Annotated in this window: 50 protein-coding genes and 2 pseudogenes (1 of these 52 running past the window's edge); 26 read left to right on the top strand and 26 right to left on the bottom strand. The window is 43.0% G+C overall.

Going from position 1 to position 57,671, the window contains the following annotated elements:
• From DW033_RS10855 to DW033_RS10770, 18 genes are all read right to left on the bottom strand, one after another.
• A protein-coding gene (locus DW033_RS10855; RefSeq protein ID WP_122382743.1) for an SPOR domain-containing protein crosses the window boundary here: on the bottom strand, window positions 1-412 show its beginning. 632 nt of this gene lie to the left of the window's left edge; the window shows 412 of its 1,044 coding nt (coding positions 1-412); its start codon is at window positions 410-412; its stop codon lies beyond the left edge, outside the window.
• Between the two features lie 90 nt (window positions 413-502).
• Window positions 503-2,035 carry a SusD/RagB family nutrient-binding outer membrane lipoprotein gene (locus DW033_RS10850; protein ID WP_005867199.1) on the bottom strand — a complete coding sequence of 511 codons (1,533 nt, stop codon included), beginning with the start codon at window positions 2,033-2,035 and terminating at the stop codon, window positions 503-505.
• Between the two features lie 11 nt (window positions 2,036-2,046).
• A complete protein-coding gene (locus DW033_RS10845) occupies window positions 2,047-5,424 on the bottom strand; it encodes a SusC/RagA family TonB-linked outer membrane protein (RefSeq protein WP_122382762.1) in 3,378 nt (1,125 codons plus the stop codon).
• A 134-nt stretch (window positions 5,425-5,558) separates the two neighbouring features.
• Window positions 5,559-6,638 (bottom strand): FecR family protein, encoded by a 1,080-nt coding sequence (locus DW033_RS10840; protein ID WP_172618162.1) that lies wholly within the window; start codon window positions 6,636-6,638, stop codon window positions 5,559-5,561.
• 265 nt (window positions 6,639-6,903) lie between these two features.
• Window positions 6,904-7,485 (bottom strand): RNA polymerase sigma factor, encoded by a 582-nt coding sequence (locus DW033_RS10835; RefSeq protein WP_229103455.1) that lies wholly within the window; start codon window positions 7,483-7,485, stop codon window positions 6,904-6,906.
• Window positions 7,486-7,592: 107 nt separating this feature from the next.
• Window positions 7,593-8,951, bottom strand: coding sequence for a sulfatase (locus DW033_RS10830; protein WP_005867192.1), 1,359 nt, complete (start codon window positions 8,949-8,951; stop codon window positions 7,593-7,595).
• Between the two features lie 26 nt (window positions 8,952-8,977).
• Complete coding sequence (locus DW033_RS10825) at window positions 8,978-10,357, bottom strand: sulfatase (RefSeq protein ID WP_122382742.1); 1,380 nt, start codon at window positions 10,355-10,357, stop codon at window positions 8,978-8,980.
• A 12-nt stretch (window positions 10,358-10,369) separates the two neighbouring features.
• Window positions 10,370-11,776: a sulfatase gene (locus DW033_RS10820; RefSeq protein WP_122382741.1), complete on the bottom strand. Its 1,407-nt coding sequence runs from the start codon at window positions 11,774-11,776 to the stop codon at window positions 10,370-10,372.
• 23 nt (window positions 11,777-11,799) lie between these two features.
• Complete coding sequence (locus DW033_RS10815; RefSeq protein ID WP_122382740.1) at window positions 11,800-13,359, bottom strand: RagB/SusD family nutrient uptake outer membrane protein; 1,560 nt, start codon at window positions 13,357-13,359, stop codon at window positions 11,800-11,802.
• 4 nt (window positions 13,360-13,363) lie between these two features.
• On the bottom strand, window positions 13,364-16,714 hold the full coding sequence (locus DW033_RS10810; protein ID WP_122369563.1) for a TonB-dependent receptor: 3,351 nt from the start codon (window positions 16,712-16,714) through the stop codon (window positions 13,364-13,366).
• A gap of 166 nt (window positions 16,715-16,880) precedes the next feature.
• The gene (locus DW033_RS10805) at window positions 16,881-17,882 is read right to left on the bottom strand and encodes a FecR family protein (protein WP_005867187.1); all 1,002 of its coding nucleotides are present in this window, start codon (window positions 17,880-17,882) and stop codon (window positions 16,881-16,883) included.
• Window positions 17,883-17,962: 80 nt separating this feature from the next.
• Window positions 17,963-18,511 carry an RNA polymerase sigma-70 factor gene (locus DW033_RS10800; protein ID WP_005867186.1) on the bottom strand — a complete coding sequence of 183 codons (549 nt, stop codon included), beginning with the start codon at window positions 18,509-18,511 and terminating at the stop codon, window positions 17,963-17,965.
• A gap of 134 nt (window positions 18,512-18,645) precedes the next feature.
• Window positions 18,646-20,511 carry an endonuclease/exonuclease/phosphatase family protein gene (locus DW033_RS10795; protein WP_005867184.1) on the bottom strand — a complete coding sequence of 622 codons (1,866 nt, stop codon included), beginning with the start codon at window positions 20,509-20,511 and terminating at the stop codon, window positions 18,646-18,648.
• A 55-nt stretch (window positions 20,512-20,566) separates the two neighbouring features.
• Window positions 20,567-22,309, bottom strand: coding sequence for a RagB/SusD family nutrient uptake outer membrane protein (locus DW033_RS10790; RefSeq protein WP_005867182.1), 1,743 nt, complete (start codon window positions 22,307-22,309; stop codon window positions 20,567-20,569).
• A gap of 25 nt (window positions 22,310-22,334) precedes the next feature.
• A complete protein-coding gene (locus tag DW033_RS10785) occupies window positions 22,335-25,880 on the bottom strand; it encodes a TonB-dependent receptor (protein WP_122382739.1) in 3,546 nt (1,181 codons plus the stop codon).
• Between the two features lie 213 nt (window positions 25,881-26,093).
• Window positions 26,094-27,083, bottom strand: coding sequence for a FecR family protein (locus DW033_RS10780; protein WP_005867179.1), 990 nt, complete (start codon window positions 27,081-27,083; stop codon window positions 26,094-26,096).
• A gap of 35 nt (window positions 27,084-27,118) precedes the next feature.
• Entirely contained in the window at window positions 27,119-27,712 is a 594-nt protein-coding gene (locus tag DW033_RS10775) for an RNA polymerase sigma factor (RefSeq protein WP_005854082.1), read from the bottom strand.
• A 9-nt stretch (window positions 27,713-27,721) separates the two neighbouring features.
• Window positions 27,722-28,366 (bottom strand): HD domain-containing protein, encoded by a 645-nt coding sequence (locus tag DW033_RS10770; RefSeq protein ID WP_122382738.1) that lies wholly within the window; start codon window positions 28,364-28,366, stop codon window positions 27,722-27,724.
• 228 nt (window positions 28,367-28,594) lie between these two features.
• On the opposite strand from DW033_RS10770, the gene DW033_RS10765 reads away from it, so the two are divergent.
• The gene (locus tag DW033_RS10765; protein WP_008779958.1) at window positions 28,595-29,734 is read left to right on the top strand and encodes an ATP-binding protein; all 1,140 of its coding nucleotides are present in this window, start codon (window positions 28,595-28,597) and stop codon (window positions 29,732-29,734) included.
• Window positions 29,735-30,158: 424 nt separating this feature from the next.
• On the opposite strand, the gene DW033_RS10760 is transcribed toward DW033_RS10765, so the two are convergent.
• The 4 genes from DW033_RS10760 to DW033_RS10745 are packed head-to-tail and all read right to left on the bottom strand — an operon-like array spanning window position 30,159 to window position 35,588.
• On the bottom strand, window positions 30,159-30,992 hold the full coding sequence (locus DW033_RS10760; RefSeq protein ID WP_008773714.1) for a hypothetical protein: 834 nt from the start codon (window positions 30,990-30,992) through the stop codon (window positions 30,159-30,161).
• 12 nt (window positions 30,993-31,004) lie between these two features.
• Window positions 31,005-32,729 (bottom strand): leucine-rich repeat domain-containing protein, encoded by a 1,725-nt coding sequence (locus tag DW033_RS10755; protein WP_008773715.1) that lies wholly within the window; start codon window positions 32,727-32,729, stop codon window positions 31,005-31,007.
• A gap of 11 nt (window positions 32,730-32,740) precedes the next feature.
• Window positions 32,741-34,663, bottom strand: a complete 1,923-nt coding sequence (locus tag DW033_RS10750; protein ID WP_122382737.1) for a hypothetical protein — start codon at window positions 34,661-34,663, stop codon at window positions 32,741-32,743.
• 31 nt (window positions 34,664-34,694) lie between these two features.
• Window positions 34,695-35,588 carry a nuclear transport factor 2 family protein gene (locus tag DW033_RS10745; protein ID WP_233554192.1) on the bottom strand — a complete coding sequence of 298 codons (894 nt, stop codon included), beginning with the start codon at window positions 35,586-35,588 and terminating at the stop codon, window positions 34,695-34,697.
• A gap of 735 nt (window positions 35,589-36,323) precedes the next feature.
• Here DW033_RS10745 and DW033_RS10740 point away from each other — a divergent pair.
• The 8 genes from DW033_RS10740 to DW033_RS10705 all read left to right on the top strand — a co-directional run bounded on the left by DW033_RS10740 (window position 36,324) and on the right by DW033_RS10705 (window position 39,851).
• Window positions 36,324-36,617, top strand: a complete 294-nt coding sequence (locus DW033_RS10740; protein WP_005807229.1) for a hypothetical protein — start codon at window positions 36,324-36,326, stop codon at window positions 36,615-36,617.
• 5 nt (window positions 36,618-36,622) lie between these two features.
• Window positions 36,623-36,805 (top strand): hypothetical protein, encoded by a 183-nt coding sequence (locus DW033_RS10735; RefSeq protein ID WP_005807227.1) that lies wholly within the window; start codon window positions 36,623-36,625, stop codon window positions 36,803-36,805.
• Window positions 36,806-36,810: 5 nt separating this feature from the next.
• On the top strand, window positions 36,811-37,143 hold the full coding sequence (locus DW033_RS10730; RefSeq protein WP_005807225.1) for a hypothetical protein: 333 nt from the start codon (window positions 36,811-36,813) through the stop codon (window positions 37,141-37,143).
• A gap of 12 nt (window positions 37,144-37,155) precedes the next feature.
• Window positions 37,156-37,458 (top strand): hypothetical protein, encoded by a 303-nt coding sequence (locus DW033_RS10725; RefSeq protein WP_005807223.1) that lies wholly within the window; start codon window positions 37,156-37,158, stop codon window positions 37,456-37,458.
• Window positions 37,442-37,699 (top strand): hypothetical protein, encoded by a 258-nt coding sequence (locus tag DW033_RS10720; protein WP_005807221.1) that lies wholly within the window; start codon window positions 37,442-37,444, stop codon window positions 37,697-37,699. The genes DW033_RS10725 and DW033_RS10720 overlap by 17 nt, the downstream gene beginning before the upstream one ends.
• A gap of 788 nt (window positions 37,700-38,487) precedes the next feature.
• Window positions 38,488-38,871, top strand: coding sequence for a single-stranded DNA-binding protein (locus DW033_RS10715; protein ID WP_005807219.1), 384 nt, complete (start codon window positions 38,488-38,490; stop codon window positions 38,869-38,871).
• Between the two features lie 355 nt (window positions 38,872-39,226).
• Window positions 39,227-39,541, top strand: coding sequence for a hypothetical protein (locus DW033_RS10710; protein ID WP_005807217.1), 315 nt, complete (start codon window positions 39,227-39,229; stop codon window positions 39,539-39,541).
• A 28-nt stretch (window positions 39,542-39,569) separates the two neighbouring features.
• Window positions 39,570-39,851, top strand: a complete 282-nt coding sequence (locus tag DW033_RS10705) for an LPD11 domain-containing protein (RefSeq protein WP_005807216.1) — start codon at window positions 39,570-39,572, stop codon at window positions 39,849-39,851.
• A 357-nt stretch (window positions 39,852-40,208) separates the two neighbouring features.
• Here the strand turns inward: DW033_RS10705 and DW033_RS10700 are convergent, their stop codons facing one another.
• Window positions 40,209-40,823 carry a recombinase family protein gene (locus tag DW033_RS10700; RefSeq protein WP_008781633.1) on the bottom strand — a complete coding sequence of 205 codons (615 nt, stop codon included), beginning with the start codon at window positions 40,821-40,823 and terminating at the stop codon, window positions 40,209-40,211.
• A gap of 238 nt (window positions 40,824-41,061) precedes the next feature.
• On the opposite strand from DW033_RS10700, the gene DW033_RS10690 reads away from it, so the two are divergent.
• The 7 genes from DW033_RS10690 to DW033_RS10660 all read left to right on the top strand — a co-directional run bounded on the left by DW033_RS10690 (window position 41,062) and on the right by DW033_RS10660 (window position 47,552).
• Window positions 41,062-42,102: a hypothetical protein gene (locus tag DW033_RS10690; RefSeq protein WP_005807214.1), complete on the top strand. Its 1,041-nt coding sequence runs from the start codon at window positions 41,062-41,064 to the stop codon at window positions 42,100-42,102.
• An 18-nt stretch (window positions 42,103-42,120) separates the two neighbouring features.
• Window positions 42,121-42,567, top strand: coding sequence for a hypothetical protein (locus DW033_RS10685; RefSeq protein WP_005815981.1), 447 nt, complete (start codon window positions 42,121-42,123; stop codon window positions 42,565-42,567).
• 13 nt (window positions 42,568-42,580) lie between these two features.
• Window positions 42,581-42,982 carry a hypothetical protein gene (locus DW033_RS10680; RefSeq protein ID WP_005807212.1) on the top strand — a complete coding sequence of 134 codons (402 nt, stop codon included), beginning with the start codon at window positions 42,581-42,583 and terminating at the stop codon, window positions 42,980-42,982.
• A gap of 74 nt (window positions 42,983-43,056) precedes the next feature.
• Window positions 43,057-43,551 carry a hypothetical protein gene (locus tag DW033_RS10675; RefSeq protein ID WP_225678910.1) on the top strand — a complete coding sequence of 165 codons (495 nt, stop codon included), beginning with the start codon at window positions 43,057-43,059 and terminating at the stop codon, window positions 43,549-43,551.
• Window position 43,552: 1 nt separating this feature from the next.
• A complete protein-coding gene (locus DW033_RS10670; protein ID WP_005815985.1) occupies window positions 43,553-44,398 on the top strand; it encodes a hypothetical protein in 846 nt (281 codons plus the stop codon).
• 219 nt (window positions 44,399-44,617) lie between these two features.
• Window positions 44,618-46,075 (top strand): MobV family relaxase, encoded by a 1,458-nt coding sequence (gene mobV, locus DW033_RS10665; RefSeq protein ID WP_005815987.1) that lies wholly within the window; start codon window positions 44,618-44,620, stop codon window positions 46,073-46,075.
• Between the two features lie 52 nt (window positions 46,076-46,127).
• On the top strand, window positions 46,128-47,552 hold the full coding sequence (locus tag DW033_RS10660; protein ID WP_005807208.1) for an OmpA family protein: 1,425 nt from the start codon (window positions 46,128-46,130) through the stop codon (window positions 47,550-47,552).
• 93 nt (window positions 47,553-47,645) lie between these two features.
• On the opposite strand, the gene DW033_RS10655 is transcribed toward DW033_RS10660, so the two are convergent.
• Window positions 47,646-47,819 carry a histone H1 gene (locus DW033_RS10655; protein WP_005807207.1) on the bottom strand — a complete coding sequence of 58 codons (174 nt, stop codon included), beginning with the start codon at window positions 47,817-47,819 and terminating at the stop codon, window positions 47,646-47,648.
• A gap of 425 nt (window positions 47,820-48,244) precedes the next feature.
• Between DW033_RS10655 and DW033_RS10645 the strand changes: the two genes are divergently transcribed.
• The 7 genes and pseudogenes from DW033_RS10645 to DW033_RS10615 all read left to right on the top strand — a co-directional run bounded on the left by DW033_RS10645 (window position 48,245) and on the right by DW033_RS10615 (window position 55,474).
• Window positions 48,245-48,826: a hypothetical protein gene (locus DW033_RS10645; RefSeq protein WP_005807206.1), complete on the top strand. Its 582-nt coding sequence runs from the start codon at window positions 48,245-48,247 to the stop codon at window positions 48,824-48,826.
• 241 nt (window positions 48,827-49,067) lie between these two features.
• Window positions 49,068-49,244: pseudogene (locus DW033_RS10640) on the top strand (DUF1848 family protein); the annotation flags it as partial.
• 571 nt (window positions 49,245-49,815) lie between these two features.
• Window positions 49,816-50,637, top strand: coding sequence for a hypothetical protein (locus DW033_RS10635; protein ID WP_005807205.1), 822 nt, complete (start codon window positions 49,816-49,818; stop codon window positions 50,635-50,637).
• Window positions 50,638-50,648: 11 nt separating this feature from the next.
• Window positions 50,649-51,746 carry a DUF3575 domain-containing protein gene (locus DW033_RS10630; protein ID WP_005807204.1) on the top strand — a complete coding sequence of 366 codons (1,098 nt, stop codon included), beginning with the start codon at window positions 50,649-50,651 and terminating at the stop codon, window positions 51,744-51,746.
• A gap of 16 nt (window positions 51,747-51,762) precedes the next feature.
• A complete protein-coding gene (locus tag DW033_RS10625; RefSeq protein WP_229110506.1) occupies window positions 51,763-52,614 on the top strand; it encodes a hypothetical protein in 852 nt (283 codons plus the stop codon).
• A gap of 40 nt (window positions 52,615-52,654) precedes the next feature.
• Window positions 52,655-53,518 carry a fimbrillin family protein gene (locus DW033_RS10620; protein WP_005807202.1) on the top strand — a complete coding sequence of 288 codons (864 nt, stop codon included), beginning with the start codon at window positions 52,655-52,657 and terminating at the stop codon, window positions 53,516-53,518.
• A 123-nt stretch (window positions 53,519-53,641) separates the two neighbouring features.
• Window positions 53,642-55,474, top strand: coding sequence for a GLUG motif-containing protein (locus DW033_RS10615; RefSeq protein WP_005807201.1), 1,833 nt, complete (start codon window positions 53,642-53,644; stop codon window positions 55,472-55,474).
• Window positions 55,475-55,604: 130 nt separating this feature from the next.
• On the opposite strand, the gene DW033_RS10610 is transcribed toward DW033_RS10615, so the two are convergent.
• Window positions 55,605-55,751 carry a winged helix-turn-helix domain-containing protein gene (locus DW033_RS10610; RefSeq protein ID WP_085930924.1) on the bottom strand — a complete coding sequence of 49 codons (147 nt, stop codon included), beginning with the start codon at window positions 55,749-55,751 and terminating at the stop codon, window positions 55,605-55,607.
• 467 nt (window positions 55,752-56,218) lie between these two features.
• Between DW033_RS10610 and DW033_RS10605 the strand changes: the two genes are divergently transcribed.
• The 3 genes from DW033_RS10605 (at window position 56,219) to DW033_RS10595 (ending at window position 57,327) form a co-directional block, all read left to right on the top strand.
• Window positions 56,219-56,704, top strand: coding sequence for a hypothetical protein (locus DW033_RS10605; protein ID WP_005807200.1), 486 nt, complete (start codon window positions 56,219-56,221; stop codon window positions 56,702-56,704).
• An 85-nt stretch (window positions 56,705-56,789) separates the two neighbouring features.
• Window positions 56,790-56,984 carry a hypothetical protein gene (locus tag DW033_RS24890; protein ID WP_005807199.1) on the top strand — a complete coding sequence of 65 codons (195 nt, stop codon included), beginning with the start codon at window positions 56,790-56,792 and terminating at the stop codon, window positions 56,982-56,984.
• Window positions 56,985-57,036: 52 nt separating this feature from the next.
• Window positions 57,037-57,327, top strand: a complete 291-nt coding sequence (locus tag DW033_RS10595; protein ID WP_005807198.1) for a hypothetical protein — start codon at window positions 57,037-57,039, stop codon at window positions 57,325-57,327.
• A 40-nt stretch (window positions 57,328-57,367) separates the two neighbouring features.
• On the opposite strand, the pseudogene DW033_RS10590 reads toward DW033_RS10595, so the two are convergent.
• A pseudogene (locus DW033_RS10590) lies at window positions 57,368-57,619 on the bottom strand (DNA primase); the annotation flags it as partial.
• Between the last annotated feature and the right edge of the window lie 52 nt (window positions 57,620-57,671).

The raw sequence follows: 57,671 nt of genomic DNA, 5'->3' as shown, positions 1-57,671 counted from the left end.
CCGGAAAATGAAACGATGATAAACCATACGAATCCGCATTGAATACCCCAGAATCGCCCGGCGTAAAAATGGTCTGCCCTTCCTCTCCTATAGAGAAAGTCCCGATTCGCCCCAATGTTATCCGCTTGTCTTGTTCCAAAGAAACATTCAAAGCCTCGATATCCTCTTCCAGCATCAACTGAGCTTTCCGGTAATCAACGCCATACGTCTGCATATATGACTCGGAGAGCAAGCCGTCTGTATGCTGTAGCGTGACATTAAACATAACCTCTTTACGCATCGGCCGGAACAAATGTTCCTCTTCCTGATACGTCGCCGGCAAAGTTTGCAGCACGAAACCACCAAACTTCGGCAAGATCACACAATCGTGCGTCAGCAACAAGCGTTCAATATGTGTTATTATCCTTAACATAGAGACAAAGGTAAATATCTTTATAGAAATAACAAAAAAAGAGCACTTTTTTCCTTTGAAATGACCCGGAAAATTATATGCATGACATTCTCATTTCAAAATCCACATGACACCCATATAGTCATCCGACCCTCCATACTGGTCGCTAATTGATTTTGAGACATTATCCATATTGTAATCCAACTCTTCCGATGGATACATCCATCTTAACGGCATTTTATCAGAAGGTATATTCCTATTCGATTTCGGATTTATCGGAATATTCGGTACACCTGTCCTACGATATTCAAAGAAAGCATTGTAAGGTGTTTGAAGAAACGTCAATATGTACTTTTGCCAAATAATCTGACTCAACTGTTCTTGAAAATCACTAGCGAACTTAACGCCTTGATTTCCGAGATATTCTTGAATATAGGCATCTGTTATTTTTCGATTATGATGGAACATAACATCATCGGGTGTATTATCCGCCACAAACCGCATTGAAGAACGAACGCCTTCCTCATAATACTCTTTGGGACTTTTTGAGATAAAACCTCTCAGAGCCATCTCAGCCAGTATAAAATTTTGTTCTTGATAACTCAAGAAAAATACAGGCTCGCCCTCCGGCAGTTCCTCGTAGCGATCATTTATTTGAGAAACAGTTCCCCCACTCACAAAAGTCAAGATCTCAGACTCCGGTAAGGTCGGGTCAACTCCACCATAAGCATCCCATTCCGAGGGATCCAACTTGGCCTCTTCTGAGCTCGGTGTCGGTTTCGCATAATAAAATAAACGATAATCTTTCAAGGCTTTCAATTTATCAACAAAAAGATTAGTCATCCTGTCATTATTCACAAAACTATTAATTTCCTTAAAATAAGGATATTTCTGTCCAGCCTTATTAGAGTACACAACTTGGAAATTATCCGCACTCGACTCAAAAACAGGTCTGTTATTGATAATCTCATTGATTCTTTCCCGAACCTTTAAATCCGGATCATCGACCTTTTTATACAAATTAAGAAGCAACTTCAATTGCATAACATTCACAGCCTTACGCCATTTCGTCACATCCCCTCCATAAATATAATCACCCTCAAAATTAGTGCCAGCACTAAAGAGACGGTCCGCCTCATCCAATTCATTCAATAACCCGAGAAAAACATCTTTTTGAGAGTCATATTTCGGGAAATACACCTCTTCATCCTCAGCTCTTAAAGCTTCAGAATAAGGTATGTCCCCCACTTGCATTGTCAAATTGAAGAAAAAGAAAACCCGTACGAAATGAGACAATGCCGTATAGGAGTTTTTCAACTCATCATTCGTCGCAAAATCAATCATCTTCGAGGCATTCCGCAAATCTCTCAAAGCATCATAATTCGCTCCACCCAACAAATTGAATGCCAGATCTATATCATTAGCCTCTGTCCACGACAAATACTTAGCTAACAATTCATCCCGGATAAAATCCTTTCCATTCCCATTTTTATAGGTGGTAATATCACGTAACAGTTCTGTTGCCAACATCGCAGATGTTACTTTGTTAGTTGAGTCGGGATTTGTATTTACGCTTTCGAAATCATCACATCCAACCATACCCAACAAAACCAGTCCGCATATCAATATATTTTTAATTTTCATACGTTTAGCTTTTAAAATTCAACTTTTAAGTTTACACCTACATACCTTATAGATGGAGAAGATATATCCTCGCCCTCAATATCCTCAAAGCCATCCGGATCCGAGAATCTAAAATCTTTGGTCAACACAAATAAGTTCTGTCCGATAAAGCCTACATAACAGCTATTCATACTTAACTTACTAATAAACTTCTTCGGCAAATTATATCCGATTGACATTTCCCTCAATTTCAAGAACGTCTTTTTCTGAACTAATTTATCTGGATTATTATGGCTGCTTCTTACAAAATCCTCATAAGAAGTCTCGGTATCATTCGGAGCGAATACCCGCGTATCTGATGTAATCCTGCCATATTGATCATATTTGACCTCGCCTGATACAATCTTGACACCTTCACCCACATAGTTTTTCTTGCCATTCACCACCTCATCATATCTCCATTGATTGTCCGTATCCGGATGAGCGCCGGTTTCCAACATGTGGAATTCCGTATTCGACCATGATTTTCCACCAATACGGCCATCAAAATTGAGTGTCAGCGTAAAGTTCTTATACTTGAATACATTCGCTAGACCATACTCTAAATCCGGATCCGTATAACCAATCAAAGAGCTATATTGGCTCCTAGACATCAAGCCATTCGTATTAATAATATAATTACCATCCGGATCTTTGTCATAGCCTTTATATGAATAAGAATCCGTACGAGCGCCCACGTATGTCCACAAATTATCCGGGCTGAAGCTCTCATCCAATTTAGCGTAATACCTCTTGCTCGTCGAAAGATTCAACGACACATCCCATGAGAAATCACGGACTTGCACCGGAGTAGCGTCAATAGAAATCTCCACTCCACGACGAACATATTCTTCGTCAATATTCATCAATCTCGATTTATATCCCGTAGCGGAAGATATCCTTTGGCTGATCGTATTATTATAAGTCAACTTATTGAAATAACTCACATCTAATTTCAAGCGATGTCCTTGCAAGAAGTGAATACCCGTACCTATTTCCCATGTACGATTCGTGATAGGCTTCACGTCGCCACGCAAATAATCCGGATAACTAGCCGTATTCAAGCCATCCCAAACATTCTGTTTAATCGTATAGGCCCGATCTAAATCATAAATAGCTAAATCGGTTTTAGAGACAGTCCACGATCCTCTCAATTTCCAGAAGGGTATCCAATCCGGCAAGCTTATTATATTAGAAGGAATAATACTCATTCCCACGGAAGGATAAAAATATGATTTATCATTTGAAGGCAAAGTAGAAGACCAGTCATTACGCCCAGTAGCCTCCAGATAATAAGTATCCTTATACCCCAATGTCAACGTGCCGAACAGACTATTCACTTTTTTCGTCTTAGTCTCCGCATCCACGATCGGACTTTCTACGGAAGCTTTTATCGAATAAAAACCGGGAACAGACAAGCCATTCTTCGTGGAAGCTTCCAGATTCTTTGTTTTCGTATAATAAAGAGAACCTCCCAATAAACCGTCAACACTAAAATCACTCAGCTTCTTATTAAACAGCAAGAAGAAATCATAATTCATGGTAAAACCAGTCTTCTTGCCCTCTTTATAATAACCCAGCGCTCCGTCTTCCCAGCCACCACGGCCTTTAGAGATCGTTCCCACCGAAGAACGAGTCACATTATTATTCGCATAAGCGACTCCTCCCGCACGCAATTGCAATTTCATCCAAGGGAGTATCTCGTACTTAAAAGACAATGAACCATTCGTCGTAAAATTATTTATCGACTTAATCTTCTCATAAGCCTCAAAATAAGGATTATCATACCAATCCGTATAATGCCAATTTTGCTTTTCATTTGGGACAAGCCAATAATCCTTGTAATCCCGCAGATCATACTCCGGACCAGTCCATAATAAAATATTGTACATATATCCGGTACCATATCCATACCCAGCCGTATTCGGCGCAGATTCCTGCGTAAAGTTCATACTACCTTCCACGCTCGCCTTATTACCTAGTTTCAGCTCTCCACCAATATTATACCAGAATTTATTCTTACGTGAATTCGGATATTGATTCTTATCATACAAATAAGACAAAGAAGTGCGGATGCTTCCATTCTTACCAGAAGATGATACACTGACCGTAGTATTACTGATCATACTAAACTCCAAGAAATTCTTAAAATTATTCTTACCCCTCGAAGTCAACTCCATTTCCCGATACTCTTTCTTAATAGGATCCCATTGCGTATAAACACGACCAATATCCAACTTATCGCCCCAGACATAATCTATATTATCAAATTTACCTCCAGACCCGGCGCTATAAGCCGTCTGCACCTCCGGTATTTTTAACTGTCCGGCATTAAACATATTACTGGTATTTACCTCTATAGAAAAGCCCTTATCACCCCCTTTCTTGGTGGTAATCATGATCGCTCCATTACCACCTCGGGAACCATACAACGCAGAGGCCGTAGCCCCTTTCAACACAGTAATATTCTCAATCACATCCTGGTTGAAATCACTAAACGCTTGATTTGTAGGAACGCCATCTACGACGACCAAAGGCTCCTCTCCACGTAATTTTATCTTAGGAGCGACCCCAAATTCCGTAGAATTATACACTCGCATGCCCGAGATCCTACCACTTAAACTCGTCGCGATATTCACGCCCTTAACTTTCTCCAATTCATCCCCCTTGAACTTTTGTGTAGCATAACCTAACGCTTTCTCTGAACGAGTAATACCCAAAGCGGTAACGACAACTTCCTCCAAGGCTTTTGAATCTTCATCAAGCACTATCTGGAGAACTTTTTTATCCCCAACAGGAACCTCTTTTTCTTGAAAACCGACATAAGATACCATTAGCACATTCCCAGCGGAAACATCCAAGGAAAAGTTTCCGTCCAGATCACTAATAGTGCCGTTAGTCGTTCCTTTTTCTACTACATTCGCACCAATCACGGGATCCCCGTGAGCATCTTTCACGACACCTGTTATTTTTACCTTTTTCGTCTGTTGATTAGCAATCGGTAAATCCTCTTTTTTCGTATCTCGACGTACGATTATTTGACGATTATTAATAATATACTCAATATCCGTTCCGCTGAATAATTTATCTAATATTATCTCTACAGACTGATCCCGAACATCCAGATTAACTTTCCTATGCAAATCAATGTTAGAACCATGATACACAAAAATAAACTCACTGTTTTTCTCAATGTATTCAAATACATCTTCTACCGTACGATCATTCATTTGAATGCTTAGCATAGTCCGCTGCGCATATAGGGAAGACGCATATATCGCAGATCCTCCAAAACTTACCAGACATAAGGCTAAACCAAGACTTTTGAGAAAATGATTTGATTCTCGGCAGAAATCTTCTTTTTTCTTCATACCTTTGTAATGTTTTTTCTTTAGTACGTAATTATTGATTAAACAAAGCTCTTGAGCCGGAAGATATGGCAGTATCTTCTGGCTCTCTTGTAAATGCAAACACGCTTACAGATCATTCCTTTCCCATAGGCAAATTATTTTAATAAAATTACATTATTCTCCCCATCTCTCTCTTGGCGTAGAAAAAGAGATTGACAAATAATCTCAACAACTTCCTCCAAGTTCTCTCTCAGGTCCAATTTTCCTGAAATAGGTATTTCACCTATCTCTTTGCCAAATAAAATAGTCCGGCCATAATAACGAGACAACCGATTTAAGACCTCTCCAACCTTACGATCATTTAACAGCATCAAGTTATCTTTCCAACAAATATGTTCAAAGACATCTACCTTTTTGATCGATATCTCTTTACCCTTTAACTCAAGCATATCATCAGGGCTCAGCACATTCTTACCATTATCGCCATTTTTCACCTCGACCTGTCCTTCCACTAATACAACGGAAGCCGCAGGTTCATCCCGATAAGCACACACATTGAATCGAGTGCCAAGCACTTTTACCTCGATCGTACTCGTTTTAACAATAAAAGGGCGAGAAGGGTCCGCAGCAACTTCCAAATAGACCTCTCCATCCACTAATATCTCCCGCTTATCTTTAGCAAAAACCGTAGGAAAAATCACCCGGGTCTCTGCATTGATATACATTTTAGTACCATCTGAAAATACGATATTCGCACGCCGTCCTTTCGGTACTATTATTTGATCCGGCTCATCAATTTTAGTTTCTTGCTCATTCTTTTCTATTTGGTGTTCCTCTACATTTGATTTGCCTACCGTATCATAAATTACCGTAGCTTCATCTTTCAGTTGAACCCAACCTTGATCCTTCACCAAGACAATCTCATCCCCCGGCAAGGCGCCAACATTCTTTTCCTCCAACAAGGCCAAAGGCAATGAAGATTTATCATGTCCCATCATCCAAAAATAACATCCCACGGCAAGAAGCAACATGACGGTGGCCGCTACGGAAGAAACAAGATAGCGTATACGTAAAACAGAGGTCTTACGGGGAGCATTCAAACGTTCCTCCAACTTCTGCCAAGAAGAAAGTGCCAGTCGCAAATCCGCTCGCTCCTCTTCACGAACTTTACGCAACAAATCTTCTCCAGCTTGCCGAAATGAATCCTTCTCAACCATGTCCTGTTTCTTATTCACGAGATACCTGTTTACTCTTATTACGGATGGAATTCGTTTTGGTACTCACTTTTTACCGGGAAAAATAGCGAATCCGCCATTTTTTTCATTCTTACAACCTCTTTTGCCATCCCTAGGGCACGGCTGTGCCACCTTGATGGCACAACTATGCCACACCGATGGCACAGCTGTGCCACTTGGATGGCACGACTGTGCCATCAAGGTGAAAATTCTTGGCACAATATATCTTTGATATACTGCGACATAAAGAGAGTCCAAGAATACATTAAAGCTCCAACGAGAACCACCGCCTTAACTTACGGAGTGTTCTAGACAATAAATTTTTACTGGATTGGTAATTTATGCCTAAAATACCAGCTATCTCATTATGTCCCAATTCATTTACATAATAAAGATAAATGATCTCTCGCTGATGGGGAGAAAGTTTTGTCAAGGCTTTCATCAAAAGTTTAACCCGGTCGTCCGCATCTGTCGTATCCAATGCGATACGGGAGAATAACTCATCCACTTGAAACACGTCCTCATATAAGGAGACATCCTCCATTTTCCTGTTTTTCTCGATCGTATCATACAGCTTATGTCTTAAAGCCTTAAGCAGATATCCTCTGACATTCGCCGTCGGAGAGAGGGAGGTATGGTTTTGAATCAAATTGATAAAAATATCCTGTACGCAATCTTCCACCAAGTTCTTGTCGGGAAGTAACTTGATTCCATAATTGCGCAGCAATGCGTAAAATCGGCAATAAAGCTCACGGAAGGCTTCCTTATCTCCCTTCAGACACGATTCCCATAGCTTCTCATCGGATATTCCCATATAAATAAACTCCCGAAGATTTCCCGCAAACATACACAAAAAACATTCAATTTCAGTTAAGAGCAATAAAAAAATACAAAAAAGCACGTACACCACCATGAATAACGATGTACGTGCTTCTAAAAAATCACATGGGAAAATCACTTATACCGTTTGCCTTGCCACGGTATCATACCCGTCTGACGGATATGCTCCATCAAGCCATTGAACAAGTTTTTATACGTATCCGAAGATCGTTCCCCGATCGGACTTTGTTCCTTCGGATCTTCCTTTATATTAAAGAATTGGATAGGCTCCCAAGGAGTATTTTGTAAAATCTTGAAATCCCGGTATTGAGATGCGTAATATGCCTGACCTCCATATCGGGAATTACCTTCCCTTCGTACCCAATGCACCATTCGATCTCCGGTATCTTGTTCCTCACCCCGCAAAAGAGGCAAAATACTGATACCGTCGATCTCATGCGATACAGGCACGGCTGTCAGATCGCATAAGGTCGGGAACATATCCGAAAGCATGACGAAATTATCACGTACCGCCGGACGGATCTGGTTCTTCCAATAAATACCTCCGGCTACCCGGATCCCTCCCTCGTACATATCCTGCTTCGCGCCTCTGAACGGGCCGTTATTCGCACCCGCATCGTCCTGTCCTCCATTATCAGAGGTAAATATAATGATCGTATTCTCTAACTGGCCATTCTGTTCCAAGGCCTCATACACACGTCCGACGTTGTAATCCAAATGCTCAATCAAGGCGACAATCTTAGCACGCTTCTCCGGAAGTGACGGTTCACGCTTTTTTACCTTTTCCAGCCATTCCTGAGGAGGTTGTATCGGGGTATGTGGGGCATTATAAGCTAAATACAAGAAGAAAGGTTCTTGTTTTTGCTTCATATCCGACAGGTAACGGATCGCCCAATCAGAGAAAATCTCTGTAGCATGCCCTTGTGGATCGATCTCTTTCAAGTTCTCACGCATATAATTATTCCCGAAACGACGATGGGTATAATAATCATCCATCATATCCCCTAAAAATCCCCGGTAGAAATCGAACCCCCTTTCCGTAGGGGTATTCGGAGACTCCAATCCTAGATTCCATTTTCCAACCATCGCATTATGATAGCCTCTTTTCTTCAACATCTGGGGTAATAATACGGCATCCTCCGACAGATACCCCCAACTATCCTCTTTATGCGTACGAATGACTCCCGGTACACCTACCATATCCGGATAACGCCCGGTTAATAACGAGGCTCTACTAGGAGAGGAGACCGGACAGTTCGCATGGAAATTCGTGAAACGAACTCCTTCATTTAATAATTTATCGATATGTGGAGTTTGAATGTCCTTGGCGGCTCCTTGACAGGACAAATCGCCATATCCCAAATCATCCACCAAAATCAGCAGGATATTCGGGCTATCCGGCAAAGCCTTTGTTTGTGCGGAAGCTGCGGAAAAAGCCAATCCGCAAGCCGCTGTTAGTATATATTTATTCATCTAATCTAGTGTTTTTAAATGTCCCATTACATCATATCACATACGGAAGGCTTGATCTTCATTCCTTTCTTATGTTTCTCACCGGCCTCGATCAGTAATTTCACGATCTCCGGATGCTTATCCGCCTGATTGAATCGCTCTGAGATATCTGTCTCCACGTTATACAACAAGGGTTCTGCCGGAGTCTCGATCTTACAGGTACGCAGATATTGGTCCTTGATCGTCTTAAAATAATACTTCCACTCCCCTTTACGGATCGCCATCAACTCGCTTCCCCACCAATAATAAACTTCATCACGGGCGGAATGCTTTTCCTCAAACAATAATCCGGTTTGATTCACGCCATCCAATACAAGATCTTTCGGTTGCTCGATACCCGCCATCGAGAGGAAAGTCGGATATAAATCCATCGAGGTCATAATCTCATCGTTGATCGCCGGATTGATTTTTCCCGGCATCCAACAAATGGCCGGAACCCGGAAGCCACCTTCCCACCAAGTACCCTTGCCATCCTTCAACGGACCTGCGGAACCACCATTCTCATGCTCCGTCAGCCAAGGGCCGTTATCGCTGGTAAAAATAACAAACGTATTCTCGTCCAAGCCATTTTCACGCAGAGTCTTCAACACCTCCCCAACGCTCCAGTCTATTTCCTCAACCACATCTCCGTACAGGCCTCGTTTGCTCGTTCCCTCGAAACGGGCATTCGTGTACAATGGGATATGCGGGAAGGTATGAGCGAAATAAAGGAAGAAAGGTTCCTTTGAATGATCCTCGATGAACGATACCGCTTTCTCCGTATAGCGACGGGTTAATTCTCCCTGATCCGGTTCCGATTCGATTTGCTTACCATCCACTATCAATGGAGTCGGAGGAAAATTCCGTGCATGCGCGCCTTTATTCTGAACGGGGCTCATATCATTGGAATAAGGTATGCCGAAATAGGTATCAAAACCATGATCCGTCGGTAAATAGGGAGAAAACGCTCCTAAATGCCATTTGCCTACACAGCCGGTCGCATACCCGTTTTGTTGTAAAACTTTGGCGATCGTAACCTCGTCTTGCCCTAACCCTGCCTTTGAGTTAGGGAAAAGTACGACCACACGATCTCCATACAATCCATTTCGAACCGGCAAACGTCCGGTCATTAACGCGGCCCGACTTGGCGTAGAGACCCCAGCCCCCACATAAAACTGGGTCAGCTTCATTCCTTCACAAGCCATACGGTCTATATTCGGTGTGCGGATCGTGGGATTCCCATAGCAACTCAAATCCCCATATCCCATATCGTCACAGAATATGATTACAAAATTAGGCTTATTGGCCGCATCCGAGGCAGCGTTCAAACTCAAGCTGTTCGATAATACCGCCGCTGTTAAAACAGACAATGATTTCAGTGTTTTCATATGCGTATCTTTTTATTTAAGTAAACGGGGAAAAGGTTCATCTATAATACCGGCAGGATGCTGGTTCCGGCCTTCATATCCCCAATCTCCCATATCACTACGAACCTGTTCGATCCATTGATTCATCTTCGTCACTACTTCGGGATGTTTATCGATGACATTGGTTGTTTCCGACAAATCATTCGCCAAATTATATAAACGAGCTTCACCGACTTCCGTATCCGGGAAGTGAGGGCCTTTGATACGTTCCTTCAAAGGTAAATGATACTTCCAGTTTCCCCAACGTACCGCCTGTAATTGTTGTTTCTGGTAATAATAGAAAGTCTCCGTGGGCGATGCCATCGATTCTCCCTCCAAGATTCCAGACACATTATGCCCATCTATCACCCGGTCGGAAGGAACCGCATAACCGCAATAATGCGCCAATGTCGGTAAGAAATCCATCGAAGTCACCAGATTATCAGTTTCCTGTCCCGCCGGTATTTTAGCGGGCCATCTCATTATACAAGGCACCCTGAACCCACCTTCATACGTCGTACCCTTTTGGCCTCTCAACGGACGGTTCGTACCACCGAAGTGTTCATCCGCACCATTATCGGAAGTAAAGATAATCAAGGTATTTTGATCCAATCCTTCCTCCTTTAAAGTCTCAAGCAAGACTCCCATCGACCAATCCAATTCCTCGATCGCATCTCCATAGAGTCCATTCTGAGACTTTCCCTTGAAAGCGGGAGAAGCCGCTAACGGATTATGAGTCATATTATGGCACAAGTAAATAAAGAACGGAGATTCCTTATGAGACTTTATAAACTCCACAGTCTTATTGGTATAACGAATCGTCAAGGAATCATGACCGACAGGAGCCACTATTACCTCCTCCTGTTCCATCAAGGGTAACGGACAATACGGACGATCCATATCGTTACTATAAGGAATACCATAATAGTAGTCGAAACCCTGCCGGGTAGGAAGAAATGGCAATTGATCCCCTAGATGCCATTTCCCGATACAAGCCGTCGCATATCCCTGCTCCTTCATCAACTCGGCGATCGTTATCTCACCGGGATTCAAGCCTTTATGCGAAGCAGGAAATAGCACTTGCCTCCCTTTGGACATCAAAGGTGTAGGGTCCGCATTTACATGCATGGAGACTCGCCTTGGATAACACCCTGTCAATAAAGCCGATCTGGAAGGTGTGCTCACGCTCGAACCCACATAAAAATCGGTCAGTCGTATTCCCTCTTTAGCCATCTGGTCGATATGGGGAGTACGATGCTTCGTACTCCCGTAACAACCTAAATCCCCATATCCGAAATCATCGATAAATACGATGATCACATTTGGCCTTTCCGCCGCTTGAGTAGCCACGGCCGCTCCTGAAAAGGCTAATACCGATATTATGTTAGATATAAGTTTCATTTCATTTTTCTTTTAGTTGCACATTACCAACCCGGATTCTGATCCAAATTCGGATTCAAAGAACGCTCGCTATCAGGAATCGGTAATAAATCGTAATATTCCAAATAGCCATTTGGGAACTTCGTCTCGATCACGCTACCCTCATGATCCTTAATAATCATAGGGTAAAGTTCCTTACCGATTTTCCAACGTTTTACATCTGACCAATAACGTCCTTCTAATGCTAACTCAATCCGTCTCTCATGTCTCACTTTCTTACGAGCCTCCTCACGGCTCATAGATGTCGGCAGCAAAGAGATCTTAACGTCATCCCTTTCCGTACGGATCCGGTTGAGGATAGCGATCGCATCCGCTACATTTCCATTCGTCTCAATAATCGCCTCCGCTTTTGACAATAAGACATCCGCATATCTCAGTATGATATCATTGATATAAGACTGCCCGGAAGGAGGAAGCTTTGACTCATCCTGAATCCGATATTTACGGGTACTTAAATGTTTCAACCGATTACCGGCATGATTAAACGCACCTCCCGGATACAGGTAATTAGGGAAACGATAGCCCAAGAAATAAGAACCCGGAAGTACAGCCGTGAAACCTAAACGAGGATCCCGGTTCTCATAAGGATTCTCGGGATCTACAGGAGAGCCGTCGATCGTCTCATAAGCCGCTACCAAATCATCCGTAGGGACATAACGGCTTCCACGGGTCCAACTTCCGGTACCCGTTCCGCAATACTGGTCAATATAGGAACCTTGCGAATTCTCGCCTTCAATATATTGGATATCAAACAATACTTCCTTATTGTTCTCATTAGCCGGATCAAACAAGCCCTCATAACTATGGAATAGACCATATTTCTTCAACGCATCAATTTGCTCGACACAAGCCAGAACCTCCTTGTATTTACCTTGGTATAAGTAGGCTCGCATTTTCATACCTAAAGCCGCCCCCTTGGTAGCACGCCCCGGCTCGGGAGCATCCACTCCCAAATTGGTGATCGCAACCTCATAATCATCCAACGCCTGTTGCCAAGTCTCCTCCAAACTCGCCCGCTTCAAGCTACGAGCTTCTTCCGTGGAAATGTTCGTCAATATAATAGGTACCCCACCATAGGTTTCCGCTAGCACGGAATAAGCCAGTCCCCGTAGAAAATGAGTCTCACCTGAATATTTGGCTTTCGCTTCTTCCGATAAATCCACTAAATCCATACAGGCCAACAAATAGTTTGCCCGGGAGATTATCTCGTAACATCTTTTCCAACGATACGTTACGACTCCTCCGTCACTAGAGCTCAATCGCCCGGCACCCAGCTTATTAAAAACCTCATCCGTTCCCCAGTTAAATGCGTTAGGGGTAGCTCCATCCGTTATGCCAAAGCCAAACAAGCCTTGATTATAAACCTCTTTTTCCCTCAATTGAGCATAGACACCATTTAAAAGGAGTTTGATATCCGATTCATTTTCCGGGAAACTCGCCGAAGTAATCTTATCCTCAGGATACAAATCCAAATAATTCTCCATACATCCCGTGAAAGAGACACATAGTATAATTGATAAGCAATATGCTAATAACTGTTTCATACTTTTAGAAATTAAGATTTATACCAAATGTAAATATTCTCGGAGTCGGGTAATAATTGGTACCCGAATCAAACGTATTTCTTTCCGGATCATATCCTTCATACCCTTTTTTCCACATAATCGTAAACAGGTTCTGGGCATTCGCATATACGTACAACCGTTGCATTTTTAGCTTTGAGGTAATCCATTCAGGGAACGCATAACCTAATTGTAAGTTCTTCAATTTCAAGAAATCGATACGATGCACCCAAAATGAGGAGTCATACGTGTCCCATGAAGAGTCAAACCGAAGCATCGGTATATTTGAGTCCGGATTCTCTGGGCTCCACGCATCCCGCCATTTATCAGAAATAGTCAGCCATTCGTATTGCATACGGGTCATGCCGCTCTTCGTAAACGCATTCGCCTGTCCCAAACCTTGGAATAAGATATTTAAGTCAAACCCTTTATAGCGTAAGCCGGCAGTAAGTCCATACGTAATTTTAGGAATCGTATTACCAAGTACTTGTTTATCTTGATAGTCTAATTTTCCATCGTTATTAACATCCTCGTATTTCAGATTTCCCATTTCCGGCTTAAGCCCATTGCTATGCATATGTTGAGCGGCTTCTTCGTCCGATTGATAGATGCCAACCGCTTTATAGCCATACAAAGCCTTATACGGATATCCCTCACGAATCAAATAAAGCTGGTCCGGAGAGTTTCCTCCTTGAAATTTCGTTACTTTATTATCGATATACGTAAAGTTTAGTCCTACGTTAAATCCAAGGCGATCTCTGCTCGTCTCAAGATTATCATAATTCACGACTAACTCAAAACCATTATTTTTCATTTCGCCCACATTCTCAAACGGTGCGGTCTTATCCCCTAATACATTTGGTATTGGCAATTGAACGATAATATCGGTTGTCTTTTTATTGAAGTAATCAGCTTCAATATTCAACTTATTACCTAAGAAGCCCAAATCCACGCCAATATCCAAGGAAGAAGTAGTTTCCCAAGTAATATCCTCATCCACCAAAGCGGTTACGGCAGCACCCGGAGCCAATGAACCTCCATAATTATAACTCAAGTCATAATTTTGGGAGATCACTGTTAAATAAGGCCAATATCCTTCAATGGTTTGATTACCTAATTGTCCCCATGACGCACGTAGTTTCAAATTAGAAAACAGATTCAGGTTCTTAATAAACGCCTCTTCACTCAAACGCCATCCTGCAGAGAAACCCGGAAAAACACCCCAGCGATTTCCCCGTTTAAAACGAGAGGAGGCATCGGCACGGAGATTCATCTCAAATAAATATTTATCCGCAAAGGCATAATTCAATCGACCAAAATAAGATGCCATGCGTAGACCTTCAAAATTTCCCTCTCCCTTGATACCTTCCGTTCCCGCGTCCACTTGGGTTAATCCTTCTTTGGGTGGGTTGGTTCTTCGGGCAAATACGTTCTTTATACTGTAATTCTCCAATTGGGTACCAAGGATAGCGGCAACATAATGCTTATCCGCAAATCGCTTGCTATAGTTTAATGTCGCTTGGAAATTATTACGCATGGTCGATACTTGCTCTCTACTCAACACAATACCATCACGATTGTAATTTTTCGGTATCGTCTCTATGCCAGAATCCGTATATCCATAAAGGGTCTCATTATATTTATCAACCATTTTCCAATTGCCATTAGAGGCCCATGTTACTTGTAAGTTCAAGTCTTTCGTAAAATCCACGGTAGCGAAAGCATTTACAGCCATATAATCCTTGGATGTTTTAGTCGCCCCGTTCGAAGCGTCTATAACCGGCTGATAAGTCGTATACAATAAAGTGCCATCATCCTTAATCGCCTCTACTGAACCGAAACGGCCATCCCGGGTATATGGAGCGATGAAAGGAGCCGCGCCTTGTTGCTGTTCGAATACACGGAACAAATCAAAAGGCTCTTGGGAATTCCTACGAGTATAATTCAAACGAGCGCCAACTCTCAACCATGAATTCACTTTATACTCCACATTTGCCCGGATACCGAACCGCTCCGCCTTAGAGTTCATCAAAATACCTTCCTGACTCAAATAGTTCAAAGACAAGAAGGAAGATAGTTTCTCCGATCCACCGCGAATGGATAAATTATGCCCTGTTATTAAAGCATTCCGATAAAGAGAGTCATACCAATCCGTATTCGGGTATTTATAAGGATCTGTTCCATTAGCGAAATTAGAGATCAATGTTTCCGAGAAAAGAGGGTTCTCTCCCCCATTCACCAAAGCTTGATTCGCCATAGTCATATGCTCGGCGCTATTCGTCACTAAATCAAAATGACGTCCGATCTGCTGCATTCCGACGTAAGAGTTCAACTCTACTTGGGTTTTCTCATTGTTCTTTCCCATCTTCGTCGTAACCAAAACGACACCGTTAGCGGCCTTTGATCCGTAAATAGCCGCACTAGCCGCATCCTTCAAGACTGTGATACTTTCGATGTCACTCGGGTTTACTTGGCTGAATACCCCTTCTACTCCGTCAATAATCACCAACGGGTCCGAATTATTCAATGTACCCCAGCCACGAATTCTCAATTGCGCTCCATCATCTCCCGGCTTACCCGAATTCTGGCTGATCCACACGCCGGAAACCTTTCCGGAAAGTGCTTGAGAAGCATCAGTGATCGGACGATTCGCCAATTCCTCATCAAATTTGACTGAAGAAACAGAACCTGTCAAATTTACTTTCTTCTGAGTTCCATAACCAACAACTACGACCTCATCCAAAGCCTGTGTATCCTCACGAACAGTGATTATTATTTCCTTATTTCCTTGAACCGGGATATCCTGCGGCATATAACCGATATAAGATACCTGCAAGACATCATTTTCCGAGGCCTCAATCAAGAAGTTTCCACCCAAATCGGTAATTGTACCATTATTCGTACCCTTCACCATCACATTTGCCCCGATTATCGGACTACCTAAGGCATCCACCACCGTACCTGTAATTTTATGAGGCGCTTTCCCTATCGGGGAACCAGCATTCTGCTTACTGAATAAGGCGATCTGCTTATTGGTGATCTCAAACGTAAGTTTCGTGGTCTTCAGCATAGAATGCAAGGCTGACTCAATCGGTTGGTCGGATACGCTCAAACTTACTTTCTGACCCAAGTCGATTTTATTACCGTCATAGAAGAACGTGTAACCACTGGCAACCTCTATTTTTAAGATCGCCTCCTTCAACGGTATATTCGAGAATGAAACGGATATTTTCTTGCCTGCAACCTCACCGGCTAACAAACGTAAAGAAAAGAATAGAAGAAAGAATATCGCACATAAACTGTTTCTTCCTTTCATAAATTGTCTTTTATTCTTCATATATTTGCATGATATTTAAAGTTAACATCTTTACGGCTTTACACAAACGGCCAAATTTGAGATAAGCTGTAAATAGATTTTAATTTGAATCAGGGATTTCTCCCGGAAGGCTTAAGTTTCTGCTTAAGCCTTTTTCTTGCATATTATCCGGTTTATCTCATAGGCATTATTTTTTAGAAGGTTCGACATGTGTTATTTTTACGTGATCATTCCCATCGAACATATAGGAAATCGGATTGATACGGGACATGATCCGCAAGATCACTTCCAGCGATTCATCCTTGATTGTAAAGGTATAGGCTTGCGAATCCGGAATGGAAGGATCTACCTCAATCTTCACGTTATACCATTTCTCCAGATAGCGGGTGATGTATCGTAATGATTTCGCCTCAAACCTCACACTCTCGCTTGCCCAGAATGAGTCATAGAACATATCGGCTGAGGTTATATCCAAAGTTCTGTATTTCTTGCTCACGGAGGCTCGCTCGCCCGGATGCAGATAAGCCTCTTGCCCTCCGGCCTCTAAGGATACAGAACCTTGGAAAAGTGTAACCAAGATATTTTCCTCCTTTGAGTAAGAGTTTACGTTAAAGCGGGTTCCATGTACCCTCACTTTCACCCCGGAAGTTGATACGACAAAAGGATGTCGACTATCTTTTGTCACATCAAATAAGGCTTCCCCGCTTAAATCCACCTCACGATTCTCAAAGAAGTTCACCGCATATCGCAAAGAGGAACCCGAGTTTAGCCAAACCACGCTACTATCCGGCAATATAATCTTGGATTTACCACTTAAAGAGGAATAAGACAATTTGCAGGAAGAGTCCGTCCAATATTCCGTCTTGTTATATAAAAAAGAAAAAGTGAGCGAAAGCACCAATAACACTGTAGCTACAGATACCGCCATCCAAAACTTCCACAATGGCACAGATTTCGGCTTTTCATCCTTCCGCAACATCCGGCTTTCCATTTGCCTCCAATAATAATCAGTATCTGGCGTATAGGTCGAAGTCTCCTCCCTAATCTCTCGCCACAATGATTCAAGTTCCCGGAACAGGAGCGTATTCCTTTCCTCTTGAAGCCATTCGCAGAACAGCTTCTCCTCCTTTTCATCCACATCGCCTTTCAAATGAGAGATAATGAATCGCCATGGTATATCTTTATTCATAAAGCATCATTTTTATAGTATGACACTTCAAAAGAGGATAACCCTACATGCTTTTTAGTATTTTTGTTGAAAAGAGAATATCACCACAAATAATGATAGGCATCTCCCAAGTAAGCCCGGATATGTTTCAAGGCTCGCGAGATATGTCCCTCAACAGCTTTTACGCCGATATTCATTTGATCGGCTATATCCTTATTGGATAAGTTCTCCATGCGGCTCTTGTTGAAAATGTCTTGGCACTTTGGGGGAAGAGATAAAATAGCCTCTTGAATCAAACGTTGTAATTCTCGTGTTTCTAAGGTATCATCGTTCTCAAAGCGTTCTAGGGATGAGAAATCATTTGTCGGGACAAAATGCTCGTTGTCTCTCAGATAGTTTAAGGCCCTATTTCGTGCGGACTGAAAAAGATAGGCTTTTATGGTTACTTGAATTTGCAATGTCTCCCGTTTTTCCCAGAAACCAGTGAATATATCCAATACGATATCTTCCGCCGCTTCCGGCTTCTTTATATATAAATGAACGAAACGGCATAAGGGAGCGAAATATAACTCAAACAAATGCTTAAAGGCCAGCCGGTCACCTGCCCTTATCAATCTCAAAATAAACAAATCGTCTATCAAGTCATCCATTACTCCATCCACCTTGTTTATCAACCTAAATGTTCGCTACAAAAGTAATGATTTGTTTGAGATTGAGAAGAAAAAACACGTACATAATACCCTATGAGTAACGTACGTGTTTCTACCAATCTTGTACAAGACAATTACAGATTAATTATCTGCAAAGTCTCCCCTTTTGTATTCAAGGCTTTCAGTGTCATAACTTTCCCTTTTTTCGACAAGATCATGACGGTCGCATTCTCCGGTCGATTCCCCCCTCCTATCACAACTGGGAAATTATTTCCTACGGAACCTTTTGGCCAATAAGCGAAACGATGTGTATGCGCATTTATACTTACATCGAACGGAGCTTTAGCCAGCAAGCCCCCCCACAAGTCCAAACAAGGAAGATAGCTTTTCTCAGACATACCATAAAGAGGGATATGATGTATCAAGACCTTCTTCGCCGCTTTTTTATAGGCTTTTCCTGATAGCTCAGCCTTTAAAAAACCAACTTGCTCCATACGTAAACCCGCAAAATCATTCAAGTCATAATATACCCAAGTTGAATCGGGTTTATCCTCACCACAGTCCAAGATAACGAAACGAGTATCCCCCCAGTTGAAAGCTCCATATGTTTTATCACCAACGTAATCAAAAAGCTCTCTTAACTGAATCGAGTAAGCATTTCGTATTTCATGATTTCCCCGCAAATAAAAAACAGGAACATTTTCCGCCTTGACCTTCTTATTCAAATAAGAAAGAAAATGAACTACTTCCGATTCGTTTCTAGGATCATCTATACAATCCCCATTAAACATTACAAAATCGTAATCAATCCCTTCTATTTGATCTGCCAACAGGTCTAACACTTCGTTTTTCTTATGCAAGTCATTAAATATCAAAGCCGTAAAATCCGTCTCCACCGAAGTAGGTATCGTAAATGAATAAATATCCGAATAAGCGGTTTCGCCAAATTCTTTCTTATAAGCCTCATATAGTGTTATTTCACGGGAACATACCCGATAATAATAAGTTTCTCCCGGTTTAAGACCTGTCAAGCGAACCTTATGATGCTTGTTGTTGCAAATAACCTGTCCGTCAACGATCGTCTCCGCACGTTCTCCCAAATTACGATCCGTACCATACTCCACCCAGCTATGTACAGGCACATTCGTAAACCAAGAGACCGTAATCCCATTCGACAGCGGATTCTGCAAATAAGGTTTTGTCCGGAAAATATCAGCCACACCCGCTTTCAATCGCACATCTACGAAAAGAGGCAAATGATCCGAGGCGATCGGTTCGTCATAAAGCACCTGACGACGTAAGACAGAATATTGATTTCCATTATCAAATCCATAAATAAAATCGATACACCGGTTCGGACTCTGGCCCGGAATCGTGTTATCCTTGTAATTGTTCAATGGCATAAACTTCTCTTGCAAGGCATTTTGAGTAGGAGAACCTTGGATAGAGTTCATATCTCCCGCCAAGAACAAAGGTTTACGTATATCTTTCAACGCATCAAGAATAATCGGAACCGATAGCACCTGATCCTCCTTCGTCAATGAAAAATGCGAACAACACATCACATACTCCTTAAACTCTGCCACCAACAACAAACGCCGCTCTTCCCTGCCGGGAAGGGGCAACATCCAATAGCTCAAAGGTTTCTCCTTCGACAAGATGCCAATACCATACTTTCCTCCTTGGTAATCGATCGAAGGCCCATAAGTATAATACATACGAGTACGATCCGCCAACTCTTTCAGTGCGAAAACACCATTACTCCGAACCGACGCACTATCCAACTCCTGCACAGCTATCACATCCGGATCTACCCGGTTCATGATATCCGCCACACGCTGATAATCCACCACTTCATCCATACCCCGGCAATTCCGCACATTATAAGACATCACACGAAGAGAATTCTCCTCCTTTGACTCAATGGTCGTTTTCTGCGCGCTTAACGTAAACAAACAACTCACCCATAAACAGGCTGCAAACACTACTGACCTTTTCATATTATATCCTTTTTTAACGGGTTGTAAAAATACAACCCGCTTTCCATTCCTCCAATCATATACCATCATTCCAACCCGGATTCTGTGTCAAATTCGTATTCAGCAAACGTTCCTGGATAGGTATCGGATATAGATAATCCTTTTTCTCATCCCAAGTCTTCTTGATATGAGGATTCACCACAATACATCCATGATTTCCATGTTCCAACGTAACATCACTATTCAGTTTCAGATACTGGATTCCTTTTCCTCCTAAATCAGGTTTCTCATTTTCATAGATACAGACATCAATATTGCCATCTCCATCCAAATCAAAAGGACCGATATTCGGGAAATACATACCCTTAAACTGCTCCGTAAAAGTAGCACCCTCTTTCCAGCGCATCATATCATCCCAACGGAAGCTCTCCATCACCAGCTCAATCCTACGCTCCCGACGGATCTCCAAGATCACCCCCTTGTTGCCACCGTTTACATGCGGATATTGTTTTTCCAAATAAGGATCCGGGTTTGCGTTAGCCTCCGCCATATTGATAGAAGGCATATCTACCCGATCTCTAAGCAGCTTAACCGACTTATCCAAATCGGCTTGTGTCAATGTACCTAGCTCAGCCTTTGCTTCCGCATAAATCAATAAAGCTTCCGCAAAACGAAACAAAGGCATATCATTTATATCCTTATTATTCGTATCCCACTTACGTTCCGTCACGAATTTAATCATCTGATATCCAGTCACGGTTGATCCAAACTCCTGCACCAAAGTTTCGTTCTCCCCAATTCGGGTATATCCCGGCGTACGTACCGTCTGGCTTAAACGAGGATCTCTACCTTTCATCTCTTCCGTAAAAAACATCGTATCATAGCCCGGTTGATCCGTAAAACGTTTTCCGTCACGCATCAAATAACTGTTTACGAGTCGTTTCTCCAAACCCGGACGACCGAAAGAGGCAGTCATTGTATAATAATTGAGATTATGATACACTTGGAACTCATCGCTATATCCACGAGCAAGGATCACCTCATCCTTAATAGCCTCGTGCGAAGCAAAAAAGTTCAGATAATCGCTTTCCGGTTTTCCCATACTATAAATCTTATACCCGCTCTTTGTCATCAACTCGTCCGCAGCACTCACCGCCTCATTCAGAAAACGCTCGTAATCTGGCAAATTAAACTCATCGTGATATTTCCGGAAAGTACCCTCATACAAACAGATACGTGCCTTCAACGCCAAAGCCGTCCAATGCGTAACCTCATTAACCTTTTTCTCCTCAGGCAAAAAGGCAATCGCATTATCAATATCGGCCAAAATATGATCCAGTACCTCCGTACGAGATGTACGCGACATCATCAAGCTCTCCTCATCTTTATCATTTAGGGCATGTTCATACCAAGGTACATCGCCAAAACGTTTCACCTTGTCAAAATAGAAGTAGGCTCTGAAAAAACGGGCCAAAGCATCATAACGAAGTCTAGCGGCCTCATCTACACATTTGGAGGAGTTATCCAAATAGAAATTTATATTCCTTAATTCCTCCCATGTCCACCCTCCATCATTAGTCGGTACGATCCGAGTCCCGCGGATTTCATCTGCCAAATCCATCTTGATAATATTATCTACTGCCTCACCATAAATATCACTAGCACTGGGCAATGCGTCATAAAAAGAATTAGAATAAAGCCGCAAATCGTTTTCCGTATCAAAAAAGGTATCTGGAGAAACAGCATCTAACGGATACTTATCCATATCACAAGCCGTCAAGCTAAGCCCTATCGTTATTATATAAAGTAATCTCTTCATTTCGAATAAGTCTTTAATTTATTAGTTAAAATGTAATATCTAAACCTACAGAGAATGTCTTTGACATCGGATAGCTTCGTCCGTTACTATCTGCCACCGGTTGCTCCGGATCAATATAATCTGTAACAAACGGAGTCCACGTAAGCAAATTCTCTCCACTTACATATAAACGGCAATGTTGCACAAAGACTTTTTTCATCCAACGATCAGGAAGCGTATAGCCAATAACCAAGTTCTTCAAACGCAAATAACCAATATTTTGAATATATTTGTCATTCGGATCTCTCAAACATCCACCACTATTCAATGCCGTATATCCTCTCAACAATGGGAAATATGCGTCCGGATTCTCCGGAGTCCAAACCAAGTCATTAAAATTCTTCGGAGTAAACGAGAAATAAGGACGCGAATAGGGTCCCCAGAACTTATCCGCATTTGCGCTTGGATACCAATCCCTACGGCCGATGCCTTGGAAGAAAGCCGAGACATCAAAACCATTCCAACTAGCATTCAAATTAAGTCCATAATTATAGCGAGGCTCTGAGTTTCCTATGATTTCCATATCACCCGGATCATCAGCGGTCTTCTTTCCCGGAGAAATCACACCATCACCATTCAAATCACGGAACTTCAAGTCACCCGCACGCAAATGTCCCCATTCACCCGGAGCCTTTTGAATCTGTGTATTTACCAACTTTTGATCAATCTTCCAGTTTGCGGCTTCTTCGTCTGTCTTAAAGAAACCATCGATCCGGTATCCCCAAATCTCACCAAAACGCTTGCCTTCATAATGATTTGCCAACAACTTGTTAGGATTGTCATAACGAGTAATTTCAGACACCGCATCACCTAGTACAAACGATACGCCATAATTGAACGGTTTTCCTTTCAAGTCGAATTGATCTTTCCAACTGACCACCAACTCATATCCCTTGGTTCGAAGATCTCCTGCATTCTGTTGTGGAGAAGCCGCTCCATATACTGCTGGCAACGTCTTTCCTGGTACTAACATATCTGTCGTATTACGTACATACGCATCACCTGATACGTTCAACCGACTATTCAAGAAACTAAGATCTACACCAACGTTTACAGTCGTCGCCTTTTCCCAAGTCAAGTTGTCGATAATCGGGTTCGGCGAACTTACGTTTTGCGTCTTCTGTCCATCTATCAACCAACTGGATAAGCTTGTATTCATTGTTTCGATATAAGGATAATAATTCGGCTTGCTTGAATTTACTGCCTGATTACCCAATGATCCAAAAGAAGCCCTGATCTTCAAGTTATTTACCACATCTTTTGCCTTTTCAAAGAAAGATTCCTCGCTTAATCTCCATCCAGCGGATACAGATGGGAAAAAGCCGTAACGCATACCCGATTTAAAACGAGACGTTCCGTCATAGCGGCCATTCACCTCTATCAAGTACCGATCATTAAAATCATAGTTGGCACGGAAAAAGGCACCAAACAAAGCATAATCGTACGCACCTCCACCAACCAACATATCTCCAGTCGCCAATTCCAAATCACTCAACGATTCTGATATTAAATTCTTTCGGGAAGCGAAAAGACGAGAATGTTTCTTATTCTCATAGTTTACACCCGCAGTCAAACCAACCGTATGTTTCCCAAACACCTGATTGTAATTAGCATAAACATTCGCCACATGCATCGGGTCAAACCACATTGTCTTCTTCAATTGATCCGTATTATAATTAGGAACTTCCTGCACAACACCAGGCTCAATAGAGTAAGTCGCTACCGTAGATCGATACCAATCGTCCGCTATATAAAACGAATAAGTATAATCCGCATTCAATTTGATATGTTTCGCAATATCAAATTCCAAACTGGTAGTTGTCGTAAACTCATGGATACCTTTCTCTCCTTTTGTTCCTCCATCCAACAACATCGCATAAAGTCCATCACCAATGGAATAATTATTTTTCAGCGTATTATAAGTAGCCGTACCATCTGGATTCACTGGTGCATAACAGGGTAAAGCATGTACCGTTACATACACAAAGTTAGGATTGCCTCCACCCTCGCGACCATAATAGGTGTAATTCTTGTCGTAATAGGAGGTATTGTTCGTTACCTTCAAGAATGGGAACAATTGCGCATTAATCTTACTACGGAAATTATAAGAGGTAAACTTATCCGTATTAATCTTCATAATACCATCTTTCGTATAGAAATTACCGGAGAGTAAGAAATTGATCTTCTCTGTACCACCGGATAAATTGATACTATGAGATTGAGAGGGCTGGTGAGAATTGAACACTGTATTCCACCAATCATAATTACCATAATAGTTATAGATATCTTTTCCGTTCACGTTCTTCACGACCGTCCAGGGTCTGGAAGGGTCTTCCGTCTTATCATATCGGCGAGCCTCTAATTCAGCCATATCCTCATCCGTATAACGAGTATAAGTATTACCCGTGGCACGACGGAAAGCCTCATCCAACAATGAAACCGCCTCATATCCAGAAGTCATAAAGTCCGTACGAACCGTTGGCTTGGATGTCGCAAAGAAAGTTCCATAGGAAACGCTCATCTTACCAGCCTTCGCACTCTTCGTTGTCACCAAAATCACACCAAACGCACCGCGAGCACCATATACTGCCGAAGCGGCTGCATCTTTCAACACAGACACAGATTCAATATCTTTCGGGTTCACACGGTTGATATCGCCTGGAACACCATCGATCAAGACCAATGGTTCGCCTCCATTAATTGATGCCTGTCCACGAACATTAATAGAACCTCCCGCACCCGGTTCTCCCGTAGAAAAGGTAATATTTACATTTGGCATGGTTCCTTGCAATATCTGAGTCGCATTCGACACTGGCCTATTTTCTAATTCTTTAGCTGTAACTTGAGCTACAGCCCCTGTCAAATTGACTTTCTTTTGTACACCATATCCAACCACAACAACTTCATCTAAGTTCTGGGTATCCTCCACAAGCTTTATATCAACTGTTGATTGATTTTTCACCGCAATCTCCTTGGTATTATAACCTATATAAGAGATTAAAAGTATATCTGAAGAAGAGGCTTCTATACTATAGTTTCCATCTAAATCTGTAATGGTGCCAGTGGTAGAACCTTTTACTATAACATTAGCTCCAATAATAGGTTCTCCATTCTGATCTGTTACTTGACCTGTTATTTTTTTTGACTGCTGATTAATCGGCTTATTCTCTATACGGTTAAACAAATAAATTTTTCCGCCATTCACCTCATAACCCAACAGCGTTCCTTCCGTCAATTTATCCAAGACCTGGGTAAGTTCCGCATTAGTAAAATTCAGACTTACCCTTCGATCTACATCCACAACTTGTTTACTATAAGCGACATTAAAACCCGTTTGATCTGTAATAGCCGCCAAAACTTTCTCCACTTTCGCATTGTCCAGCACAATAGAAACCCGCTGAGCCGAGGCGGTAGCCGTGAAACTCAGCAAGGATATGACTAAAAATAGAAAGGTTAACTTCATGGCATTCGGTATTTTCTCAATTAATATTAAAAGGCACCTACGCCGAGGGCTTTCTTGCTTTTCTTTCATATATTTGTATTGATTTTAATAGTTGGTATTAGAAATTTATTTTTAATACGACCGGCAGCCGAAAAGGGTAGGAGCTTTTCGGCTGTTCTTATGTTATCTATTTATGAGGAATCCATACGCATATCTATTTTAAGGTTAACACTCTGTTTCCTGCTCTCCTATCAAATAGACACACGACAAATCAAAAAGGATGAGTCGTTATAGCTAATTTTTTTATTTTTTCATCCGGACTTCTATCTTACCCCCTTTTTCCTCGAATAGTACAGGCGTGATTTTTTCCAATTCTTTTAATACCGTGGTCAAATTGACGCTATCGGTCGTTATCGTATACGTATATCGCAAAGCGGCAGAATCCTTCACGTCAAAGGATATATCATAAGTTCGAGCCAATGTTTTCATTACGTCCGATAAAGGGGCGCTCTTAAATACGAGCACATTACGTCTCCATGCCGAATACATCTTGACATCGTGGGAACGGAGTACCTCACAACGTCCGGAAGCCTTGTTATAAACCGCTTTTTCTCCCGGGCGTAATTGATAAGATTTGAAGGATCTTGATTTCAACTCGATAGATCCTGTCTCTAAAGCGACGAATATAGCTTCTTCCTCCGGATAGGCTTTCACATCAAAGGTAGTACCCAACACTTTTATATCCATATAAGAAAGATCCACGATAAAAGGCCGATTCTTGTTCTTGGCGACCTCGAACCAAGCCTCTCCTTCCAAATAAACCTTACGTTCGGAGAGACCGAATTTTTTCGGATAACGAATACGGCTTCCCGAATTCAAATGGACCTTACTTCCATCTTGAAAAAGCAGCTGCATGCGTTCCCCATTAGGTACGTACACCTCGTCATACCCACCATCCGCCAACAAATCCACTTGTGAGTTTATGCGTATGAAAAGTCCTATAATTAAAGCAATCGGTATAAAGACCGCAGCCGCATACGCTATAAAACGGCGTATTTTTTGTCGGCGGAGTTGCCGCATAATATTCTGATACATTACGGCTGAGGGTATCGGATGGTCGATCCATGCCTCTTCCTCCCCCATATGAATCGTTTTCTCATCCTGATCGATACGCTCAGCAAGCCATGCCTGTCCTTCCGGGGTCTTAAACCAACGAACAACCTCACAAGACTCCTCGGAAGTAGCCTCATTATTTAGCGTTTTCTCTATGATCGATAGATCGGGTATTTTCATATTCATTTTCTTTTATCAATTGACACGCAAAGCCATCAATAGGATGAGTTCCACAAATATAAAAGAAATAAAAATAGTCTCTCGAAATGTGCCCGCAGTATTTTTATCGCTTGCGCATAATGTGTTTTTACCGTGGGGACCGAGATATTCATCTTATCGGCGATTTCTTGATTAGAAAGATTCCCTTTCAGCTTATACAGACAGACTTGGCGTTTCTGCTCCGGCAAGTGATCGATCGCTTGGTAAAAATGAGACATCATATCTTGTTCCTCTATCTTTATAAGCAGTTCATCCTCATATTCCGGCGCTGATTGTACGATCTCATAATTTTTCTCTACGGCGCTATTATTATTCCGGATCTCATTTAATACGTGATTCTTTAGCATTGTATAGAGATAGTTCCTTAAATTCACGTTCACCATCAGTAGGGAACGTGCCTCCCACAATTTCAGAAAAACTTGCTGTACGGCATCTTCCGAAGAATATGTACTTTTCAAATATTTATAGGCCAACACATACAATAATTTATGATACCGCTCATAAATAACAGTAAACGCATCCTCGCTCCCCTGCCTCAATGAGGTGAGCAGATCTTCATCGCTCCGTATGGATTTCTGAAAAAAAGACATTCGAGAAGACTATATAATATACAATTCGCTATTTAACAGACGTTCCGCTTCCTCCTTCATGACATCCGGCACCTGTGTAACCGCACCTTCACTGATCGATCGGATAAATTCCGGATACTCTTTACGGTAAACATCCAACATCCGGTTCGCAAAAACAAACATCATCGTATATTGGATATTCGCCAGCCGATCACACATTTTTATAAAAGAAGCGAATTTAGTCTGCCGTATTCCTTGATAATACAGGTCATTCGCCCGTTCTCCCCGGTTTCGTCCTTTTTCATTCGTTAAGGCGTATACGATTTCCGGAACTTGGTCTTCCAAGTGCTGTCTCACGCCTTCCGGCAAGACAAAGCCTCCCCCCTTGAACTCTTTCAGGAATTTCACGACATCATTATAGGTCATCCGTGCATCTTCTATCGTATCATGCAGAAAAGCAGAGGCATACAATATCAGTATATCCGCCTCGGTCTCAGCTACCAGATATCCGTAGCGAGAGACATACGATACCGTCATTTTCAGATGAAATCCATAAGGCAACACATGATCATATTTCTGATTCACATCATCATGTATACGAAAAGCAGCCTTCTCCATACTGCAGATCCAAGGATAATAACGCTTTACTAGAGCGATAAATGATTGTTTTTCCATTCTTTCGATACTAAAGATTAATCTTTACGCATGGCAATAATACACAGTTCCGAAACCGCTGTTTCCGAAACGACGGTTTCTACAATGCGAAGATATATAAATAATCGAATTAAATCACTATATATCAAATTATTTGCCACGGACTCCCACACGTGCAAGTGAAACATACCGTTTCCTTTCTTTATTATGGATATAATTATTATATTTGCAATAAAATGTATTTATATTATGGAGACAATCGCAATGATGAATCCTTTTGTCGTGGGTAGGTATGTATCAGACAAATATTTTTGTGACCGTGAGGGAGAGACAAGCTTCTTGATTAAACAGATTGAGAACGGACGTAATGTCGCATTGATTTCTCCACGCCGTTTGGGTAAGACCGGATTGATCCAACATCTTTTTCATCAAGAATCGATAGAAAAAAATTATCATGCGTTCTTTGTGGATATTTATGCCACTACTTCATTAACAGAGTTCGTATATCTATTAGGAAAAGCCATCTATGACGAATTGAAGCCAAAGAAAACGGTTTGGACGGAACGGTTCTTTCAAATCATAACCTCATTGCGTGCGGGTTTTAAACTGGATATGGTAACCGGAGAACCTTGTTTTGATATTGGGCTAGGAGACATTCAAGCACCACAAACAACACTTGATGAGATCTTCGCTTATCTAGAGACCGCAGATAAACCATGTATCGTGGCGATCGATGAGTTCCAACAAATTGGCGGCTATGAGGAGAAAAATGTAGAAGCGTTGTTGCGAACCAAGATTCAACAATGCAAGCAGACTATGTTTATCTTCTCCGGCAGTAAACGCCATTTGATGAGTAATATGTTTAATTCCTCTTCCAAGCCTTTTTATCAAAGCGCTATTAGTATAGGACTTGAGCCAATACCCATTCATATCTATGTGGAGTTCGCCAACCGGCTTTTTGAGCAAAGGGGAAAGCTTATTGACAAATCCGTAATAGAAGAAGTTTATCGGATGTTCGATGGCTATACTTGGTTTGTGCAAATGATAATGAACGAACTTTTCGCATTGACCGAAGAGGGTGAGCGTTGTAGTATGGATAAGATAGAAATAGCCCGCAAGAATGTGATTCTAACACAAGAAAGTAGTTACAAGGATCTACTTGCCAATCTTGCTCCCAAACAAAAACTTGTTTTACAAGCTATCGCCAAAGAGGGCAGAGCAGAAGGTCTCACGTCATCAGCATTTATCAAAAAATACAAGCTACCCTCAGCCAGTTCTGTACAATCTGCGGTCAAACCTCTGTTGAAAAATGATTTGATAACACAGGAAGATGGCTTTTATAGGGTATATGACTACTTTTTCGCGGATTGGATGGCTAGAATATATTGACTCTCTTGTATGTAAATGTCAGAAAATAAGCAAATCTTAGTAGGCACTATCCGTTACTGAAGTAAATAATTTACGACTTGAAATGTAAATTCCTTATGCGGTGAAAAATCGGACAGAAAAAGTAAGTAAACTTACCTTATGACTGAAAATGAATTATTTAGACAACATACTTAATCGCTCGCAAAAGGCTTCTCAAGTGGTTAGTTATTCACTTCCCAAGCCGTAAGCTAGCGGCTAGGTATAGCCGCTAGTTATTCACTCGACAAGCCGTTAGTTATTCACTTCAGAAGCCTATTACACCCTGCAAAACAGATAAAATTAGGGAGGATATCTATCACAAACATCCTCCCCTTTTATTGACAACACTTATGACAACATTCCAATGATAAGTGTTATTAGATAATTAGATTGTTAAACAAAAAGCTCAAAACATGATACCGATACCCAAGCACCCTTCAAACATCTTAAAACTGTTTGTTTGCATACCTAAAGATATAGCTAAGTTATTAATCCGATAAATTCCTCCTACCTCGGCCTCTAGTCCGGAATACGAGATTTTCTTGTTCTTCACCCAAATATCTTCGACTGTTTGCCAAGCCACATTCTTATACCCATACCCCGCACCTACATACAAATAAAGAGGGGTCAATACACGCTGCAGCAGACCTCCTGTTATCGCCAAACGACTATATTGTTTATTGCCATTATACCAATAAGTATCCACAGTATTTTTATCGACCTCTTTTTCAGACGAGATAGAACCGAAATCCGATTTCACCTTAATGTAACCTCCTGTCTTTTTAACAATACCAATCATTATCCCGTAAGACAAACGAGAAGAGCCATAACTTAGATTTGGCATGACCAAGGTTCTCAGTTTATTATTTTTATCTTCCACAAGCTTCACCACAAGCTCATATACTTCTTGCTTCCCGATTGATTGTGGAAACTCATAACGTATGACCCCATATTTCTCATGTTTGATGGTAAGACGACGGCTTTTTTCGGTCATATATACAACCACTTCTCCTTTCCTATAAACCGGATCTCCAATGGTGTTTCCCTCAAACTGGAAATCCTCGCCAGTAGTGACCACCTTTATGATCGAACAAGGATTATCGTTCAAATCCAAACGAGGTTGCGTACGTGCCTCTAAATCACGCCCCAGTTTCTGGAAAGATTTAACTTGGATCTCTTGGGCTAAAACGCTAACGTGTATTCCTACAAGAAAAAATATGTATATTACAATGCTTCTCATATAACAGCTTTTTTATAGATCTAAAATAGAAGGTTTAAGCTTTTTTCCATTTCTTAGCAAACTATTAAACGTTTTAGTTCTTACAACCTCATTTATTGATATAATACTTTTTGTAGATAGTCCATTTGGACTAACAAAACACTCGAAAGGATCGACATCTCGAAGCCCTCTAATAAAAACACTTCCTGCTTTAAATCCATTGGAGTTATCATTTTTATTGATTAGATAAATCGTACTATTTGATAAAATAGCATTATAAGTACCTGTTAGCAAAAAAGAAGGTCCTTCACTTTTTATTTCATTAGGAGTCTCTAAAATATCAACTCCATTAATATTATCTTCCGCTTCAAAAACAACCTTACCATTTACACAATATTGCTCTTCATAGGCACCATTATTTGGCATAGCAATAATATATGGAGTATTCGCATTTAAAGAAGTCACATTTTCAAATCCTTTTTTAGTCAAAGCACGTAACCAAAAAGGTTTGGCGTTCTTTATTTCACTATTGAATGGAGCTAAAATCCTACCATCTTCATGTATTACTTTTTGTACATTAAACGGTAATACTATAGTTTCCCAACCGGCTGACTCTCCTTGTCCTGTTATTTGTTTAAAATCATGTGTATACATTATCTTTTTAGCTTTAAACTTTTTAGGGCAATAAAATGGCTTAGCCTCATCTGCCGTAAGAACTATTTTTTCCGCAACACCATTGTAAACTATATTATTCCATTTAGCAGGCACCTTAACATCTTTACTTAAATAAACAATACAATTTGGCGACATTCTATCATCAAACATATCTGATATAATATCCATTGAACTATCCCAAAATACATATCGCATAGTAGTCGATTCAAAGGCATATGTACCTACGCTTACTACAGAAGCAGGAACTTTGATATATTCTAGCTTTGTATCATTGAAGGCACCTCCACCAATATTTTTAACCGTACTTGGAATTATGACTGATGAGATTGGACAGGCAAAAAAAGCGTCAGAGCCTATGCTTTCCAAACCTTCGGGTAGTGAGATTGATTCTAATTTAGAACATCCCCGGAAAGCGCTACTCTCTATTTCAACTAAAGACTTAGGCAACGTCACAGATATCAAGCTTTCACATCCTTGAAATGTATCAGAAGGAATGGACTTAAGATCAGCTAAAAAAGTTATAGACCTCAGATTTGGACAATATGTAAATACATGCCCTCCCATACTCGTGACATTCTCTGGTATTTCCATAGAAGTAATCTTGCTAGCTATAAATCCTCCTTGATCAATTGATGTTACGCTCTTAGGTATAACTATTTTCTCACAAGGGGAAGATTCAAACAGATTTCTTGTAATTTTATTATTCTCAGTACTTTGAGGATCACTTGAAGACCAAGAGTAAATACCATATTTTTCTCCTCCCGCAACAATATCCGCATTTTCTAAATTTAGCACTTTCAAATTGTTCATCGATCGAATACAATTTATATCTGTTCCATTTATTGGTCCAACAATAGTCAGTTCCTTTATAGAGGTGACATCGGTTACTCTTTCCGATAAAGTTCCAGCATTCTCCAATGTTACGTTTTGAATACTAGCACTCCCTTCCTTTAAAGACATTACAACATCCGACTTTTTAGCCTCATATATCAATAGATCCTCTTGTTGACAAGAATACTGTATTAACATTAGAACCAAACTACTTAATAGCAGCCAATTACTACATTTATAATTTGCTTTCATCTTTATATAATTTAATTTTTATCAGGATTATCATTATCATTTATATTAGGAGAACCATCACCAACATCCATTTTTACAACATCACTATATACCGTACCAGCTACACTTGTCGCATAAATACGTATATAATAAATCGTAGATTGCTTCAAATTTGTGATCTGCCCATTTAACCTATTACCAGATAAACCCGTATTTATTTTCGAATCAATAACGCTAGGAATAGTATTAACCGTACTATAACAAACCCCACATTCCGTTATTTCTGATTCACTTGTTACAGTAGCCCTCACCGTAGCGACATTTCCTTCTCTCGTTATATTCACATCTGATACAACTGGCAATCCCATCGTTACTGTCTTTACTGTTGCTATGGCGCTATACACCTCTTTATCCTTTTCTCCGAGGACATAAACACAAACATAATATTGTGTATTTGGCTTCAAACCTGAGATTGTTGCACTTTCAGAACTAAATTCAAGCACACTAACATTCTCTCCATCTAATTTCGGAGATTGGTTTGTCGAACTATATAAGAACATACGTTTCTTGATAGATCCACTACTAGAAATCGTAACATGAGCGGCAAAACTTGTTTTCTCTACGTTCGTAAATGTTATCGCACCTATAACAGGAGTAGGATCCGCACTTGTCTCTAATGTTTCTATTGGACCATAAGACACCTCCTTTCCTGTCTCAACAAAAGCCCGTACAAAATATTTCTTATTTGGAGATAGACCTGTTATTGTTGCTTTCAAATAGTCTCCCTCTATATCCGTAACTTCTAAGATTGTTGCGTTTTTAAGTTCCGGAGCTCCTGAGTTACTATAACAAAAACCTTTTCTCAATATATTGTCACTTCCTTGTTTAACCTTTGATTGAACATCCGCTGAAATGTCTGTCACATTACTAATCTCTACAGTTTCACATATTGGCTTAATATACTCTTTAGTCACAAACTCAATTCTCTCACCATAAGCTGCTTTTGAACCATTTTTCGCATAAGCTCGTACATAATATTTAGTTTTATCAACTAAGCCTGTCAATTTATACGTAAAATCTTTTTTATCTTTTACAGGTACAAATTTATCCACATCTTTTACAGGATCCTTATCCACAGTCGTATAACAGAATCCCATCTCTTTAATTTCAGAAGAACCACTATTCTCCAACGAGCCACTCAATATAGCCCAATCAGAACCTAAAGCCTCTGTCCCTACTTTATTCGTGAGCACCACCGGAGCCTCAAATCCTTCAGTTGTAAACTCAAGAGTATCTCCATTTATAGTTCCATCTTTATTTGTCGCAAATGGATAAATATAATACATAGTACCTGGAGATAATTTATCGATTGTAACTTGAAAAGATTCAACAGAGACTAATTTAGGTTCAAACTTCTCATCCTCTTGCTTTTTATAAAAGAAACCACACTGAGTAATATTAGACCCTCCATTATCCAATATACCGCAAGAAGCCGATAAACTATATTCTCCTACCGAAAGTATTTTCATCTCACCCAATAATGGCTTAGATGTGGTCAATGTGGTGAAAGAAGAAGTTTGGGTTTTCATCATATTTGTTCCATTACTGACATACATGCAATAATAGTATTGTTTGCCCGGCTCTAAATCCGTTAATGTCTTTTTAAAAGATTTTCCCACAGAAAAACTTTCATCTTTTATAGGAAAAGGCATAGTCGCAGGATCATCGGGAATTAACTCTTTAGAAAGTGAACATAAAAAACCAAAAACACTAACATTACCACCAATACTACCATTAATCATACCTTCTACCACAGCCCCTTTTCTAGAAGGTATAGGATCACTAAAAGTCCCTTCTATTGACGTCCATTGCGGACTTTCCTCATCTTTACATGAAACTAAACACAGACAAGACAATGACACAAAAAGAAAAAATATTTGATTTATCTTTCTCATAACTAATCATCTTAAATTAATCAACGCACTTTTAAATATCAAAATCCTCCACTTGGAATATCTCCTCCTCCGGCAACTTCGTATACTGATCCAGCATCTCCGGCTGCCAAGTACGAACATGAATCTTTGGGGCATCCTCGTTCGTGAAATCCCATAATAAGAATAAGTAACCCACGTCGCTGTAGCGATCCGATGTATAGCCTTGCTTCAAGGTCACTCCATAGAAGTTGGGTTTAGCCGGATGGCGGATCACATTGATATCATCAAAGATGACATTGATTCGTTTGTTTGTCTTAAATATATTTGTAAGGTTAGTCAAGTATTCTTTCTTTGTCTGTTTCGTATAAATAACCTTAGGATCAGGCATAAATTTATTCATATCCGTGGGAACTGCCTTAACCACTTTTCCCGTTATGATCAATGCGTCATCACTAAAAATCTGGTTCAAGAAATTGATATCTTTCGTATTATAAGCCGTACGGAATTGTTCTACATAATCCAAGATCATTTGACGATAACGGAAATCTGATACCGCCTGATTACTTTTCAAGATTTTCGTGTACAAGTTTGTCGCTAACGCTAAATGGAAATCAGTAATCATACCGTTGCGGTCAAAACCGATTACGGCCTCTTGATATTTATCTTGAGTAGAGTTGTCATCCTTGATCGTCAAGAACAACGGGATGTTACGAACCTGAAATTCCTTGCCATTCTTTAGGCAACGCTCTATGACTTCCGTCTCGCCACATCGAAACGGGGTATTGTCCCACAACATCATAATCGTATTTTGAGCGTCCTTGGATATGTTTAAACCCGAGAAATAAGGCTGTGAATCATTCGCCTGTGCCGTATTTATCTCCGTCAGTAACTTACCGATAGACTGCTGCACTTTTTCTTTTAGCGGAGCATTATCCAGATCTGTCAAATTTAATATACAACTATTTAACCATTTGTAAATGAGTAGTTTATGAATTTTGTTTCTGAAACAAGAAACAAATCAGGAACAAAAATGGTTTTTTAGGTAAATCCTCGTTTTTTTGTTTGCATTACTTTTCATTCCTTTCACTTGCTTGCAATCAAAGCACCAATCCAAGCTATTACTATGCTTTCTCATCCTGATTCAATATATGTTTTTTCATATATCCAGGAATTCGCAGCGAAAAGAGAAAAGTATTGTTTTCAATGATCGGTATCAATATGTGCAAAGTTAAAAATAATCATCCAAGCAATCAAATATTTGTCTATTTTTAGTTTACTTTAGTTTAGCATATATATAGGCTAATGGACTAAACTAAACTGTTTTTGCTCACTCTGCCACTCCCTTTTTAGACCGCAGAAAGTGGACTCCCTTTGACTCCATCCTTTCTCTTTTCGCTGCAATATATTCCTTTATAAGTTTACGAGTAAATATTTGTCCCTATAAGCATTCGACTTCGGGCTATTTGATGAATTGTGCCGCAAAGGTATTTGTCATGTCTTTCTTGTATGCAAGGTATCCTTGAGGTTCACAACAAAATCTCCACCTTGCTTTGCAGCGGTAGTATTTGGTCGTGAAACCTTGCATAAAGAGCCATGACACCTTATGAAGCGACATAATTAATCAAGCCTGAAGTAGTAAATGCTACATGAGGGAAAAAAAGAAAACTTAAAATAGAATTATATGGCAAATTATGCGACAAACATTTTCTACGCAAGTACGGAAAACCAAAATGACCTCAATAAGATAGAGGCTTTCTTGGATGACAATTTCAGTTGTTATGCAAACAAGTATGGTAATTCTGTTGATGCAGAATTTCCTTCCCGGTGGGAATATCCAGAAAAAGAAATGGACCAATTGGTTGCCTCACTGGAAGCAAAAGATAAAGTCTATATTAAAATTCTAACTTATGAATTTGAAAATGAATATGTGAGTTTTAGAATCTTCTCTCAAGGCAAGTGGGAAATAAAAATATAATAGTGATGAGCAACAGAACATTTGATAACGAAAGCGATATTATAGGTTTATCCTGTACTTTATCCACGGCTTATAAAGGCTACACGGAAGGTGTAATTGTGGACGACTATGGCACTACCATAGTTGTCCGCCTTGAAAGCGGCAAAGAGATTTCAGTATTCCGAGATGAAATTATTATTCATGATTAAGCAATATGGCACAGATAGCAACAAAATTCGTTCAATGGGATGTTCCGGAGCTGGCAACATTACAAGGCAGCCGAGTGTATAAGTTGCGGGAACATCTGAATAATGGCGGCAAACTCAATAGAGAAGACAAGAATTGGATTACTCGCAACGTGAGCGAAAGCACCTATTTCAAACGGGGGATTGCCTTGAGCGGTTATCATTTTGATTTTTCCGATGTTCTCAAGCGGTATTTCGTCAAACAATACGGGCATATCCAAGAATATTATGCCATAGACAAAACCGCATTACGCTCAATACTGTATGGCAGGATTGAGGATATAGTTGAAGTAGTACGTTAGAATACATGGCTTATGGGAAAATTTGAATTTTATCAAGACTGTAAAGTCAAAAGTTGGGAAAGAGACTATTTCACTGTGGAAGCCAACAGTTATGAGGAAGCAGAGGCAATCGTCCGGTCCTGGCGTTGCAAAGATGTTTCGAATATCATTGACAGCCGTCTTTCTCATGGAAGAAGTGAGGCTTTGCGTGATACTTCCGAGCTTTTGTTTCCCGAAGAAAACGATGGTTACTCGACTATTGAGATTTTCAACCAGGAAGAAGAATCTATCATGACTAATGCACTAAACGAAGACAATTATGAACGTAACGATTGAACACCCTTTTTGCCCTTACTGCAGCGAAGTGACAAATCTATATTTCAGAATTATTAACACGCTTCTTTTTTCAAAAGACGAAAACGAACTTCGCACAAGCATGGAGAGTCTAAAGAAAGAGACCCGGCTTGACGAGTATTTCACGTTCGGCTATGGGGCACACCATCTTTGGATATGCAAACGAAAACCGAGCGACAAAAACAAAATCTTTCCACACCGCATCATGATGATCCAATTCTGACATGGAGCCTCTGTACTATACGGACTGGAGTTGAATATTCAGTTCCAGCCCGTAACTTCATTTACCGCAATAACCTTTTATATCCAAAACTTCATTGAGACGCAGATGGCCATTGGCCGGACAATGATTTTTGCCGGATTATCCATTTATATTCTCTTTTGGCTGCGCCATATCCCTTTATAAAATAGAAGCTGAAACTCGCATAACGCGCCCGTTCCGCTTTGTCTCCCAATCGGGCTTCAGCCCTTTTTTCATTTTGCCTTCTTTTCCCTCATTTCTCTTGCCGGATAAAGGCTGCAACACCGATACGCCAGCACCCCTTTGCCAATTCTTCGTCTTACGGCCTTTCCCACGCCGCAGCTTATACGCTTACTGCCAGTACGGCATATCATCCTTGCCGCTTCAAATCATGAGACATGGTGCTGTTTCTCGCCAGAAGCTCTTCTTCCTATGCCAGCCGAGAGTTGAAACCAATTCGTGCCCATTGACAGCACCGTCCGTCTTTATTATTCCTTTAACCAGTTGCCAATTGTTTTTCCTCTTCTTTTTCGTGACTGCTTTCTATTGAAGTCGCCATATCGTTTTTCGTTGCAAAGTTAGTATGCAGCCGGGCGCGACCCATGGTCTTGACCAATGGCGTAACAGTACAAATCTTCCTTTATCAAGCCTCCGGTTTGGGAGAACCCCAAAATAAAGAGTATTTATACGTTATCCTTGGTGCATCCCTTTACTGCACCTACTTTTTATGCACCGTAAAACTGATTTATTAACTTCAAAAAGCAATCGAAATGAAAAAGTACGAGAACAATTTCGCAGTAACCGGTTATGTCGCAAAAGACGCCGAGGTTTATCAATTCACTAACACAAGTGTTGCACGTTTCCCTCTGGCTGTTGCCCGCCAGGAGAAGATCGGCGAAGAAACCAAGCGCATATCCGCTTTCATGAACATTGAAGCGTGGCGCAAGAATGAAAATTCCGGGTCGTTTGACCAGCTTACCAAAGGTACGCTGCTGACCGTAGAAGGCTACTTCAAGCCTGAAGAATGGACTGACAAAGATGGAGTGCAGCACAACCGCATCGTGACGGTTGCAGTCAAATTCTATCCGGCTGTCGAGAAGGAGGAAGAAGTTCCTTCGAAACCGGCAAAAGAAGCGAAAAAGGGCAAGAAGTAATCCCTGTTTTCCTGACAAAGCGGCTTTCGGGCCGCTTTTGTTTTGCTCGAAGCCTTCCGTAATATAGCCTTTTGTATTTCACGTTTTCCCCTTTTATTGCAATGCCTGAAATTCCCTACACGCCTATTTCGAAAGCCCGGTTATTTCTTCTGCAAAGTTTGATTGCCGGTTGTTTGTCCTGTCAAGGAACGCTTATGCTTGCTGCTGAAAAATCTTCCTTTCCGACATGTCGGAAAGAGTATTTTTCGCATCCTCCTTGCCTGACAGACCGCCAATCTTGTGGGCAGAAAAATAATCAACCTTCCGATACAGGATGTATCAGAGGGAAATAAAAACAACTAAAAATTTTAATGATATGACATTCAGAGCATTTATGGCAGAGAACGGGTATAACGTACAGACTACTTTTTGGGAAGATTTTTCAGCGGCCGACATTTTCGGGTTATCGGCTATTCAGGACACTTTCAACCGTGCCTTTGAAGAGTGGAAAGGCAACTGCAAGTACCTTACGGAATTGGTGTTGGTATTGAATCACAAGATATGGCAGCACTATAAAACGAAACCGAATGTGGCGGCGTTGTATGATGCACTCTGGAGACAGGCAGACCAGTATGCGGTTGAGAATCTGAAGGACGAAGAGTTAAGCTATTATTATGACGTAACGGACTGATTGTATAACAAGTTAATGTAAATTGAGTATGAACACGAATAACAAGCCAAGCACAGCAGGAAGGACAACGGCTGATGATATATTGCAACGAGACGCACGGTTCAGATATATGCTGTTAGCCAGGATGCAGTCAGATTGTGAGTATTATTTGGATTACGGAGGCAGAGACCCCAAACGCCTGTGGGCAGGTGATGAAGAACGGCAAATCGATTTAATGATAAAGTTGCACGACAGCTTCAAGGAAGGAGAAAAGCCGCAGTGGCTGACAATGGACAAGATTTTGGAATACAAAAAGGAAATGAATAAATGACACCAAGCCCCCTAAAAGTCAAGCAAAACCTTTGGGGGGGCTTATATTGATATAACGAGGATGCTATTCATGACGCAGTTTTCCTCTTTTAGTTTTCCTTTTTTACTGTTCCCTTGCGTGAACAGTTGGCAGCAATGATTATTTATCATGACGGAAGCAGCTTTTGCTGAATCCGCCAAATATGCCCTTCACGATTTTGCAAAAGACATAAAGTACCAATACTACGACTATAATTTCTCCCATATCCTTTTTTATATTTAGCGTTACAAATTTCCAATAAGGGTCAGAGGCTTCCCTAAATATACTTAAACTGACAGGCAAATCCGTCACTAATATGGCATCGGTTGCCTTGACTTCCTATTTCCTATTTCCAGGTACGCGGCCAGGTTTCCTGCTGAGTGCCACATTGTACTTGCCTAAAATTTGGTACACAGTACTTTTGCTCTTGACATTGCAATGCGCCATGATTTCATTGACTGAATACCCGTTGTTGTACATGTCCACAGCTATTTTATCCCGCTCGGTCTTGCTCAACATTTTGCTCGTCTTCACCGGTACACTGATACTCTGTTGCAGGCGTATCACCCGGTCAGATGACTTGCGTAATACAGCCACTTCTTCCGGAAGAGATCCGAACATGGTCAGCACCTCCGCCGCCGTCGTGTCCGGAAACAATTCACCACGGGAGTCAATCTTGTCATGGATGGAAATAATGCGGACCACTTTGATCCGGCATAACTCTATCAATGCGGCCAACTCCCTCAAACCGCGCACGGCGTTACTGAATTTCGAGACAACCAGTTCGTCCCCTCTCTCAAGATTTGTCATGAGCTGTTTCCAGCGAGGTCTGAGCGTCTCGTGCTGGACTGATTCCTCTATCACTTGTACACAACCGTACTGGCACATCCATTCCTTGTCCGCATCATATTCATCATACGAATTTGCCTTAAATATATAACCAACTTTTGCCATGTCAATATCCAATACAAATGATAACAAGTGCAAATATACAAGTTTTATTTGAGTGGCCAAATCAAACCATTATAAAAATCGAACTATTTATTTTTTCGTCCTTTTTCCTTTCACTTGTTTTCATTGATAATCATACTATTAAGTACGATATTGAAAAATACACAAAATACAGTTCCAATGGTATTAAGTATAGAAAATTATATATAGTTTTGCGTGAAATAGTACGAAAACATATAGTATGAAAATTCAAAAAACGAACCTTAAAGCATCAAGTTTTTTACACATGATAGCTGCCGCTTCAATCACGGTATGCATGTTCACATCATGTAATGGCGGATTGACTGAACAGTCCGAAAGCGATCCTGCCGGTACATACAGAAATTATCTGCTCGAAGTAAGGAAGATGAAATCTATTTCATTTGAAGAGCTGTCAGAAAACCTTTGCCAATGGCAAGCCATAAGAGATTCCGTTTTTAACCATGTCCGGCAGGACACGGTTGGGATCCATGGTCAAGACCTTCGTAAGACATGCGAAGGCATACATGATTCCCTACGCCTGGAGTTCTCGCGTCTGGCTTTGTCAAGGCCACGTTCCTATCAGGAGTTATTCCTATTGAAAAGAAAACTTTCATCTAATGACAAAGACAATGGATTAATCCGGACCGTGGAAAAGATCCGTCCATTCTTTGAGTCATTAGATAAACGCCCAATCCATAAGGGAGACAGGAAGCAAATCATTTCGGATTATCGTACTTTGCTGGCCAACACTCTCCGAAATGGCATACACGGGACAGATGACATGACAGAGTTCATCGGAAAAGAGGATGCTATTTTTCGGGCGTTCTTGCCATATCTGTGCAGCATTGGTGATGAAGACATTTCCGATATAACGCGTGATACGGAAAAATGCTGTTTGCAGATTTTGTTTGCCGCCGAACGTAAAGAGATACCTCACCAGGATGCCCTCGTTTACCTGGCCATGCGAACCAATCGCAGACTGATACTTAATACCGGAACCTGCATCAATGACATTCATAATCAAAAGGTCCAAACAAAAGCACAAGCCTACGCATATATCTGGATGCTTATGCGCCCATACGTTTCTATGGACAGTTTCCACCTGTCGATGCTTTCTTCCAAAGACCAGGAACAGCTTGAACGGTTTGCCGTACAGACTCCGGCCATATTTGAGACTTTGTGCCGAATCTTGAACTCGGGAGACAACCGCCTGGATGAATTACCCGGAATGCTTATGGAGATTTACATTCACACGCTATAAACATAAAATCAAATGAATATGCTACGACACTTTCTGAAAGACTTTATGACGTTTGTCCCCCTTCAGTTGCCACAGCTGCTCGATGTAACCACTATGGAGGAGCCGCAGTTTTACGGGGACTATGTCCTGCTGACTTTTCCATTGCATGATCCTTATGACCTGGAAGAAGTGATGGATATGCTGGAGGATGATATGGAACTGATTGTGCTTTATCATCACATTCCTATGCAAGACGAACCGTTCGGCCATAGTACATGCGCTTACTCCAATCCATCTTTCGGCCAAATGTTCAAGGTGAACGCTAAGACTGATTCCGATGGCAAGGTCCATACCGTCCTTGTAACCATATATGATTCACTTGAACAAATGTACGGGGATCTCTGCCTTGACTTGCAACTCCATTCTAAAAGCGGAAAGCTGAAATACCAGAAGAACAAGGAGGACATACTTATTGACTTTTTATAAAAACAACATCATCATGAGAAATACATTATACAGGCAGATGGTCTATTGGATCAATGCCCACCGAACATGGATAGAGGTCGCAGACGACAACCTCTATAAAGAACATATCATCTCAAGAAGTGACAGGACGGACTACCTTGTCTCCCGAACTTTGGTCCTGCGGGCGTTCAAGACAAACGGAACATACCTCGAAGGTACCACATGGGCCATCCCTGAACATGAACTGAACAAAGCTTTGGCTATCTATCGCAAACAGGACCGGTCATTCAAGCAGCGAATCAAAAAAGCTGCAATGAACCTCACGGCCGTGGATGCCGAAACCATTATCCGCTTGGCAACTTATGATATTGTCCACTTGGAACTCAGAGCAACACCTATACACGTACCCGAAAAACCATATTACTTATGTTACTGAAAATATTGCAACTCATCTTTTGCGTGACCCCTCTTGTACTGTCATTGATATTGTACAAAAAGCCATACCGGTTTATGGCAAAGTTTCACGCTTCCATGAAACAAAACATCAGAGCCCGCAAACTTTATACACGGGTGATTCTGTTCCTGCTACTGCTTTTCCACTATGTCTATGCAAGTGGACATGCTGGTGAATTCGGCATCCTGGTATCAACCGTTATCTGTGCCGCTATGTTCTCGTTCAAGCTGGCGGACAGGTGTCTGAGCCGTTTGCATGATTCCATGGGTCTGTTTGCCGGCATCAGTGCTATAACATTGGTCAGCTGCTTTGAACCGTATCTGTACACTACTACCGTAACTGCGTACTATATTCTTTTGGCAGCCCTGTTCTATCCCTCTGCTCCGGTCACAGCCGAATGCGATGATGAAGAAAAGGCTGAAGGAACGACAACGCATCCTGAAACGATATCCGAAAAGAAACACGATAATCATCACGCGATGGTGTCTTTGAAGCGGACAAAGGCAGCATTTCAGAAACTCCGCACTGTAATAATCATTAAAACAAAGTAAAATGGAAAATAGTCAAGAGAATACGACCTTTATATTGGCAGATGTCAAGGTGTTCGATTTCCTGAAGGAGAAAGCCGGAGACCGTAAAACGAAGACGGAAGCGTATTGGGACTTGCTGGACAGATCAATGGCAGGTTTTGTTTCTCCATTTGTAAGAAAATTGGAGCGAAAACTTCTTCCCAACCAATGTCATGTGACAATCTCCGATCTTGCAGAATTCTGGCATTGGCATCGTGCCACTGTCCGAACCTTTCTGGATGCTCTGGAATCTTTCGGGCTACTTGAACGCACAAAACTTAATAAAAGCGTCATTATCACCATGACCGTGCAGTCTGGAAAAAATGCAACAGCCGGAACTGAGCAGGATGAGCCGGACTTTGCCACACGAATCGGCAGTATATTGTCCGAATGGGTCATCGGCAAGAAGACATCGGAGGATGCCGGTCATTCATGTGGTCAGGCTCTTTGCCAGGCATTAGCCGCCATTGCCGGTAAAGATAATTCTCAGGCTTCCGGCAACGGCACCGATACGGTATCGGCAGAAGTCGTCAGACAGGAAGAAAAACTAAGGGAAACAATATTAGAGTGTATTGCCAATGCCGCTCTCCAGCGTGTGTTGCGTAAGTCAAGATTCGATAACAGTTCACAACTGTCGCAGTTCTTCACCCTTGACCTCGGCGGTGAATGGGGCGCGTTTATCGAGACCGCCAAAGAGCTTGCGGAGCTTGTATTTAATCCCGAAACATCCGGCGCAGGTGTTGATATGGACAGGAACAAAGAACTCCTTAAATCGTTCCGTATTCCCTTTTTATCGCTTGCGGCAAAAGCCCAGACATTGTCGGACTGAACCGGGAAACGAAAATGAATTGTATAACCAGGAACAATCCATCCCTATCTCAGTCCTGACATCCTTCCAGTTTTATGAGGCAAGTGGGCTTGCCCACATGCCACGAAACAGAGGGAGTGGGTAGCCTAATACCCCTGCCGACTAACGTCGCAGGGAGGCATGTCCGAACAAGCAGCAAGCTGGGACATGATGGATTGTACAAAACAACACGGAAACAATATGGCAAATGCAAAACAGGTACTTGACGTACATGTATCCAAAGGGATAACAGTGGCTCAGAGTAATGAACATATGCGCAATTGGACAGAGAAAGGTTGGAAAAGGGCTACTGACCTTGGTAATTATGACACGACACGTGAACACCTGAATTTTGAAGTCGTATCAGGAGGTAAGATCCGTCCTATCGACAAAGGCCGGAGCATTCCTGAGCGAATGGCTGAACTGTTGCATAAACGAGGCATAAAGGATCCCAATGAAGGTTTGGAAGAACCGAGATTCCGTACAGTCGTAAATATCATTTTTGGGGGCTCTCGCACACGGATGCAGGAACTCGCATTTGGCAAGCAGGAAGTCGATTTTGAAAAAGGTGCGGACAATAGACACATAAAAAGGAAGAGTGAGATTGAACGTTGGGCAAAGGATGTCTATTCATTTGTCTGCGGCAGATATGGTGAACAGAATATTGCCGCATTCATTGTACATCTGGATGAGTTGAATCCACATGTGCATTGTACTTTGCTGCCAATCAAAGATGGGAAGTTTGCGTACAAGGAGATATTTGCCGGTAAGGACAAATATGAATTCAGCGGGCGCATGAAACAGCTTCATACGGACTTTTATGCAGAAGTCAATAGCAAATGGGGCATGTCCAGAGGCTCAAGTGTTTCCGAAACGGGAAAGAAGCATCGCAGTACAGAAGAATACCGTCGTATGCTGTCAGAGGAATGCTCTACAATAGAAGAGAATATCAGCCGCCATCAGCAAGTCCTTTCCTCTCTCCATTCGGACATCCGGATGGCAGAGCGCAGGGTCAAGGGCTTGACTTCAATGGTGGAAAACTTGAAAAAGGAGCAGGCCGAAAAAGAAGCCCAATTGTCGGCACTCAAAAATGATATGGAAGCCCGGAAAGGTGATGCACAGACTTTATCTGCCGAGAAAGAAAAGCTCGAAAATGAGCTGGCCGCTATCCAGAATAAATTGGCAGACAAACAGGAGAAGCTACAGACCGCTGACCGACAACTTTCCGAGCTCAAGGAAAATATGGATGCCATTCAGGAGCGGACAGAAGAACTGAAGGAAGAAGCATACAAATACTCGCGTGATGTACATTCCAAAGTGGACAGTCTGCTCAAGGATGCCATGTTGGAGAATATGGTCAATGAGTGGCGGGAAATGTCGGCACAGATGAAGCCTTCCGAACGGCAACAGTTCGATGACACGCTCCTGTGTTCCGTGGCGGAACGGGGGACGGAAGTCATGCGCTGTGCGACAATGCTGTTTCTTGGAATGGTCGATGATGCCACAACATTTGCCGAAACACATGGCGGCGGAGGTGGCGGAAATGACCTCAAGTGGGGACGTGATGAAGACGAGGACAACCGTGCCTGGGCTCTCCGGTGCATGAAGATGGCAAGTCGCATGATGCGTCCTTCCAGTGGCAAAAAAGCCAAACGATAAATGGCAGAAATGTATTATAATCAAAGTTATAACAAATAAAAATCATTTGAATATGACAAAACAAATCATTCTTATCTTTGCCGTTCTCTGCTCCGTGCAGGTACAGGCAAATTCACGATATACAGAAAGAGATACTGTACAACATGAGTTCTTCCATGATGCCACAGAACTGTTCCAACCCCTCCAGCCGGTCTATCTTGACGGTGTGGTAGTGCCAAGAACCGGGAGTGGCAATTGGTTTGTCAGTGTCACCGGAGGTGCAACCGCTTTTCTCGGAACGCCTCTTGGCTGCGAAGATCTGTTCGGACGTGTGAAACCCTCGTACAACCTTGCCGTCGGAAAATGGTTTACTCCTGCCGTTGGCGCCCGCATACATTACAGCGGTTTGCAATTCAAAGATGCCGGGTTATCCACGAAAAATTACCATAGCGTCCATGCAGACCTGCTATGGAACCTGCTTGGTTATCGGTATTCCGGACAGGAGCAGACACGCTGGGGACTTGCCCCATTTGTCGGAGTCGGACTGATACACAATTCCTCCAACAAGACTTCTCCTTTCGCCTTCTCATACGGTATTCAGGGACAATATCGGATTTCAAAACGGGTAAGTGCAGTACTGGAGTTCTCGGGGACAACAACCTCACAAAAATTTGATGGCTATGGCCGAACAAACCGCCTGGGTGATCATATGGTATCACTGACAGCCGGATTCACCTTCCATCTCGGGAAAATAGGTTGGAAACGAGCTGCTGATGTCACGCATTACATCCACAGGAATGAACAGCTCATCGATTATTCCCGTGCCTTGTCCGAGAAGAACAGCCGCTATGCCGGACAACATGACCGCGACAAACGAACGCTTGCTGAACTGAAGAAGATTCTGGAAATCGAAGGTCTGCTTGATACCTACGGGCACTTGCTGGAAGATGAGAAGAATGGACAACAAAGATATCCTGTAAACAATTATAGTGGGTTGAACTCATTGCGTGCAAGACTGAAACACAGACATTGGGACGGAATATCTCCTCTCGATACGGCATTCATTCATAACAACAATAACAACAAGGACAAACAGAATCCGGATTCCCTGGTATCGAATAAATTCATAACGGCTGAAGGGCACAATCCCATGGTTGTGAATCATGTCTCGGATAGCTGTATCGGAGCTCCTGTATATTTCTTTTTCACTCTTAACACGGCCCGCCTGACAGATGTTTCACAGAAACTCAATCTGGATGAATTGGCAAGGGTCGCAAAGAAATATGACTTGCATGTAAGAGTTACCGGGGCTGCGGACAGTTCTACAGGGACATCCGGCATCAATGATTCATTGAGCCAGTCAAGAGCGGACTTTATCGTTTCGGAACTGAAACAGCGCGGCATTCCTGCAGAAAGGATCACAAAAATCAGCAGAGGTGGAATTGCCGACCATCTGCCGACCGAAGCCAACAGACACACGAAAGTTGAACTGTTTTAGCCATAGAGAATCTATTATTAACCAAAAGCCTCTCCGCTGTGAAGCGCAGAGGCTTTTTACTTGATACCTGGTATGTACGTATTCCGAAAGGAATCATTTGGAGGCTTCCAGTGATTCTTTTCTGAACTGTTTCAGAAGCTTTTCAAGTTCAAGTGACGCTTTACGGGCACGCATTCCTGCTGCCTTATTGCCTTTTTCAATCTGAAGTTTGGCATTCTCTGAAAACTGAGCGAACAATTCGCTGATCTGAGCAAATGAATTTTCCATATTACAATACATTTATATAATACAATACGTTGGCAAAGATATTGAAATATATCATTCTTTTGTCAGAACGCGTTCTGTTATATCATGAATAGCATGATAATGCCATTTTTATACCCATTTCTATATTCAATAAATTGATATTCTCTCTCATCACCGGCTTTCCTTGCCGGAGAGATTTCATATGCAAAGGTACAGCGACGGACGGTCGCCAAGTACCGCTGTGCTAACGGCTCCCGGATCTTCACGGCAGCCTTCCACAAATCGAAGATTTGGGTATTCCGCTTTATCCTGTCACTGTTTACTTGTCTTGTTCGTCCTATGCTCGCTGTCTGTCCTGCATAAAAATCATTCCCCTACAAGAAGCCGGAAGAGCTTCGATAAGAGGGAAAACAAAAACAATGTTCAACAATTAAATTATTACGATTATGCCGAATTGGTGCAGTACTGCGTATGTGATAGATGGCGACGCAAAAGAAGTGAAGCAACTGTATGAGTTGATGAAAGGACTGGAAGAACGTAAGACACCTTCAGTAGAAAACGGATTTGGGACTACTTGGCTGGGATGTCTCGTGGATGCTTTGGGTAAGGATTGGAACGATGTACGTTGCCGTGGCTCTTGGAACGGACTTGAAATGGACGGTGATGTATTGAAGTTTTCCACAGAAACAGCGTGGGCCCCATGCAGTGAGACATTTGACCTTGTGAGGGAAGCGTTCCCCAATCTTCGCTATTACTTTCAGGCGGAAGAGCCAGGCATGGAAGTATATGAAACAAACGATGAATTTGGTACATATTTCAGTGACAGGTTCTTCTTGGACGCATGTTCCCCAGAGGAAGAGTATCTCAGTGAATATTTCGAGACCCAAGAAGATGCGTTCGCTTGGCTTGAAGAAAAATGCGGAGAGCCGATAAAGTCAGCAGAGGATGTCAAGGCACTTGACGAACGCTGGCAAAGCAAGAGCGAAGATGCCTTCTGCTACCTGCATGAATTTCAAATAGTAAACTAATTCAATCCGACATCAGCAAATGATTCCCGAGCATTATTTGTTCGGGAGTCTTTTCTATACTTTTATAGACCGCCTGTTTTACAAAACTGCGCTGGAGCTGCATACCCTTTATATTCGGCCAGGTTATTCCTCTTGTAAGAAATATATGATTTCCTACCTGCCGGCACTTTCTTGTCGGAGAGATTTTATATGCGAAGGTACAGCGACGGACGGTCGCCAAGTACCGCTATGCTAACGGTTCAAGGATACTGGACAGCGAAGAATATGCGGATGTGCAACGTCTAAAGATATTGGAGAATACAACACCTGTCCTCATTTGTGCGAATATTGTTATGCAAATTCTTCCAAACATATTGCTGTCGAAAATTGGAAACGTCATCAGAAAAACAGATTTGCTGAAACGATAACCGGCATATAACTCCCATCATTTTTGTGTGCTTGGAATCGCCGGGCCATCCCATGCTGCCTATTATATTTTTCTTCGTGATAAATAACTTCCGAACTTCATGGTACACATATGGCAAGAAAGGTTTTTGAATTGTGTACAAAGTTTTGCAAAATAATATCAATCAATTTATTGCCGAATGAAATAATATTTGTATTTTCGCTATTGTAATTTGAAAAATGTCTTATCTATGATGTATGAATGGTGATAAAAGCACAGATATATGCCACCCGTATATAACAAATATTTCTTGTTCAAACGGTGCTTCGCCTTGTCAGGCGGAGATTTTTTCCGTGCCATCACTGTTTCATAAGGCCATTTTCAGCTTCGAGAAACATCTGTACGATGTATTAAAAAAGTCTGTCGCAAATTTGGAAATGTGTGAAATTCGTGTAAACACACACATTCTGACCGGCATTCCTCGCGCGTTAATTTACTTATTTTCAAAAAGATACGCAAGGACGGAAACTCTTTTTTCAGGAGTTTTCCGCCCTTTTCCGTATTCGTATGTCCTCTTTTTATCCACCTTCAAACTGAATGATGTATGAATACAGAAACAATCCATATCCTGATAGCCGCCTGCACGCTGATTGCTGCGGGCATCACATCCTTCCCGTACAGGCTGAGCTACGGCAATACTTCATGGCTGCCCTGGTGGATGCAGCCCGACTGCAGATACCTTGAGCGTCCTTATGAGTACGACTATCCGGCACGCAACATCAATCTGCTTTTTTCCGTTTCCGTTATGGTAATCGGGATACTGGCGATGCTTTTCATCCTGACTCCGGATCTGCCCGACGACGTACCGGCAGAGAGATGGTTTGCCGCCCTTGCAGTTCTTTACCCTGCATATGCCTCCTGCCAGGTGCTTTTCTGGAGGAAGGACTACGGCGACGGTTTCTGCTATGCCGACAGGATTACATCATTCAGCTATGGAAAGGTATATACGATTCTTCTGGCAGCTGCAACCACATTTGCCCTTTACCTTACAAATGTGATGACATTACCTGTTTATCGTGGGGTGAGTATGGTCTTCTGTCTGCTCTGTTGTCTGTTCCTCATATATGATTATATCCGGGTATTCCGGCTTCGTGGAGACAATGAATACAGTGACCCGATAGGAATAAAGGAAATGTATCCCGAAAGCCTCGGTCTGCTGGCTTTTCCGCCTCTTGCTGTCTTGTCCGAGGGGGCTTTATGGTGGAACCCCTCTATATGTACCATTGTTTTTGCCGTTCTGCTGTCAGTGAACACGGTGTTGCGTTATCTGTTCCGCTTTCACCCTGCAATCAAAGGTGACGAGCACGAGCGCAGAGGGTATCTGCGGTATTGGAGACGGCATAATTTTGAGGATGAAATAATATAACTGATAAAAATATGACTGAATTGAAAAAATGGATTACGACCGCACTGTTGACACTGCTGTTGCTTCCGGCAATGGCGCAGCAGAAAGCAGACACGACCTACACCTTCCGCTTCGTGCCGCAGAAGGACATGTTCTATGTTCCCTGGAACGGCAATGACATGGAACTTGCCCGTCTGCTGGAGTGCATTGAAAGCAACAAGGCGGACATTCTTGACGGCAAGCTGCCGCTTTATGTCGATGGCTACTGCAATTCCTTGAATGGCGAAAAAGAAAACCTCGCGATAGCCAAAATTCGCTCGAACCGTGTGAAATCAGAATTGATTACACGTGCGGGAATCAAGGAAGAAAGTTTCATCACCCGCAACCATCCGGCAGAGGGCGATTTCGTGACCGTGCGCCTGACGGTGCCGGCTGAAGAAACAACCGTATCAGATGTGGAAGCAGAGGCACAGCGCAAAGCTGAAGCCGAGCGTCTGGCTACGGAAAAACGTGCCGAACAGGAACGGCTTGCCGAAGAGCAGCGCAAGGCGGAAGAAGCCCGACTTGCCGCTGAAAAGGCAGAAGCTGAGAAAGCCGCTCAACAAAACACACTTGCCGACACGCCGTCGGAAACCAAAATCACAAATGATTATCATCTCTCCCTGCGTGCCAACCTGCTGCGCTGGGCTACCCTGACACCCGATTTAGGACTTGAATGGCGCATCTGTCCGTCGTGGGGCATTGCCGTAAACGGCTCGTGGACTTCATGGAGCTGGAGCGACAAAGACCGCCGCTATGCACTCTGGGAAGTGGCTCCGGAAGTGCGTTACTACATGGGCGAGAAGAAAGCCTGGTATCTGGGTGCTATGTTCAAGGCCGGACAGTTCAACTACAAGCTCTCCGATACGGGCAAGCAGGGCGACCTGATGGGTGGCGGCATCACTGCCGGCTACCAGCTGCGGCTGAACAAGGCATTAGATCTTGATTTCAACCTCGGTCTGGGCTACCTGAATGCCGACTATGAGAAATATGAAGTCATCGACGGTGTGCGAGTACGCCGCGGCAACGAGACAAAGGACTGGTGGGGCCCCATCAATGCCGGTGTGACATTGGTATGGAAGTTATTCTAACTCGGAGGAATTGAATATGAAAGCAAGACAATATATAAATATGATGGGAATGGCAGCCGCCGTGCTGCTCTCTTCCTGCGTGAAGGACACGCTTTATGACACGCCGCACCCCGACAAGGGAGCTGTCACCATCAGCCTGACGGGACTGTCGGCAGACGATAACTATGTACTCGATATGGACGGGAAGATGGCCGACATTACAGGTTCGCCATTCACCAATCCCGACCTGCTCAATCCGGGAACACACAGTATGGTAATCTATAACCGTGCGGAAGGTTTCACTTTCGACGGACGAATGGCACGGGTCAATGCCCCTGATGGCAAGAGCCGTGCGGACGGTGCATCCGTAATCCCCCTGCCGGGCTATCTGAAGACCGTCAGTCAGGAGATAACCGTAACAGCTGACGACACGCTGCGTGTCAACCCTGTTCCGCAGCAGCGTGTACGTGACCTGCAACTGGAACTGGAAGTGACGCAGGGACGCCCCGAACTGATACAGAGCGTGACCGCTACCCTCAGCGGCATAGCAGGAGTTTTTGACATGGAGAAGGGACAGACCATCGGCGAACCGACCTCCACGGTCTTCTCCTTCACCCGTGACGGCAGCAAGCTCACGGCCGACGCCCGCCTGTTAGGAACCATGGGAGCCGTGCAGACGCTGGTGCTGGACATCGTCTTTACCGATGGCGGACGCACACAGCGCACGGAAGTCGACCTGACGGAAGCCCTTGCGGACTTTAACGGCGATATGACCACCGCCTACCGTGTGACCGGAACACTGGAAACCCCCGTCGGCATGGAAGAAGGCAAGGGCGAAATTACCGGCTGGGAAACGGTAGAAGGTGGTGATGCCAGTGCGGAAATGTAACGGTAACTATGCAATTTAACAATTAAAGACTATAAATATAATGAAGACAAGATTTTTTGCTTTCGCAGCGCTGGCATTGACACTTGCCGCCTGTAACAACGACAACGAGAACCTGAATGACGGCCCGGTAGCCGCCCAGTTTATCGCCGACATTACGCCCGCTACCCGCGTCAATTCGGAAGGAACCGACTGGACCGACGGCGACCGCATCGGCGTCACCGGCGCAGGCTTCACCAACGTGCCCTACAAGAGAGAGAACGGTAAGTTCGTGACCGACGGTACGACCATCTATTTCAATGACACCGAAACGCATACCTTCCATGCCTACTATCCGTATCAGTCTGACGGCGGAACGGTGACCGTCAGCACCGCAGCCGACAAGCAGGGCACGGGCATCGACTTCCTCTTTGCCTCGGGAGCCACGGGCAACACCCACAACCCGACGGTGAGCTTCACCGGCGACCATACGTTCCACCACTGCATGAGTCTCATCAAGTTCACCTTCAAGGCAGGCGATGGTCTCAGTTTCAACGAAACGGAACCTGCCGGCTACACGTTGGAGGGGCTGAAGCACGAAGGCACATTCGACACGGCTACCGGAACAACTGCTGTAACCGCAGCCGCCGAATCGCCGATTACCATGCAGCTGGGCGGTGCCACCACTTCGCAAGTCATCATTCTCCCACAGGAAGTGAACTCCTCTCTTAACCTTAAAGTGTCTTACAACGGACAGAGCTACAACGCCCAACTGAAACTGCCTGCTACACCCACAGCCAATTTCTACACAGCAGGCTATGCATACACCTACAACATAACGCTCAACAATAAGGACATCGAGGTGAGCGACCCCACAATTAACCCGTGGGAATCCGGAGATTCGAACGATGCAAGTGCAGAGTTGTAAGCCCTACATACCGCTGCCCCGGCGCAAGCGTCAAGCCGGAGCTGCCCATAGACACTATGGTGCGACGGCCGTCTTCGCAGGCGGCGGCAGCACAAAACGAAAACAAATAAAAGACAACCCGATATGAAGAAAAGACATTCCATCCATCTGCTTCTTGCTGCAGCCGCACTGCTACTTGCCACGACTGCCTGCACGAAGGACGAACTGGCGGACGGCGACCGTCTGCCCGAAGGACAATACCCGCTGGAGATAGCCCGCATCACCCTCGGCGTGGAGGGCGGCGAGGCGCAGCCCTGGGGCGCACCGCAGACGCGCGTCAGCGAGACCGTGGACGGCACGGGCAGCGTGTTCGACGCGGGCGACCCGTTCGCCGTGCAGATAGACGACGGCACAGAGACTGCCACCTACACCGTGCAGGACGACGGCACAGCCACCTCCGACGCACCCCTCTACTGGACGAACACGACACCCAATCGCACCGTCAGCGCCTGGTACCCCGCCACGGACGGCACCCTCGACCTCGGCGACCAAAGCCAAAGTCTTGCCTATCTGCTGAGCGGCTCGGGCACGGGAGACTACCAGACACCCGTCACGCTGACCTTCACCCACCAGCTGGCCAAGGTGCGCGTCACGCCCATCGGCGATGCACTCGACGAAGTAACCTCCCTCCAGCTCTATACCTACACACGGTGTACTTATGAAAAAGGTGAGGTAGTGCAAGGCTCGCAAGAAGACTGGATAGAGATGATGAAATGCGAATATACCGAAAACGGCAACGCCATCACCTGCTGGGAGGCGAACGTGGTGCCCGGCTACGAAATCACGAAACTGCGGGCAAACGGCACCGAGGAGCGCAACCTCTCCGCTGCCATCACTCCCGAGGCGGGCAAGTTCTATGACATCACGCTGGATAAGGACAAGGGATATACCGACGACGGACAGGGCAACTACATCGTGACTACTGCCGAGGGATTGAAGGCTGTGGCAGACATAGCCAACAACGGTAATCTCGGTATCAACATTACTTTGACTGAAAACATCAATCTCACAGATATGGAGTGGACGCCGATAGGCACAAACTACAATAACGCATACACCGGCATCTTTGACGGCAACGGCAAGACCATCACGGGGCTGACCGTGACGGGAAGTGACCAATATGCGGGTCTGTTCGGAAGGATCGGCTCCGGCGGCACGGTGAAGAACGTGGTGCTGGAGGGCGTACAGATAACAAGCGATAACAGTTTGGGCAGCGTCGGCGGCGTGGCAGGATATAGCTATGGCAACATTGAATACTGCTCGGTGTCGGGTAGCGTCAGCGTCAGCGGCATTAGCGACGTAGGCGGTGTGGTGGGCTACCAAGTGGGCGGTTCCATCACTGGATGCAGCTCCTCGGCCACAGTGAAGGGAACGCAGCGGGCAGGCGGCATGGCAGGTGTAACGAATAGTGGTGCCTCCCTGACCGGCTGCTACGCTACAGGCGACGTGACCGTTGAAAATGACGGTACAGACACCTATTTTGCCGGCGGTGTGGTGGGAAGCAACGGCTCATCCTGCACCCTCAAAGCCTGCTATGCCTGGGGCAGCGTGACCGGTAGCGGAAGCGGCACCGTCTATACAGGCGGCGTAACGGGAAGCAACGATTTAGGCACCCTGACTGCCTGCTACCATGCCAAAGGGACTGTCAAAGGCTCGGACGGAGCCACAGGCGGCGTGGCGGGACGGAACTACAAGGGCCTCATGCCGTATGGCGGTATCATCACCGCCTGCTACTGGGGAGGCAACGGTCAGGAACAAGGCATCGGTGAAGACCAGGTAGGCACCGGCGGAACCACGATGGTGACGGACAGCAACTGGTCAGGAGCCAAGGATGCCATGAACGACGCCTTGCAGAGTGCAGGTTCAGAGTGGCAGTACGAACTCACCGGAGCATTGCCAACATTGAAGAAACAGTAAACTGTCGGGCGGGAAAAATTCCGCCCGAAACGGGAGATAACCGAAGTATAACAGTTGTATCTGCGGTTATTGAAAAGTGAAAAAAGAAGCCTTCGGCAGTGCCGGGGGCTTCTTTTTTATTAACTAATCTTTATCCAATATAAAGATTCAACATCAAGCTCAGATTAGCCAGTTTTCCGTCATGAGGAGCATTAAAAATGATCTTGTCCTCACGAGCCAACCAACCAATTGCTCCAGCAAGCTGCCGTTCATCCAGACCAGTTGCTTTCGTTACCACCTCATTTTTTCAAGAGTTTCCATATAACGGCGGATCATTCACCATTTTATTTGTATCCATAACTAAAAATTTGCCGATACTGGCATATAATCCTTGTTGTATTCGTGCGGCCGAAATTCCTGGCCATCCATGCCGCCTTTTATATTTCCCTCCTTTTACATAACCACTACTTTTTTATCACCTATAACCGTTGGTTTTTTCTATTGGCCCAAACTCGCGTCATCTTGTTTTTTACTCAGCAAATGTACGGCGGATGAATGGCTTCCCAAGTACCGCTGATGCTACATCGTCGAATTTTTCCGAAACTTTCCGGAATCACAGATTGCGGTATTTCATAAAAATTCATCCTCTGTTCCTTGTTCCCATTCTTATTTCCGCCGTGATTCTCGCACGTAAAAATCAACCTTTCGGCGAGTCTAAAGGCTCAAGAAAAGGGAAATAAAAACAACAACTTAAAATTCAGAATTATGCACAGCAGAGTTTTTCAAATTTCAACAACACAGATAGACAAGGAAAACTATCTGAACGAAGACACCCTCAATCAGGGCGACAACAGTTTTTACGATTATTGTGCCGACATCAGCGATGAAGAGCGCAAGGAAGAGATAACCAATTTAGTCAATTCCATCCTGCCGAAAGGAATGTTCGAACTTGTATCGGAAGACACGATACGTTATACAGGTGATGGCATGGAACAATGGAAAGAGAAGTATGTTGCAGAAATCCGGAAGAAAGCGGACGCCATTACTGTCGAAAATATGTTTGAGTGGAGTTCTACATATTACCTCAAGCAGGCAATAGATAATCCGCTGGATACCGGCTATCATTTTTATCTGAATGGAGACGGATGCCAGTCATTTGCCGAGCCATCCTTTGAGTTCATGCTGTTTGTCAGCTCTCTTGAACCCGGCACTTTGCTCTATGTCGGAGGCGTCATTGATTATCACTTCTGACGGTATATGTCGTATAGCCACCCGCTACCATGCGGGTGGTTTCACCCAACTCATTTAATGAAGTACAGCAATTGAAAGTATTACAATGAAGACAAAAACACTCCATAGTCAGGATGCAAAAAAAGTTGGCATCAGCAGTTTCCCCAATTTTCACAAGTCAGGAAGCATCAGTGGAATGAAAAAAACCTATTATGGACGGGACGCCCTGCTTGTGCGTTGTGGCGGTTATATTTACAATGTGTCAAGTGCCCCTGAAATATACTACGAAGTAGCACATTAGTATTTTAGTAAAGTAGTAAAATAGTAAAATAGTAAATAAGTAAAATAGTAACATGAAGACTTGCAGAAAAGATTTTCAAGGCAGGAAAAGCACAACGGTTCTTAAATTGCTTTGCCGTAATATAGCTGCCGGACGTTTTAACTGGCGGAGATACTGTACGCCTCAGACTTATTTCGGTCAGGAGATTTGCGTTACACCATTGCACTGTTCCTATGGCCAAATCGGCTACACCGTGCATTTCCCTTACTCCAACATGCCGGAAGTGGAATATGATTGGGAAATGGGAAAATTGACAGTAGATGAAGAAAACTGGAAAGAATATTTCCGACATAGCGAACAATGACAAGGGGCTGGCATTCACACCAGCCCCAAATCCTTTTCCTTCATCGTCGCATTCCACCGCTATATTCGGCCTCCTGCTGTTCCTCCCTGTATTCTTCCAGGTCGTTCAGTTGCTCATTCACGCCCTGGAGATTGGCATCCAGTGTCATGTTGTGGTCATAAGGGTAATGATGCTTCACGGTCATGCCCGCGTTGGTCATCGTCCCCACATCCAGCGAGTCCCTGTCCCTGTTGTAATTGACATGCAGCACGTCACCGTTCGGCATTTCGAAGACCGGCATCTTGTGCCGCGTTTATGTCTGACATAGAATTATGTTGGGCATTAGTCTAAACAATTAATAATCA

It is taken from the genome of Parabacteroides sp. AF39-10AC (assembly GCF_003635405.1).
GTDB lineage: Bacteria > Bacteroidota > Bacteroidia > Bacteroidales > Tannerellaceae > Parabacteroides > Parabacteroides distasonis.
Note: the sequence above shows the minus strand (reverse complement) of the source record. Positions and strands in the feature narration are given on the sequence as shown.

Bases quoted from the DNA above. Each gene is read 5' to 3' on its own strand.
- DW033_RS10850 (WP_005867199.1), bottom strand. From the start codon at position 2,035: ATGAAAATTAAAAATATATTGATATGCGGACTGGTTTTGTTGGGTATG.
- DW033_RS10845 (WP_122382762.1), bottom strand. From the start codon at position 5,424: ATGAAGAAAAAAGAAGATTTCTGCCGAGAATCAAATCATTTTCTCAAA.
- DW033_RS10835 (WP_229103455.1), bottom strand. From the start codon at position 7,485: ATGTTTGCGGGAAATCTTCGGGAGTTTATTTATATGGGAATATCCGAT.
- DW033_RS10830 (WP_005867192.1), bottom strand. From the start codon at position 8,951: ATGAATAAATATATACTAACAGCGGCTTGCGGATTGGCTTTTTCCGCA.
- DW033_RS10825 (WP_122382742.1), bottom strand. From the start codon at position 10,357: ATGAAAACACTGAAATCATTGTCTGTTTTAACAGCGGCGGTATTATCG.
- DW033_RS10820 (WP_122382741.1), bottom strand. From the start codon at position 11,776: ATGAAACTTATATCTAACATAATATCGGTATTAGCCTTTTCAGGAGCG.
- DW033_RS10815 (WP_122382740.1), bottom strand. From the start codon at position 13,359: ATGAAACAGTTATTAGCATATTGCTTATCAATTATACTATGTGTCTCT.
- DW033_RS10810 (WP_122369563.1), bottom strand. From the start codon at position 16,714: ATGAAGAATAAAAGACAATTTATGAAAGGAAGAAACAGTTTATGTGCG.
- DW033_RS10805 (WP_005867187.1), bottom strand. From the start codon at position 17,882: ATGAATAAAGATATACCATGGCGATTCATTATCTCTCATTTGAAAGGC.
- DW033_RS10800 (WP_005867186.1), bottom strand. From the start codon at position 18,511: ATGGATGACTTGATAGACGATTTGTTTATTTTGAGATTGATAAGGGCA.
- DW033_RS10795 (WP_005867184.1), bottom strand. From the start codon at position 20,511: ATGAAAAGGTCAGTAGTGTTTGCAGCCTGTTTATGGGTGAGTTGTTTG.
- DW033_RS10790 (WP_005867182.1), bottom strand. From the start codon at position 22,309: ATGAAGAGATTACTTTATATAATAACGATAGGGCTTAGCTTGACGGCT.
- DW033_RS10785 (WP_122382739.1), bottom strand. From the start codon at position 25,880: ATGAAAGAAAAGCAAGAAAGCCCTCGGCGTAGGTGCCTTTTAATATTA.
- DW033_RS10780 (WP_005867179.1), bottom strand. From the start codon at position 27,083: ATGAAAATACCCGATCTATCGATCATAGAGAAAACGCTAAATAATGAG.
- DW033_RS10775 (WP_005854082.1), bottom strand. From the start codon at position 27,712: ATGTCTTTTTTTCAGAAATCCATACGGAGCGATGAAGATCTGCTCACC.
- DW033_RS10770 (WP_122382738.1), bottom strand. From the start codon at position 28,366: ATGGAAAAACAATCATTTATCGCTCTAGTAAAGCGTTATTATCCTTGG.
- DW033_RS10765 (WP_008779958.1), top strand. From the start codon at position 28,595: ATGGAGACAATCGCAATGATGAATCCTTTTGTCGTGGGTAGGTATGTA.
- DW033_RS10760 (WP_008773714.1), bottom strand. From the start codon at position 30,992: ATGAGAAGCATTGTAATATACATATTTTTTCTTGTAGGAATACACGTT.
- DW033_RS10755 (WP_008773715.1), bottom strand. From the start codon at position 32,729: ATGAAAGCAAATTATAAATGTAGTAATTGGCTGCTATTAAGTAGTTTG.
- DW033_RS10750 (WP_122382737.1), bottom strand. From the start codon at position 34,663: ATGAGAAAGATAAATCAAATATTTTTTCTTTTTGTGTCATTGTCTTGT.
- DW033_RS10740 (WP_005807229.1), top strand. From the start codon at position 36,324: ATGGCAAATTATGCGACAAACATTTTCTACGCAAGTACGGAAAACCAA.
- DW033_RS10735 (WP_005807227.1), top strand. From the start codon at position 36,623: ATGAGCAACAGAACATTTGATAACGAAAGCGATATTATAGGTTTATCC.
- DW033_RS10730 (WP_005807225.1), top strand. From the start codon at position 36,811: ATGGCACAGATAGCAACAAAATTCGTTCAATGGGATGTTCCGGAGCTG.
- DW033_RS10725 (WP_005807223.1), top strand. From the start codon at position 37,156: ATGGGAAAATTTGAATTTTATCAAGACTGTAAAGTCAAAAGTTGGGAA.
- DW033_RS10720 (WP_005807221.1), top strand. From the start codon at position 37,442: ATGAACGTAACGATTGAACACCCTTTTTGCCCTTACTGCAGCGAAGTG.
- DW033_RS10715 (WP_005807219.1), top strand. From the start codon at position 38,488: ATGAAAAAGTACGAGAACAATTTCGCAGTAACCGGTTATGTCGCAAAA.
- DW033_RS10710 (WP_005807217.1), top strand. From the start codon at position 39,227: ATGACATTCAGAGCATTTATGGCAGAGAACGGGTATAACGTACAGACT.
- DW033_RS10705 (WP_005807216.1), top strand. From the start codon at position 39,570: ATGAACACGAATAACAAGCCAAGCACAGCAGGAAGGACAACGGCTGAT.
- DW033_RS10700 (WP_008781633.1), bottom strand. From the start codon at position 40,823: ATGGCAAAAGTTGGTTATATATTTAAGGCAAATTCGTATGATGAATAT.
- DW033_RS10690 (WP_005807214.1), top strand. From the start codon at position 41,062: ATGAAAATTCAAAAAACGAACCTTAAAGCATCAAGTTTTTTACACATG.
- DW033_RS10685 (WP_005815981.1), top strand. From the start codon at position 42,121: ATGCTACGACACTTTCTGAAAGACTTTATGACGTTTGTCCCCCTTCAG.
- DW033_RS10680 (WP_005807212.1), top strand. From the start codon at position 42,581: ATGAGAAATACATTATACAGGCAGATGGTCTATTGGATCAATGCCCAC.
- DW033_RS10675 (WP_225678910.1), top strand. From the start codon at position 43,057: ATGGCAAAGTTTCACGCTTCCATGAAACAAAACATCAGAGCCCGCAAA.
- DW033_RS10670 (WP_005815985.1), top strand. From the start codon at position 43,553: ATGGAAAATAGTCAAGAGAATACGACCTTTATATTGGCAGATGTCAAG.
- mobV (WP_005815987.1), top strand. From the start codon at position 44,618: ATGGCAAATGCAAAACAGGTACTTGACGTACATGTATCCAAAGGGATA.
- DW033_RS10660 (WP_005807208.1), top strand. From the start codon at position 46,128: ATGACAAAACAAATCATTCTTATCTTTGCCGTTCTCTGCTCCGTGCAG.
- DW033_RS10655 (WP_005807207.1), bottom strand. From the start codon at position 47,819: ATGGAAAATTCATTTGCTCAGATCAGCGAATTGTTCGCTCAGTTTTCA.
- DW033_RS10645 (WP_005807206.1), top strand. From the start codon at position 48,245: ATGCCGAATTGGTGCAGTACTGCGTATGTGATAGATGGCGACGCAAAA.
- DW033_RS10635 (WP_005807205.1), top strand. From the start codon at position 49,816: ATGAATACAGAAACAATCCATATCCTGATAGCCGCCTGCACGCTGATT.
- DW033_RS10630 (WP_005807204.1), top strand. From the start codon at position 50,649: ATGACTGAATTGAAAAAATGGATTACGACCGCACTGTTGACACTGCTG.
- DW033_RS10625 (WP_229110506.1), top strand. From the start codon at position 51,763: ATGAAAGCAAGACAATATATAAATATGATGGGAATGGCAGCCGCCGTG.
- DW033_RS10620 (WP_005807202.1), top strand. From the start codon at position 52,655: ATGAAGACAAGATTTTTTGCTTTCGCAGCGCTGGCATTGACACTTGCC.
- DW033_RS10615 (WP_005807201.1), top strand. From the start codon at position 53,642: ATGAAGAAAAGACATTCCATCCATCTGCTTCTTGCTGCAGCCGCACTG.
- DW033_RS10605 (WP_005807200.1), top strand. From the start codon at position 56,219: ATGCACAGCAGAGTTTTTCAAATTTCAACAACACAGATAGACAAGGAA.
- DW033_RS24890 (WP_005807199.1), top strand. From the start codon at position 56,790: ATGAAGACAAAAACACTCCATAGTCAGGATGCAAAAAAAGTTGGCATC.
- DW033_RS10595 (WP_005807198.1), top strand. From the start codon at position 57,037: ATGAAGACTTGCAGAAAAGATTTTCAAGGCAGGAAAAGCACAACGGTT.